This window comes from Tritonibacter sp. SIMBA_163 (genome assembly GCF_046535935.1).
Classification (GTDB): domain Bacteria; phylum Pseudomonadota; class Alphaproteobacteria; order Rhodobacterales; family Rhodobacteraceae; genus Epibacterium; species Epibacterium scottomollicae.
On sequence record NZ_JAWJBP010000001.1, the window covers coordinates 732,232 to 788,105 of the forward strand.

Here is a 55,874-nt window from a genome sequence, read left to right on the forward strand (position 1 = left end):
CAAGCGCGAGCGGTATCGTGATCGCAGGCCTGCGGACAAGCGGGCCGATGCCGGTTTCATGAAAGCGCTGTGGGAATGCTTCGGCGACCAGCCGTTTGAGCGCGGCAATCTCGACGCAGGGCGGCTGAGTTGGCTGTTCGGGCGCGAGGTCGTGCCCGTGGATGACCCCTTCGACCCTGAAAGCTACGACTCGCTGCTGGTGATTGACGTCGAAGTGGCGCGCAGGTCCTTCCCCGAGGCCTTTGAGGGCTGATCGTATGCGGGATATGCGCCATATCGCCCGAATGCCCCTCCTGTTGCAGCAAAAAGCTGCGCATTCAGAGGTATGTCCGGGCCTGATCGGCGCATTCCCGCTCTCACATTTGGAAAGTGCGCGGCCCGCTGCCCAAAAAATCCATACGCTTACGATTTGGTTTTCAGGCCTGCAGATGGCTGTAGGGTCAAACCAGCCGTCACAGCCATTTCGTCCCTTCTGGTTGCTGTTCTGGCCCCAAAACCTGACTGGGCAGCTGTGTGCATCCCCGCGCCAGCTGCCCATTTTTGGTTCTCACTCTCTCTCCCTGTTTGCCGCGGTTCGCAGTCTGCCTGCGCCGCGAAAAACCCTGACGGGGCAGGGCAGTAGCGCTTCTGTCCAATTCGACATCGACCCTAAGGGCGGCTGTCGGCGCAGATGGGCGAAACCTTGCCATTTGCGCCAGTTTCACGGGCGATCCGTCGCCCATCGCAACACTGTGCATGGAACATATCTGGACGCTCCGCGTTGTCCGGGCAAAGTGAGACGCAATCTAGCAGTCCCTCCCAAAGGAGCATTTCGATGCGCAAATCTATCATTGCCGCCCTCATTGCAGGCACCACGGCCCTTGCCGCATGCGGCGACACCACCGGCGAACAGGCGCTCTATGGCGCGGGTGCAGGTGCGGCCGGTGCCGCGCTGCTCAACGGTAGTCTGGTCACCGGTGCCGCCGTTGGCGTCGCAGGCAACCTCATCTACTGTCAGGAAAATCCGGGCCGCTGCTAACGGCGCCCGGGGCGCGGAGCTGATCCGCGTCCCCCTGACCGTTTCCCACGACGCTGGCACGCCGCCGCCACGGATGATCTCCGTGAGCGGCGGTTTTGCGTGCGCGCGTCCGACATCTCAACACCGACCACAAGGGACAGCCCATGTTTGACAAGATCCTGATCGCCAACCGGGGGGAAATCGCCTGCCGCGTCATCAAGACTGCCCGCAAGATGGGCATCCAGACGGTCGCGATCTTTTCCGATGCCGACCGCCAGGCGCTGCATGTGCAGATGGCGGATGAGGCGGTGCATGTGGGGCCGGCGCCGGCCAACCAATCCTATATCGTCATCGACAAGGTGATGGAGGCGATCCGGGCCTCCGGCGCGCAGGCGGTGCATCCGGGCTATGGCTTTCTGTCGGAAAACTCCAAATTCGCCGAGGCGCTCTCGGCCGAGGGTGTTGCCTTTGTCGGCCCACCGGTGGGCGCGATCGAGAAGATGGGTGACAAGATCACCTCGAAGAAGATCGCCCAAGAGGCCGGTGTCTCCACCGTGCCCGGCTACATGGGGCTGATCGAGGACGCGGACGAGGCGGTGAAAATCTCCGGCGAAATCGGCTATCCGGTGATGCTCAAGGCCTCCGCCGGGGGCGGCGGCAAGGGCATGCGCATCGCCTGGAATGACGAAGAGGCCCGCGAAGGCTTCCAGTCCTCAAAGAACGAGGCCGCCAGCTCCTTTGGCGACGACCGGATCTTCATCGAGAAATTCGTCACCCAGCCGCGCCATATTGAGATCCAGGTGCTCTGCGATGCGCATGGCAACGGCGTCTATCTGGGCGAGCGTGAATGCTCGATCCAGCGCCGCAACCAGAAAGTTGTTGAGGAGGCGCCCAGCCCCTTCCTCGATGAAGAGACCCGCCGCGCCATGGGCGAACAGGCGGTCTCGCTGGCCAAGGCGGTGGGCTATGCCTCTGCCGGGACGGTGGAATTCATCGTCGATGGTGAGCGGAATTTCTACTTCCTCGAAATGAATACGCGCCTGCAGGTGGAACACCCGGTGACTGAGCTGATCACCGGCGTCGATCTGGTCGAGCAGATGATCCGTGTCGCGGCAGGCAAGGAACTGTCGATCACTCAGGATGACGTCAAACTCACCGGCTGGGCGATCGAGAACCGGCTTTATGCCGAGGATCCCTATCGCAACTTCCTGCCCTCGATCGGCCGTCTGACCCGCTACCGCCCGCCAGCGGAAACCGCCGCCTATACCCCCGGCGTGGCGCCGGGCGAGGCGGGCCCCGTGGTCATTCGCAATGACACCGGCGTCTACGAAGGCGGCGAGATTTCAATGTATTACGACCCTATGATTGCCAAGCTCTGCACCTGGGCGCCGACCCGGGAGGCGGCGATCGAGGCGATGCGCATCGCGCTCGACAGTTTCGAGGTCGAGGGCATCGGGCACAACCTGCCGTTCCTGGCGGCGGTGATGGATCATCCAAAGTTCATCTCCGGCGACATCACCACCGCCTTCATCGCCGAGGAATATCCCGACGGCTTTAGCGGGGTGGAACTGCCCGAGGGCGATCTGCGCCGCATTGCCGCTTCCTGTGCCGCCATGCATCGCATCGCCGAGATCCGTCGCACCCAGGTGTCGGGCCGGATGGACAACCACGAACGCCGTGTCGGCAACCATTGGGTGGTGGATCTGCAGGGGCAGACCTTCAAGACCCATGTCGCCGCCGATCCCGAAGGCGCCACGGTGACCTTCGAGGAGGACGGCGCTGCCATCCGCGTGACCTCCGACTGGACGCCGGGCGACCTGCTGGCGCATGTAGAGACCGATGGCGCGCCGCTGGTGCTCAAGGTCGACAAGATCACCCAAGGGTTCCGCGTACGCAGCCGTGGGGCAGAGCTGAAGGTGCATGTGCGCCGTCCTCGTCAGGCGGAACTGGCCGCCTTGATGCCGGAGAAACTGCCGCCCGACACCTCCAAGATGCTGCTGTGCCCGATGCCGGGTCTGGTGGTGAAAATCGACGTCGAAGTGGGGCAGGAGGTGCAGGAAGGCCAGCCGCTCTGCACGATCGAGGCGATGAAGATGGAAAACATCCTGCGTGCCGAGAAGCAATCCGTGGTCTCCAAGATCAACGCCGCCGCCGGTGACAGCCTTGCCGTCGACGACGTGATCATCGAATTCGAATGATCTGATGACCCCGCGCGCCCGGATATTCCCTGATCCAACCCGGTGGCCGGACGGCCCCGGCAGGGCGTATGCGCGGGGGTCAAAAATACCGCAAATTCCTGCGCTTGCGCGGGGTGTGTTAAGGCTTTCTGAACGCCCGCGCCATAGGGTTGGCACATTCAGCTTGCCGGGTCGCTCTGCGCCCCGGTCCCAAGTGCGTGCCAAAGTTTCTGAAGGTCTTGCCCGTGGTCCTACCTATGTCCTTGCCCCGTTCCAGTCGCCCTATGCGTGCCTCTGTTTTGGCTCTGCTGAGTGCCGCGCTGATTGCGGCTTGCAGCCTCGACCAGGAGGCGAAGGTGCGCGCGCAGGTGGAAGACTGGGTCAAGCTGGGCGAGACGCATTATTTCTTTTCCCGCGTGAACTGCACCGCCGCATTGTTCGAGGTGAAGGCCACCCGCATCAGCTCCATGGTGAAAAAGGTCCGCGATGTCGAAACCGGCATGCGTATGATCACAGAGGGCACCGCGGTTGCATTCGAGATCGACGGCATGTCACCCACCGTGGTCACCGAGCAGATCATGACCCGCGATCTGCCGCAGGGCATCGGGGTTTTGTCTTCGGGCACCAGCGGCAAGGACTGCATGGCAGTAGAGATGGAAGAGGCCTATTTCAACGCGCTTCTGGACCCGACTTCGGTGCTGATCTTCGAGCCGGAAGAGAAGTTCATGGCCGTCTTCGACCGGCGCAACCGGCGCCTGTTCTACTCGCGCGGCCGCACCTCCTAACGGATCACGCCCACGGATGGCAGGTTCGGCAGGGTTGGTCGGGCCGCTACGGTTGGCAGGGCAGGGCGCGCAGCGCTCACCCGCCCCGTCGGTCTTCGACTTCGCGCTGCCGCATCGGCATCTTGTCGATGGTGCGGCTCAACTCCCGCACGCTCCATGGCAGCGGTTTGCGCAGCTTCACACCGCCATCCTTGCCGATCAGCACCAGCATGAACCCGCGTGGCCGCAGCTTCTTGCGCAGGGCGGATTTGGCGTCCGGATCGGTGTCGACAAACACCAGAACATCGCGGGTCATCAGGGCCGGGATGTCCTGCAGGAATTCGTCGATCTGCTCCTGGTATCGCGGATCTGCCGGGCTGTCGGCAAAGACCACCACCGGGCGGTGGGTCCAACGGTATTCGCCGATCTCCACCTCATACCCGTCGCGGATCTCGAAGGCGGGCGCGGCCTCTTCTGCGGTCAGATCGACCGGGGAGGCATCATCGCTCAGGCCTGCCACCGAGGGAGCAGGCGGCTGCGGGCTTTCCTGTGCGGCCAGAACGGCAGGCGCGAGGGCCAGCGGCAGGGTGGCAACTGTGGCAAGCAGGGCCAGTGTATTCAATTTGTTCATACGCTCTCCTATGAGCATAAATATATGTGGTCCAAGCTTAAAAGCGACCTCTGAAACCGTGGAAGACACAAAAAAATCATCTTCTGTTAAGCGCGATGGAACACCTGACGCGCCATGCTGTCTCCGATGCCCCCCGCTGGCGCAAGGAGAACCTGCGATGAAAGTCATTCTGCATATCGGTGCGCACCGCTGCGCAACGCGCAATTTTCAGAACTACGTGACCCGGAAAGGCGATCAGCTGTCGCAATACGGCATTGCCATGATGGGACCGGACCGCACGCGCAAGGGGCTACTGCACGGCATCCAACCCGGCGCATTGTCGGTGACGGGCCGCGACCCTGTGACACGTGCGAAGGGGCGCATCGCGCTGCAACTTTGCGCATTGCGTGACGCCGGGACCGCGTCGCTGGTGGTGTCGGATGCCAATATGATGGGCAAGCTGGAACAGAACCTCTCTCTCGGGCAGCTTTATCCCGGTGCGGGGGAGCATCTGTCGCGCCTGGACCATGCGTTTGGCGGCGCGGTCACCGATGTGATGCTGAACATCCGCAGCCCCGAAAGCTATTGGGCCTCGGCCATGGCCGTGCGCCTGGAACAGTCCTTGCGGATGTCCAATGCCCGTACGCTGGAGCGCATCGCCGAGGCGACGCGCAGCTGGCGCGACGTCATTCATGATATCTATTGCGCCATGCCGGGCGCCCGCATCAGGGTCTTTGCGCATGAAGTCTTTGCCAGCCAGCCCGAGGCGCAACTTTCTGCGGTGACCGGTGTGAATTGTCCCGCTGTACGGGGGCGATTCCGGCTTAATTCCAGCTCCAGATTGCCGGAGCTGCGCGCCGATCTGCCGGAGCGTTTTGCCCGGCTGCTGCCCGAGGGCGATGGGCGCTGGATGCCGTTTTCCGAGGCTGAAACCGCCAGCCTGCGGGAGAGTTACTACGACGATATGATGTGGCTGGTCGGCGGTGCCGACGGGCTCGCAGAACTGGTTGAAGATCCGAACAAATCGGACGTCAAACCCGACAATAACACTGCGGCGGACCACGTGTCGCAGGACGATCTGACAAGAGGACCATTGCATGACCCAGACACCGGAAGACTGGCGGGCGCTGGCTGAAAAAGAGCTGCGCGGCCGTGCGTTGGAGGATCTCACCTGGCAGACCCTCGAAGGCATCGACGTAAAACCGATCTATACCGCCGAGGATACCGCAGACCTCGGCCATATGGGCACATTGCCGGGCTTTGGCCCCTTCACCCGCGGCGTCAAGGCGACCATGTACGCCGGTCGCCCCTGGACCATCCGCCAATACGCCGGTTTCTCCACCGCTGAGGATTCCAACGCCTTCTACCGCCGCAACCTCGCCGCCGGTCAGCAAGGCGTCTCCGTCGCCTTTGATCTCGCCACCCACCGCGGCTATGACAGCGATCATGAACGGGTGATGGGCGATGTCGGCAAGGCCGGCGTCGCCATCGACAGTGTCGAGGACATGAAGATCCTGTTTGACGGCATCCCGCTCGATCAGGTCTCGGTCTCGATGACCATGAATGGCGCGGTGATCCCGATCCTGGCCAGCTTCATCGTCGCGGGCGAAGAGCAGGGCCATGACAAATCCCAGCTGTCGGGGACCATCCAGAACGACATCCTCAAGGAGTTCATGGTCCGCAACACCTATATTTATCCGCCGGAACCCTCGATGCGGATCATCTCCGACATCATCGAATATACCTCGGATGGTATGCCGAAATTCAACTCGATCTCGATCTCCGGCTACCACATGCAGGAGGCCGGCGCGAACTTGGTGCAGGAGCTGGCCTATACGCTGGCGGACGGGCGCGAATACGTGAAAGCCGCCATCGAGGCCGGCATGGACGTGGACAAATTCGCCGGTCGGCTGTCGTTCTTCTTTGCCATCGGCATGAATTTCTTCATGGAATCCGCCAAGCTGCGCGCGGCCCGCACGCTCTGGCACCGGGTGATGACCGAATTTGGCGCTGAGAGCGACCGCTCCAAGATGCTGCGCACCCATTGCCAGACCTCCGGCGTGAGCCTGCAGGAGCAGGACCCCTACAACAACGTCATCCGCACCGCCTATGAGGCGATGAGTGCGGTTCTGGGCGGCACGCAAAGTCTGCACACCAATGCGCTGGACGAGGCGATCGCCTTGCCCACCGATTTCTCTGCACGAATTGCGCGCAATACGCAGTTGATTTTGCAGGAAGAAACCGGTGTCACCAATGTGGTCGACCCGCTGGCAGGCAGCTATTATGTCGAAAGCCTCACCGCCGAGTTGGTCGATAAGGCCTGGGCGATGATGCAGGAAGTGGAAGAGATGGGCGGCATGACCAAGGCCGTCGCCTCCGGCATGCCCAAGCTGCGTATCGAGGAAACCGCCGCCCGCCGTCAGGCGATGATCGACCGCGGCGAAGAGGTGATCGTCGGCGTCAACAAATACCGCAAGGACAAGGAAGACCCGATCGACATCCTCGATGTGGACAACGTCAAGGTGCGCGATAGCCAGATTAAGCGGCTGGAGAGCATCCGCGCCACCCGCGACACCGAGGCTTGCGAGGCGGCGCTGGGTGAACTGACCCGCCGCGCGCGTGAGGGTGGCAACCTGCTCGAGGCCGCGGTCGAGGCCGCCCGTGCCCGGGCCTCCGTTGGGGAGATCAGCATGGCTATGGAAAAGGAATTCGGTCGCCACCGCGCCGAAGTGAAGACCCTCGCCGGTGTTTATGGCGCTGCTTACGAGGGCGACGAGGGCTTTGCCGCGATCCAGAAGTCGATCGAGGATTTTGCCGAAGAAGAGGGTCGCCGCCCACGTCTTCTGGTGGTCAAGATGGGCCAGGACGGGCATGATCGTGGCGCCAAGGTCATCGCCACCGCCTTTGCCGACATCGGGTTTGATGTCGACGTCGGGCCGCTGTTCCAGACCCCGGCGGAAGCGGCGCAGGATGCGATCGACAACGATGTGCATGTGATAGGCATCTCGTCCCAGGCGGCAGGTCACAAGACGCTCGCGCCGCAGCTGATCGCCGAGCTGAAGGCGCAGGGTGCCGAGGATATCATCGTGATCTGCGGCGGGGTGATCCCGCAGCAGGACTACGACTTCCTGACCAAGGTTGGCGTCAAGGCGATCTTTGGTCCCGGCACCAATATCCCGACGGCTGCTCAGGATATTCTGGAACTGATCCGCGCGGCGCGTGGCTGAGGTCTGAAGCTATCCGGTGGCAGCCGACCCTCAATGAGGGTCGGCTGCGCGCGTTGCCCCATCTGGGGCAACGCGCCACGCCCAACGGGCGTGGTGGCATGTGTCATGCCACCGGGACGGGCGGGAGCCTGCCCGTTGTTTTCCGTGATGTCGTGTGCCCCGTGATGATGGCTTCAGCGGTTCTGCCAGTCCGAGTAGCTGCGCACGCCGAATGCCGCATCGGGCGCCTCATCGAGCATATTCAGCATCTCGATAGAGTGGCCATCCGGATCCTTGAAATAGATCGACACCGCTGGCATCCATCCCAGCACCACCGGCTCCTGCACCGGTTCGCCTGTGAACCCCAGCGGCGTAATCCCGCGTTTCGCAAGCGTTTGGCAGCTGTGCAGAACCGCCGACCGGGTAGCCCGAAACGCGAAATGCAGCTGCAATCCCATCGGTGCGCTGCCGACCTCCCAAAGCCCCAGCATGCCGGTCTCCTTCGGTCCGACCCAGAGAAAGGCGACCTTGCGCTCCGGCAGTTGACGCGCCAGCGTCAGGCCCAGTCTGTTGGTGTAAAAGTCCAGCGCCCGATCTAGGTCGCGGACGGTCATGTGAGTTTCATACAGGCCAAGTAAATCGTCGGGTGACCAGTTTGAGTGCATGTTCTGTCTCCGGGTTGTCTGGTGGGGAATGCCCCGCGACTCGCACCTTAATTGCTCAAGTTAACTTGAGATCAAGCAGATATGCCCCGATGTTTTGACCCTCTGGACACAGCCACCGCAGGCATGGGGTTTTCTTCTGAGGCTGGGGCGTTACGCTATGCAACAGCCCGGAAAGTTTGGGTAAATGACTGAGCGCAACACGCGCGGCTGCCAAAGGATACGCATATGGAACTTGATCACTTCGCCGTTGCCGGGGACACGCTTGAGGAGGCCACCGCGCATGTGGAGCAGGCGCTAGGTGTGCCGCTGCAGCCCGGTGGGCAGCATCAGGTGTTCGGTACCCATAACGCGTTGCTTGGCCTTGAGGGCGGGCTGTATCTGGAGGCGATCGCCATTGACCCCGATGCAACGCCAGAGCGCAGCCCACGCTGGTTCGACCTTGACCGGTTTTTTGGTCCGCCTCGGATTGGCACCTGGATCTGCCGCTGCGATGATCTGGACGCCACGCTGGCCACGTTGGCCGCGCAGAAGGTGGATGCCGGTCAACCGGTGTCGCTGACACGCGGCGATCTCAGCTGGCAGATGGCGGTGCCCGAAACCGGGATCCTGCCCTTTGACAATTGCTGTCCTGCGTTGATGCAATGGCAGGGGCCGCATCCGGCCACGCGGCTGACCCAGCAGGGCTGCGGCCTCCGGCGCCTGATAATCTGCCACCCGGAGGCGGACGCGCTGCGTGCCATGCTGGCGCTCCCAGATGCGCGTGTCGTGTTTGAGGCGGGACCAGCTGACATCCGCGCTGAGATCGACACACCGCATGGGGTGCGAACACTTGCATGACGGTTGTGCGCTGACGGGCCGCCGCGCCAACGGCGCGATCCTGTGCGATCGTGGAAAATTCTCCGTGAGGAGGGACATGCCCCGCCTGACACCGGCGCCTTTCGCAGGTAAACTTCCCTCATGTCACTTTGGACTCGCATAACCGAAGCGCTCTCCGCGCTCGCCAATGGCGAAAGCCTGAGCCAGGTTTTCGACCGCTTGCGCACGCCGCCGGAACGCTCGGTGGCCTTTACCATTGCGGTGATTGCCTTGGGGGCAAAGATGGCCAAGGCGGACGGGCAGGTGACCCGCGACGAGGTTGCCGCGTTTCGGGATGTGTTCCAGATCGCAGCCGAGGACGAGGTGCAGGCCGCACGGGTGTTCAACCTCGCGCGACAGGACATCGCAGGCTACGATGATTATGCCCGCCGCATCGGGGCGATGTTTGCCGATGACCCTGGAACCCTCTGCGATTTGATGGAGGGCTTGTTTCATATCGCCATTGCCGATGGCTTTTATCACCCGAATGAAAATGCGTTTCTTGAGGATGTGAGCCGGATCTTCGGGCAGTCCGACGCGCAGTTCCGGTCATTGCGGGCGCGGTTTGTCGAGGGCGCGCCGCGTGATCCCCATGATGTGCTTGGCGTGCAGCCCGGCACACCGTTGGAGGAGATCCGGCGCATCTGGCGACGGCTGGTGCGTGACAATCATCCGGATGCGATGATCGCCCGCGGTGTCCCGCCCGAGGCGATCCGACTGGCCGAGAAACGCATGGCCGATATCAACCGCGCCTGGGACGATATCAGCGGCACGGCGCAGGCCCGAGATCATGCGCCTGAGCACGTATAATATTGAATGGTTCGCCAACCTCTTTGATGACGCGGACGGGCTGCGGCTTGATGAGGGGCCATCGGGACGGCACGGCATCAGCCGCAGGACGCAGGCCGACGCGATTGCATCTGTGCTGCGGGCGATCAATGCGGATGGCATCGTCGTGGTGGAGGCCCCCAATAGCGGAAAGCACCAGAACACACTGCGGGCGTTGGAAAATTTTGCCAATTGGGCCGGGCTGCGCACCCGTGACGTGGTGATGGGCTTTGCCAATGACACCCAGCAGGAGATCGCCTTCCTCTATGATGCAGCGGTGCTGGAGGCGGTCCATGCACCAGTCTCCTCGCCCCAGGCGCCGCGCTTTGACGGCAGTTTTGAGATCGACCTCGATGTGGATGCGAGGGCGGATCTGGTGCGCTTTTCCAAACCGCCGATGGAGCTGCAGATCACCCCGCGCGCAGGCCTACCCTTTCGCCTGATCGGCGCGCATCTGAAATCCAAGGCTCCGCATGGCGCACGGACGCCCGAGGATGCCCGCGCGATTTCCATCACCAACCGGCGCAAGCAGCTGGCACAGGCAGTCTGGCTGCGGGCGCGGATCGAGGATCATCTGCAGGCAGGTGTGCCGCTGGTGCTGATGGGCGATCTGAACGATGGTCCCGGCTTGGATGTCTACGAGGCTCTGTTTGGCCGCTCTTCGGTGGAAATCATCATGGGGGCCGAGCTGGTGGACCCCCATGCCCGCCAGCTGCTGCGCCCCAATCGGCAGGGGCTACCCACATCAGCCCGTTTTTATAACCATCTGGATAAGCGGTATTTTCAGGCGCTTCTGGACTACGCAATGGTGTCGCCGGAGCTGATGTCGTTTGATCCGCAATGGCGCATCTGGCACCCGTTCGAGGATGCCGGATGCTATGGCACGCCGGATCTCTGCCAGGCCCTGCTGGCGGCTTCGGACCACTTTCCCGTCACGTTGGATCTGGATCTGACCCGTCCGTCGGGCGGGTGACTGCGCAGGCCTGCGCCGCCGTGTCTGATGCACAGTCGCGCTGCCAATCCAGTACCGGACTTTGTGTGGATGGGCGCTGTTGGACGTGAGCCGAGGTGCGGCAAGAGATTGCCATATGCCCGTGACGGAGGGGACCGCGCCACGCGACCTCTATACCTGTTACACAGGCGCGCTATACTTCAGGTATGACACATGCTCTCTCGTTCTCTTCGCTGCGCCGATTGCCCCGCGTTCTGGGGTTGGCGCTGATGTTGCCCGCACTGCCGGTGCTCGCGCAGGACCAGACCACCCCAGATAGCGATGGCGCGCCGTCGCTGATGGAGCGCGGGGCAGAGCTGTTCTTCGAGGGTCTGCGCCGCGAGATGGAGCCAACCCTGGAGGAGGCAGCGCGTCTCTTTGCCGAAATCGGCCCCTCCATGCGCAGTTTCCTGACCGAGATGGGTCCGGCGCTGGCGGAGATTGCCGATCAGGTGGAGGACTGGAGCGTCTACGAGATGCCGGAGATCCTGCCCAACGGCGACATCATCATCCGTCGCAAGGAGCCGCTGCCGGAGGGAGAGGCGCCAGAGGCGGATGAAGACGGCAGTATCGAGTTGTAAGTGGGGCTTTTACAGGACGCCCAGTGGCACGCCTCTTAGGCGGCGCACTCTTCTGTCGGCGACCTTAGCGCCTCGCAGGACAACAAGATCGCCGTTTTCTCCTGCGATCCGACTGAGTCGGGATGGCACAACCGGCACACGGGCGGCAGCACCGCCTCGTACTCGTGCGAACAATTGGTATGTCGGGGGGCGCTGAACTGCCGCCACATCCGAAGATGCCCAATCGCAAGGGACCTGGTCCGGGGAGCTTGATTACTCCCGCGAGTCCTTTTGCAGCAGCGCGCCGCGCTTGCCTTCCACAGTGACGCGCACCTCAGCCTCCAGTGCATTGACCAGCGACATAAGCCGCGATTGCGCCACCTCGCCAAAGAGCGGCGCGCTGGCGGCGGGCAATTCCACATGCAGGAAGCGTTTGCGCGGCTGCCAGCGCAGGCTGCCGATGTCCTGATCCTCGCCCACCATCAGCATGGCGCCAAAGCGCATGGCCTTGCCGAGGATCTCTGCCTCTTTCTGCTTTTCCGGGGCCAGCAGATCATAGAGATGCTCGAAATGGGTGCCCTGACGCTTGTTGCGATAGCGATGCAGCAGCGCCATGCCGAGAAAGATCCGTTCGGAGTGTTTCAGCCCGCCCAGATTGGCGCGGGTGGCATTGTCGAAACAGACTTCGGCGCGGTAATCGGGATGCGCGCGCCAGCTGACATCATGCAGCACGCAGGCCGCCTTCACCAATCGCAACTTGGCATAAGGCGCGCCGGAAAACAGGGGTTTCACAAAGGTATAGAGCGTCTTGCCAAAGCCCGGAACCCGCGCGTCCTTCGCCTCGGCAAAGCGCGCCGCCTCGATCAGCGGGTCGCGCTGGCGCAGCCGCTCGGGCATCTGTTCATAGAGCAGCCCCTCGCGGATACCATAGCTCGAAATCGCGATGTCCTTGGGGCGGAAGGTCTTCACCAGCCGGGCCAGCACATCCACCGCATAAGGAACCAAGGCCATCCGCGCCGAGGAAATGCCGCAGTCGCTGCGGATCTTGTCGAGGTCGTTCTTTTCGATGAATTTCGCGGTTTCGCGCACGTCCTTGGCGGTCATGCGGTATTCATGCTGCACCGTCAGCGGATAGTTGCGCCGCAACATGTCGACGCGGGCGATGGCCCGCCAGCTGCCGCCGACCAGGAACAGCCGGTCGCGCTGATCGCCCATCTGGTCACGCAGCCCGGTCATCACCTCGTCGATGTGTTTCTTGCGCCCGCGCCGTCCGCCGGTGATGTCCTTCAGTTTCAGCGGGCCGAGGTTGGAGGTCACGCATTTGCCGACCTCGCCGTCATGGATCTCCGCCAGCTCCATCGAGGAGCCGCCGATGTCGCAGATCAGACCATAGGCGCCGGGCCAGCCCAAGAGCACGCCCTGTGCCGACAGCCGCGCCTCTTCGGCGCCGGTGATGACCCGGATGCGCAGGCCGGTGGCGGCCTCCACTTCGGCGCAGAATTCCGGCCCGTCGCTGGCGTCGCGCACCGCTGCGGTGGCCACCACGGTCAGCGGGTAGGGCAGCAACCCGTCCGCCAGCATCTGAAAGCGCTGCAGCGCCGCCAGCGCGCGGGCGCGGCCCTTCGGGTTCAGCTTGCCGGTTTCGGACAGGCCTGCGCCGAGGCCGCACATGATCTTTTCATTGTAGAAATAGGCCGGGCTGCGGGCGGCGCCGTCAAACACCACCAGGCGCACTGAGTTCGAGCCCACATCGACCACGCCGACCCGCTTTAGTGCGCGCGCGTCCGGGTCGTCAAACAGCGGTCGGCCATAGGGGCCCCAGTCCTCGCCCTGTGCATCGGGCTGCGGGGCCTCGGGACTGTCCAGCCCGGCGGATGCGATGTCCGAGGCGGCGTGTGTCGGGGCGTCAGACTGGATTGTCATGCAGACTCCGGGGCGTTTTGGCTGTGGGAAGGATGGTCTATCAGGGCGATCAGGTCAATTCGGCAGCGGCGGGATCCGGGGCGCAGGCGATATCCTGTCACGGGGCGTCTCATCCGTCTTCACGCTCTCGGTCGTTGGCCATCATGCGGATGGCCAGGGCGCGGCTCAGGGTGCGTTGTTCCGCCAGCGCGAGCCGGTCGAGCTGATCCACCACCGCCTGTGCGGCGGCAAAGCTGCGGTCCATACGCCCCACCAGATAGGGGATCACGTCAGGTTTCGGGGTGATTTGACGGTCGTTGAACAGTTTGGCCAGAACCACCGCCAGCAGTGCGTCATCCGGTGCATCCATCGCGGCATGGGTGGCGGCCTGCACCCGGCTTTGCAGATCGGCAAGGCCAAGGCCCCAGAGGTTCGGCGCCGGGCGCCCGGTCAGCATCAGACGGTGGCCATGGGTCAGCACCATGTTGTGCAGGTGAAACAGCGCCTTCTGAGCCAGCGCGTCCTCGGCGATCTCCGGCACGTCCTCGATGGCGACGGGGCCGCTTGCCAGCATCGGCACATCGGCTTCGGTCAGGGTCTGCGCGGGCACCACTCTGGCGCCGCTTTCCTTGGCCCACACATGGGCAAGGTGGGTCTTGCCCGATCCCTTCGGCCCGCTCAGCACCAGTTTGCCCGAGGGCCAGGCAAAGGCGGGGTCGATCAGCGCCACGGCCATCGCGTTCGACGGCGCCACGAAGAAATCATCCCGCCCCAGCGCCGGTTTCGCCGGGAGATCAAAGCTCAGCTGTTCGGACATCGTCAGTCTGCTTGTTCTGTGCCTGGTGTCTGGATCAAATGTCGGAGCGCGGCTCGTCCACGGAAAGGGTCGCAGCATCCCGATGGCTTTGGCCCTGATAGAGTCGACTGTCGAGATACTGCTCCACGGCAAAACGTGCAACCACCCCGATGACCGCCGCCACCGGCACCGCGATCAACATGCCGACGAAGCCGAACAGCGCACCAAAGACCGACAGCGCCAGCAGGAGCCACACCGGGTGCAGCCCGACGGAATTGCCGACCAGTTTCGGGGTCAGGAAATTGCCCTCGACCATCTGGCCGATCATGAAGATGCCCGCGACCAGCGCGATGCGGATCCAGTCGGTGCCCTGGCGGATCATCTCGCCATCGGCGCCTTCAAGCGCCCCCCAGAACTGGAACAGCGCCAGACCGATCGCCAGCACGCCACCGATGATCGCCCCGAGGTAGGGGATGAAGGTCACCAGACCTGCGACGAACCCCACCGCAAGGCCAAAGTTCAGCCCCACCAGCATCAGTGCCACCGCGTAATAGGTGCCTAGAATCACGCAGACCATGCCCATGCCGCGAACGAAGGAGGACAGGACGTTGTCGATGTCGCGCGCCAGGCGGCGCACCACCGGTGCGTGATCGCGGGGCAGCAAGGCGTCGATGCGCGCGACCATCCGGTCCCAGTCCACCAGCAGGTAGACCGATACCACCGGCACGATCACGATCAGCACCACAACGTTCAACAGGGACAGGGCCGAGCCGACAAAAGTTTGCAACAGCCCCATGCTCTTGTCCTGCAGGATTGACCACAGCCCTGCGAGCGCTTCGCGCACGCGGCTGTTTTCCTCGAACAGATCCGGGAAGCGGTCCTGGGCAAAGTCGCGCAGATTGGACAAGGCCTGAGGCAGGGTTTGCACCAGATCGATCATCTGGTTCGCCAGCATGGGCACGATAAGCAGCAGCATGATCAGGAAAATCAGAACCGCAGCCACAGTGATCACCGCGGTTGCGCCTTCCCGGCTCAGCCCGGCGCGCTCCAGCCGGTCGGCGAGGGGGTCGATCATATATGCGATTGCGCCACCAAGGATGAAGGGCAGCAGCACATTGCCGAGCGCCCACATGACCACGGCGAAGAGGACTGCGGCAACGCCCCAGTATTTCAATTGCTTGCGCGCGGGCAGTGCCATGATCCGGCATCCTCGTTCTGGCTGTTTTCCGATGCCTATGTGATCGCCCATGGCACATGCAGTTGCAAGAGAGAGTTACGCCGATCCGAGTGCACAGGACGCTGCTGCGCGGCGGCCTGTGTCATTCCGCAACGTAGCGGTCAGTCAGAGAGCGCCCGGGGACGGGGATGTCCTTCATGAGTGGGGCCAGGACCCGGATCAGATCAGACTGGCGCAGTGGTTTGCCAAGCCAGGCGTCAAACCCCGCATCGAAATAGGCCGTGACCTGTTCGCGTCGGGTGTTTCCGGTCACCGCCACACAGAGCGCCGCATGTGCAAGATGGCGAGGGTGGGCGCGCAATTTGCGCACCACTTCAATGCCGTTGTGACCGGGCATATGTATATCCAGCAGGATTACGTCATAGCGGTTGGTCACTGCGCGCGCAAAGGCGTCCCTGCCGTCAAAGGCCTTGTCGACGCTGGCGCCGAGGTTCTCCAGCATCCTTTGCAGGACCATCCGGTTGCTGGGGCTGTCATCCGCGATCAGAATGCGCTTGCCCTGAAGCGGCTCTGCGGGAGGTGTGCGCATGTCGTCGCAGTCATACAGCGCTGGTGTGGCATGCGCGGACTGTGGCTGGGCCTGGGTCACAGGCAGCGGCAGTCGCATGCGGAATGTGGTGCCCTCGCCGGGGGTGCTTTCAGCTCGGATGCGCCCGTCCATCAGCGCCACCATCTGCTGTACGATCGTCATGCCGAGGCCAGTGCCGCCCCGTTCGCGCGCAACGCTGGCATCCGCCTGGATGAAGGGTTGGAACAATTGATCCAGCTGTTCCGGCGCAATGCCGCAGCCGCTGTCACGCAGGGTGATGAACAATGCCTCCGGCGTTCCACGCAGGCAGAGGTTGACCCCTCCATGATCGGTGAACTTGATCGCATTGCTCAGTAGATTGCCGAGGATCTGGCTTAGTCGAAATGCATCACCGTAGCGCAGTTCCTGCACTTCGATGCCGGCAAAACTGTGGCTGAGGTCGATGCCCTTGTCGCGGGCCTGCGCCGAAAACAGCTGGATCGAGTCATCCACCACTTCACGCAGGTCAAAGGGCGCGGAGGCGAGTTCCAGCTTTCCCGCGTCGATCTTGGCGATGTCGAGGGCGTCGCTCAGCAGGCGTTGCAGGCTCTGTGCGGAGCGGCTGACGGTGCGCAGCAGCTCTGTCTGATCCTTCTGCATCTGCGTCGGTCCCAACCCGTTGCGCATCAGTAGGTCGACGGAGCCGATGATCCCGTTCAGCGGTGTGCGGATCTCGTGGCTCATATGCGCCAGAAAGGTCTTGCGGGCGTCGGCTTCCCGCAGGGCGTCAGCCTGCGCTTCCTGAGCCGTGTCGCGCGCGCGCCGGAGGGCGATCATGTCGTCAACACTGCGCGCGAGCTGCCGAATGGTCTCCAGATCCTCTTCGCTCCAGCGTCGCGGCACCGTGTCGATGACGCAGAGCGCCCCGATGGGGGCACCATCCGGCAGATGGATTGGAGCGCCAAGATAGGCAATCAAGCCCAGATCCACCACCGCCGCATTGTCTCTCAGCTCAGCATCGCTGCGGCTGTCTTCGATCACCAGCGGTTGGTTGGTGGCCTGCACATACTGGCAGAAGGAGTAGGACAGTGAGGTCTGGCGCAGTTCGACCGCCAGCTTGGGAAGGCCGATGCAGCTCTTGAAAAATTGCCGGTCAAGGCTGGGCTGCACCACCGAAAACAATGCGGTGGGGGCCTTTAGAACCCGGGCGGCCAAAGCGGTGAGATTGTCGAAACCAGCGTCGTATTCATCTTCCACCAATCCAAGTTCGCGCAGTTGCACATCATAGGAGTCGGGGGTGAAATTGGCAGCTTGGTTCATCAACAACACATCTTTTAAACTAAACAAGGACTGGCCTGAAATTCGGCGGCAGAAAACCTATAGTGCCGAAATTCCATTCGTTGAATACGCGCATTCGGCGACAATGTGTCAAAAAACTGCGTCGAATTAAAACTATTTCTGTCGGGCACGCGCCACATCTCGCAACGAGGTCGAAACAGGTGCGATCAAAAACACTGACGGGCCCGTTGCTTACACAGTTTGCGGTTGGACGTCGACGCAAAATCTCCTGTGCGGTGGCTGTGAACCGATCCGGGGCTGCAACCGGCTGGGCTGGGGAGTGCGCGCTGTTTCGTGCCGGATCGAAGGGGCGCGCAGCGGGGGCGAGGGGGAATCGCTTTGGGGTTTCGAAGGTCGCGAATACAGCCTGCTAAGGGTTTAGTAGTCCGACTGCCTTGCGTGGCATGTCAGGGCCGCTCCCCTGCAGCCGGATCGACCTGCATGCTGCGATGTCCAATCTTGCAGCGAGGCCAAGCGCAGACGGCAGATCATTCGCTGCGTTGTGCAGGTCACGACACCGGGCTGTGCTGATGTCGAATGGGCGGAGGCTTTGCACGGTTTGACCGATTCACACGGGCAGAGGTATTCAATTGTCTTCGGGCCAGTATCGCTGGCCAATTGTGATCGGCCAATTTTCACTGGGCAATTGTGGCAGGTGTGATGCGCCGCATATCGGCTTTGCGTGAAGGCGAGTAATAAAATTACCTTTGCGTGCATTGGGTCATTGGGAGGGCGGTGTGTGATCCGGTTTGTGGATGAGCGCGGGCGCCAGATCCTGCAGGCATCTCAACTCTTGTCCACGCGGGTTCCAGCCACTACACCGGGCAAAACACCTTTCACCGCATGGAGCCATTATGCGCCTGTCCCGCTATTTCCTGCCTGTCCTCAAGGAAACCCCCTCCGAGGCCCAGGTCGTCAGCCACCGTTACATGCTGCGCGCCGGCATGATTAAACAGTCCGCGGCGGGGATCTACACCTGGCTGCCGCTGGGCTACCGCGTGCTGAAGAAGATCGAAGGCATCGTGCACGAAGAGCAGATGCGCGCAGGGCACATCCCGATGCTGATGCCCACCATCCAGTCCGCCGACCTGTGGCGCGAGTCCGGGCGCTATGACGCCTACGGCGAGGAGATGCTGCGCATTCGGGACCGTCACGACCGCGACATGTTGTTCACCCCCACCGCCGAGGAGCTGATCACCGATGTCTTCCGCGCCAATGTGTCCAGCTACAAGGACCTGCCGCTGACGATGTATCAGATCCAGTGGAAGTTCCGCGACGAGATCCGGCCGCGCTTTGGCGTGATGCGGGGGCGTGAATTCTACATGAAGGACGGCTACAACTTCGACCTCTCCAAAGAGGCGGCGCTGCACGCCTACAACCGCCATCTGGTCACCTACCTGCGCACCTACGAGCGCATGGGCCTGCAGGCGATCCCGATGCGTGCCGATGGTGGCCCGATCGGTGGCGACTACACCCATGAGTTCCTGGTGCTGGCCGAGACCGGCGAATCCGAGGTCTTCTATGACAGCGAGATCACCGATCTGAAATTCGGCGACCGCGAGATCAACTATGATGACGTGGCGGAGTGCCAGGCGGTGCTGGAGGAGTTCACCTCGCGTTACGCGCGCACCGACGAGACCCACGAAGAGACCCTGTTCAACGAGGTCCCGGAGGATCGTCGCCGCGTCGCACGCGGCATCGAGGTCGGCCAGATCTTCTACTTCGGCACCAAATACTCCGAGGCGCTGGGCGCCACCGTGCAGACCGCCGAGGGCGACAGCGTGCCGGTGCATATGGGCTCTCACGGCATTGGCGTCTCGCGTCTTCTCGGCGCCATCATCGAGGCCAGCCACGACGACAAGGGCATCATCTGGCCCGAAGGCGTGACGCCCTTCCACTGCGGGATCGTGAATCTCAAGCAGGGCGACGATGAGGCCGACGCGGCCTGCGAGCAGCTCTATGCTGCCCTCACCGGCATTGGTCTGGAGCCGCTCTATGATGATCGCAAGGAACGGGCAGGCGGCAAGTTTGCCACCATGGATCTGATCGGTCTGCCATGGCGCATCACCGTCGGCCCGCGCGGCCTGAAGAACGGCGTGGTCGAACTCACCTCGCGCCGCAGCGGCGAAAGCGAAGAGCTGAGCCCGGAAGAGGCAGTGAAAAAGATCGCCGCGATCTACGCCAACCACCCCACGCCGCGCGGCTTCTGAAGCCACCGGCACATACAGAATTGAGAACCCCGCCCGACAGACTCGTTGGGCGGGGTTTTCCTATGCCGCATGTTGTGTAACAGTCCGGCGAGATTACAGTTCGGATATTACCACGATGCAACTTTCACTTGATGATCCGCTTTGGGACCATTTGCCTGGCGCTTACGGCGTGGAGGATGTGCGGGGACCTCTTTCCAGCCTCCTGGAGCAATGGGACCCGGAGCTGTGCAACACGTTGCTGTGGGATCGCCTCCATCATCAGGAAGCGCTCTACCCGGCCACTTGGGCGGCACTGCCGTGGCTCTGGCAGATCGCAGGTCACTATGAGGATGCGGTGGCACCGCTCTTTGATTTTTTCGCCCATCTTCTCGCTCTGGCCAAACGCGCGCCTGCGAGCTACTGCGCCTACGAGGGATTGCCGCTCTCGGGGGCGGATCTGGATCATTGGCATGTCTCGATACCACCCGCGATGATCCCGCCAGCGGATGCGCTGTTTGAGGCTCTGGTGGTCTGGGTCGAACCATGGGCCGTGCAGGTTTGCCGCGCGTTGAACACGTTGATCGAGGGCGCCGATCACGCGCAGGCTGCTCACTACTTGCGCGGAATTACCGCTTGGGAGCATCCCGAGCACGAGAGTTTTGAGCGGGCACTCGGGTTTCTATCCGATGGCTGGTCGATCAAAGAGATGCTCGAAACCTTGGAGGCAGATGAGGATGTCTCGTTTTACATGAGCGCGCGCGAAATCAGTTTTGCATCGCAGGAGGCCGCGCGTCTGCAAGGGCTGTGCCCGGACTTGGCCAGAGATCTCCGCGCGTTGGTTGATGCAGTCCTTGCGGACAGCCCTGCGACACCTACGCAGCCGCATCCAGATCAGATGTCTTTGTTTGAGTGATACGCGCAGCGCCGGTGAAGGGCGCGCACCCCGATGCGCGAGTGCGCCTACTGGGTGCCTACCAATACTCATGTCTTCCGGGGGGTATCTGAAGGGGCGGCAACCGTGGCCTCTGTCAGATCCGAACGTCAGACCCTCAGATCGACACCATTGGCATCTGCCGGCGGGATTTGCAGCGGTACCGGATCACCGCCGCGGGCATTGGCGAGGGAAATTTCTCCCGCCTGATCAATCCCGCTCAGCGTGAGGCTGCCGCCATCGGCATAGCGCAGGAGCAGTTTGTCACCTTCGCGGGTGATGCTGGTGGGCGCGGCAGAGGCGATGGTCAGGTTTGCCCCAGGTGCCAGCATGGCAATATCATCGCCGTCCCCATCGTTGCGCGACAGGGTGACGGTGCCACCGCCATTGCGCACTTCGATCATGTCATTGCCACGTCCACCGCTCACTGTGACGGCCTCGGTTGCGGAGATGCGGATCAGGTCGTCGCCCTCACCACCATCCACAGAGCCCCGCGCGGCCGTGACATCAATCGCATCGGCCCCGTCGCCGCCGCTGATGCGTTCGGCAATTGTCGCCTGTAAGCTGATGATATCATTGCCTGCGCCTGCATTGATGCCCTGCGCATAATCGGCTGAGATCCGCAGCCTGTCGTTCCCGTCTCCGGCGGAGACACTGTAGAGGTTATCCGCATCAATGCGGAGGCTGTCATCGCCGCCACCGGTGCTGATGGACCCCGCAGTCTCGGCCTGAATGGTCAGCCTGTCATTGTTGGCAAAGGTCTGCGTGCTCATCCAGGTTTTGGAGCCTTCCGTGTCGGCAACCGTGACGGCAATGGTGGGTGTGGCATCGGTGCTGACGTCAAAGACCTGCGCGCCGCTGAGGGAGACCACATCGGCACCGTCGCCGGTCTTTACGCCAAAGATCATACCCTCGGTTTCCACCGAGACCTCATCCGCGCCTGCGGTGCCCACCGCATCCGGCATGGCGAATTTCGCGCTCAGGAAGGTGTCATCTGTCGCGTCACCGCCCACGATCGACATCAGGATCGTGTCCGCCATCGTGTCGCCGGTGCTGACTTGCCCGAGGATCTGCATGGCGACAGTGGTGGCGTAATCTGCGTGGTCGGGATCCTCGTCCCGCAGTTTGGCAATGGCGACGCGCATGTCCGCGGCCTGCTGGCGGTAGCGTTGGGCGGTGAGGTTGATATCGCCGACGCCCATGCCTTCCTTGACGGTGATGCCGTCCTCTGCTCGCATCTGATATTCGGTGTGCATGGCCGCCTGGCCGCGTTTGCCTGCCTGTTCGACCTCATCGGCATCCTTGAGGGTGCGTTTGTTGCTGGCCATATCCTGAAAAATCTGTGCGATCCGGGGGTCTTGGCCCGGCAAAATAGCTGTCATGATATCAATCTCCTCATGGCGCGATCCATGCGGCAAAGGTCTAGTTCCACCTATGGGAGAATGAGGGCTGATAGCTTACCAAGGAGTTGCATTTAATACCGATTGTCTGGTGCACCTGCCGTTTTTGCGCTGTTTTTTGCAGATCGCTCCGTATCGGTGCATGCTGTCAGGGCTCCCGTCCGTCTTGCGGGCATGAAACATGCCCTGATCCGGTTGGGCCCTGTGGGTTGGGGGTGGCGCCGGGCCAAAGGCCCGGCGCCACCCCCAACGCCTTTTCGGCGTTTTGCGACTGCAAAACACCAAAAGGGGGCGGGAGCGCCCCCCTTTCCCCTTCACAGGGGCGGGTTGCGCGGGTTTGATAGCGCGCTCATGCTGAGGGGTGCACCCGGCGGGCGCATGGGGGCACCTGTGCGGCGACGGGCGGAGAGAAGGACAACGAATATGATCACGCGGATGGTGTCACTGCTGGGCGGTCTGGGCGCGGGCGTTGGTCTGTCGCAGTTCCCGGCCTATGCGCAGGCCTATCTGCAGCGGCTCGGCGGCCATGTGGATGCGTTGCGCCGCACGGTGGCAGAGTTTGACGCGGATGCAGCGGCCCTTGGCCTCGAACGGCAGGCGGCGCTGGTGCAACTGGCGCAGGGTGGCGAGATGGGAGCGCAGCGGGCCGAGACCATGGCCGCCACCATCGACCGATATGCGCGTCTGTCCTCCGATCTGCATGAGCTGGCGGCGATGGCCCCGGTGGAGCGGGCGCTGCATCTGGGGCGTTTTGCCGAAACAGAGATCGCCAGCGCCACGCTCAGCGCCTTTGAACCCGCGGTTCCGGTGTCTCTTGACGCGATGCTGCTGGCGGGTGCTGGGGCGCTTCTGGGAGGCGGTCTGCTTTGGGCGGTGTTGCGCGGGCTCCGGCGTGTCTTTGCCCGCCGCGCGCGCCGCCACGACCGGCTTGCTTGACCGTGCCTGCGTGCGCCCCTAGGGTCTGCGCGACGCGCGCTCCCGACGGTCGGAGCCGGATCTACACCACATAAGGAAGACAGCCTAAATGGCCGCACCCGCGCCTTTTTCCCGTTTCGAATGGATGATCGCCTGGCGCTATCTGCGCGCCCGCCGCAGCGAGGGCGGTGTCTCGGTGATGACCTGGATCTCACTCATCGGTATCACGCTGGCGGTCTTTGCGCTGATTGCCACGCTCGCGGTGCGGTCGGGGTTCCGGTCGGAATTCGTCGGCACCATTCTTGGCGCCAATGCCCATGCCACCGTCTATGCTCATGGCGAGGTCACGGCAGCCGGCACGCTGGACCGGCGCATTACCGATTTTGCCGCGCTGGCGGATGCAGTGGGCGAGGTGCCCGGAGTGTTGCAGGCGGCGCCCCTGATCAAGGGCCAGGTGATGGCCAGCCGCGGGGATCGCAATGCCGGTGTGCAGGTCTATGGCATCCACGCCGCAGATCTCGCCGAGATCCCGGGTGTTGCGCAGAGCGAAGAATCCTATGGCGAACTTGGTCGCTTTGACGAGGGGATTGCGATCGGTTCCGGTGTGGCGCGCAGCTTGGGGCTGAGCATCGGCGACAAGGTCAAGCTGATCTCTCCCAACGGAGTTAAAACCGCCTTTGGCACCTCGCCACGCGTGAACGCCTATGAGGTGGTCTATGTCTTCACCGCCGGGCGCTATGACATCGACAACACCCGCGCCTATCTGCCCTTTGCCGAGGCGCAGAGCTATTTCAACCGCGAAGGGGCGGCGGATGAGATCGAGGTGATGGTCGCCGACCCGGAGGCCGTCGATCAGTATATCCTGCCACTGCTGCAGGCGGCGGGGCAGAGCTATGGCGTCTGGAGCTGGCGCGACAGTTCGGGGGGCTTTCTGCGGGCGCTGGAGGTCGAGGACAACGTGATGTTCGTGATCCTGTCGATCCTGGTGCTGATCGCGACGATGAACATCGTTTCCGGCCTCATCATGCTGGTGAAGAACAAGGGCCGCGACATCGGCATCCTGCGCACCATCGGCCTCAGCGAAGGGTCGGTCATGCGGGTGTTCTTCATCTGTGGCTCGATCACCGGGGTGATCGGCACGCTGCTGGGGGTGATCCTTGGCTGCCTGTTCGCGATCTATATCGATCCGATTTTCTCCTTTGTGAACTATGCGATGGGCGGCGGAGTCTGGGATCCCTCGATCCGCGGCATCTATGCGCTGCCTGCGGAGTTGCAGATGGGCGATGTGCTGTCGGCGGTGGGCCTGTCGCTGGGCCTGTCCTTTGTCGTGACCATATTTCCGGCCCGTCGTGCGGCGCGGATGAACCCGGTGGAGGCACTGCGCTATGAGTGAGATCACGTTGCAGATCGACGGGCTGACCAAGACTTATCTGCCCGGCACCCCGGGCGAGGTTCAGGTGCTGCGCGGCGCGGATCTGACCCTGCGCGCGGGCGAAGTGGTGGCGCTGGTGGCGCCTTCGGGGGCGGGCAAGTCAACGCTGTTGCAGATCGCAGGCCTGCTGGATGTGGCCGATGCGGGCACCGTCGAGATCGGCGGGCAGGACATGGCAGGTGCCAGTGATCGCAAGCGCACGCGGGTGCGGCGGCAGGACGTGGGGTTTGTCTACCAGTTCCATCATCTGCTGCCGGAGTTCACGGCGCTGGAAAACCTCGTGCTGCCACAGCTGGCCAATGGCGTTTCCCAACGCGCGGCAGAGGCGCGCGGCGCCGAGCTGCTGGCGCTTGTGGGACTGTCGGACCGCGCCGCGCATCGACCCGCAGCGCTTTCCGGGGGCGAGCAACAGCGGGTGGCAGTCTGCCGGGCGCTGGCCAACAGCCCGCGTATCCTGCTGGCGGATGAGCCGACCGGGAACCTTGATCCGGCGACCTCGGATCAGGTGTTTGATGTGCTGATGCGGCTGGTGTCGGAGACCGGGCTGTCGGCACTGATCGCCACCCATAACCTGGAGCTGGCTGCGCGTATGGACCGGGTGCTGCGGCTGGAAGAAGGCGTGCTGCGCGCGGGGTGATGCACGCTGATTTCAGCGGGCAAAGCGGGGGTCAGGCGGCGATCTGGGTGATCCAGACGCCGGCGGCCATCACCGAAATACCCAGCGCCCGCATCCATGTCAGCGGGCTGATCTGTGCGCCAAAGAGGCCAAAATGGTCGATGGCGGCGGCGGACAACAGCTGCCCCAACAGCACGAAGAACACCGCGTTGCCAACCCCGAAATGGGGCGCCACATGGGTGATGGAGAGCACGTAGAAGGCCACCAGAATCCCACCCAGCAGCAGGTGTTTCGGGGCGACCACAACCTGCGTCAGGGTTTTTGGCCCCACCAGCATGTAGAATGCGATCGCCGCGACAAAGGCCACCGCAAAAAGCACCACGCAGGCCGCGCCCGGGGCGCCGAGGAACTGCCCCAATCGCGCGTTGAGCGCAGCCAGCACCGGAATGCCGATCCCGGCCGCCAGCATGATCAGCGCATATTGGGTCATTTCGCTTGTCCTCCCCATGATCGCTCCACCTGCGATTGCGTGTCGGGGCAGAATGCGGCGCTGGCAAACAGGGGGCAAGCGCTATCCGTGCGCCCGCGTATTTCTACGCAACGCTCCTCTGGGCGGGGGATCAATCGCAGATCTTGTCGAGTTTGGCACCCTTCCAGGGCAACAGCACGTCGCTTTCGCGGCTGTGCGGCAGGTCGGAGACGGGCATCACCTCGGCGAGCATCTCATGCAGGCGTTGGGTGCGCGGGGCCTTGGGGGCGAGGGCGCGGCAGCAGACGTATTCCTCCACGATGGTGCCCTGCTGTTCGTAGCCATAAGCGAGGAACTCCGCCGGGCCATCAAGGTCAAACAGATAGGGATCGGGCGAGGCGCTATGTTCGCCAAGCGCCTTCAGCGGCGTGTAGCCGGTGAGGGCGCGGTTCTGCCATTGCCAGACATGGGTGGCCTCATGCGCCAGGAGCATCGCCTCCACCAGATGCAGCGTTTGCGGATAGTCAGGCGTGTAGTCCGGCGCAAACCATTCGCGGGTGAAGAAGATACGGTTGAACAGCGCCACCGCAGCGGGAGAGGCGGTGACCAGCTCGCCGGCGGGGCGCGGTGGCAGGATGCGTTCTCGGCAGGTGGTGCGCGGGCGTTGCGGGCGGCGGAAGGTGACCGCGCGCAGTGGCGCGCCCTCGACCAGACGCAGGCGGGCGTAATCCAGACTGTCGCCATGGATGGTGCCGAGGAACAAGCGTTCCCGCTCGGTCGGGCTGCGGCCGCAGGCGGCCAGCAGGATCAGAATGAGGAAGAGCGCCCTAGACACTGAACGCCCGCACCCGGCTGCCCCTGGGAAGCGACCGCTCCGATTGCGCCGCCCAGCTGGCGCAGGCGTCCTGCAGTAGCTGCATCGGCTCTTTTATGGCGGCGGGCGTATCGGTGACTTGCCGATCGAAACCCGCGTTGACGGCACAGAGGGAGACCACCGGCGGCCAGCGGTCCTTGGGCCGGGCGGTGATCTGCGACATGGGCTGTACCCGTCTGCCCTTGAGCGCGGCGGGGTCGCAATGGCGGGCGACCGGGATGGCAAAGATCTCGTCGAAATGGCGCATGGGTGGCGTCCTCAGCCGGGCAGGTCGAATATGGGGTCTCTTGGGGCAAGCTTAGCGCGTGCGGGGGCGCAGCTCCACGATGGATTTGACCCGTCGGACCAGCAGCAGCTGGGCGGGGAAGTTATGAAGGCCAGACGTGCAGATGCCCCTCTCCGCCCTCTGTCTGGCGGGAAGGTTAGGCGCGGCGGCCTGCTGGGATCAATCTGTTTTGTCACTGCCTTACAAGGCGTTGTGGCAAAGAGCGTGATAAATGGCGGCGCCGCCACGAGGGTTTGAAGTCCCCGGGGAGGCGGAGAGGTGGCGCAGGTTTCCCCGCGTCTGGCCGGATCCCCTGCACCCGATGAAGGGGTGGTCTCTGGGGCCCTGTTCTCCTCTTGGGCGGCGGGATGTCAGCCCGCGCCCGATGTCGCGACGCCGTTGAGTATGGCATCCGGGGGTGAAGGGCGCGCGTGCTGGCCGTGCGCCGGGGGTGCAACGCCGGTGGCCGCGGCGCTTGGGGCGTCCGGGGGGCCTCCGGCGGGGATATTTGAGAGAAGATGAATGTGAGGGCTGGGCGGTCGGAGACCTGCGCGCGCTGCTGTGTGCGCCGAGGTGCAGCGCTTATCGGAGTTTCCCCTGGGGCGTGGCGCGCAGCGGCACGGCCCGCGCCGGATTGGGCTCCGCCCGTTGCGACCTGAAACTGTCCCCCAGACAGTTTCCAGGACGGTCTCAGCTCTCCCCGGGGAGTTCGAACCGGTTCGCGCAGCGGCAAACGCTCTGGGGGAGCGTTTGAGGTGCGGACGGGCGGAGCCCCTCGCATCGAACATTGCAATTCGAAGTGCAGCGCTTGCAGGAGTTTCCCTGGGACGTGAGGCGCAGCGGCACGGCCCGCGCCTGACCTTCCCCCCGGGAGTTCACGCCGGTTCCCGAAGGGACAAACAGTCCGGGGGACTGTTTGAGGTGTGGACGGGCGGAGCCCTGCGCAACCGACGGTGCAAATCAAGGAGCGGCGTTGGCGGGATTTTTCCTGGGACGTGGCGCGCAGCGGCACGGCCCGCGCCTGACCTTCCCCCCGGGAAGGCGCTTCACGCCTCCCCAAGGTCAGGCGCGGGCCTTTGTCGCTTCACTTTCCGAATCTGTCGTCAAAACTCTTGATGAATCGCAATACAGCTCCAACGGCGTCGAAAATGAACCGAGCCTCTCTTGGCGGTAATAATGCATTGTCGTGCGCGAGAGAGCGGTTATTGCGAATATCGTTGAACTTCTCAAAGACGGCTATTGAATACCGGATGAACAATATCGACATCTCTGATATTTCTGCCTCGGACTCTAGTGCTTTCTTATATTTCCCTACAAGGCTATGGAGCGGCTCATCCTGTTGACAGGAGATATCACGAGTTTCGAGTAAACTACGAAACCTCTTTGTACAAAAAAGGTGAAGTCTATCTAGCGCTGCTTCTGGAGCGTCATCTCGAAGGTCGCGTTCAATTGACTGAAGCAGTGCGTGAAGAGTGTCCGAATCCTCAAATGCAGTGAACGCTTCCAAGCTGATTTTCGGGTTATCACCTTCAAGTGTAGCAACTATATTAAAGTAGGCGTCGCGAAGTTTGTTTTCATCATGTGGATCAGCAAGATCTCCGTAAGTGGGAAGTGTACTGCGATAGTCCCATAAATTTCTGAGAACGTGAGCAGCTTGGGAGCTTCCAACGTCGTTCAAAATAGTTCTAAGGCGGTTTGCTTTACTATTTCCATTTCTACCGAACTCGTCTGAGTAGAACTCAAGACCAAACTCATCTTCAAAATGCTCTTCAATCGTTCTGTTGCTAAAGTCCAAGACATAGCCTTGTCGCATGTCCAAAGCTTTATCTAAAAGCCTTTTTTCTGACCGTTTTAAATTATCATATCCCCTCAAACATCCAGCTCCTCCACGAACTTGGCGTTTTCCTGAATATACTGGTAGCGCAGCTCGGGTTTCTTGCCCATCAGGCGCTCGACCAGATCTCCGGTCTCGCCGGGTTCGTCCTCGTCGATGGTGACCCGGATCAATTTCCGGGTCTTGGGGTCCATGGTGGTCTCTTTCAGGTCCTTGGCGTCCATCTCGCCGAGACCCTTGAAGCGGCTGACGTCGATCTTGCCCTTGCCGCCAAGGCCCTTTTCCAGCCACATGTCGCGCTCGGCCTCGTCGAGGCAATAGACGCGCTTGGCGCCTTGGGTCAGGCGGAACAGGGGGGGGCAGGCCAGATAGAGGTGACCGCCGTCGATCAGCGGGCGCATCTGGGTGAAGAAGAAGGTCATCAACAGGGACGCGATATGGGCGCCGTCGACATCCGCATCGGTCATGATGATGATCTTGTCATAGCGCAGGTCATCGAGGCTGAACTTGGTGCCAAGCCCGACGCCAAGCGCCTCGCAGAGATCGCGGATCTCGGCGTTTGAGGTCAGCTTGCCGGAGGCGGCGCCCAGCACGTTGAGGATCTTGCCCTTCAGCGGCAGGAGCGCCTGATATTCGCGGTAGCGTGCGCCCTTGCCGGAGCCCCCCGCAGAGTCACCCTCGACGATGAACAGCTCGGTGCCGGAGCGGTCCTTGGAGGTGCAATCGGTGAGCTTACCGGGCAGGCGCAGCTTCTTGGTGGCCGATTTGCGCTGGGTCTCCTTCTCCTGCTTGCGGCGCAGGCGTTCCTCGGCCCGCAGCACCAGGAAATCGAGGATGGCACCGGCGGATTTGGTGTCGGCGGCGAGCCAGTTGTCGAAGTGGTCGCGCACCGAGTTTTCCACCATCTTGGCGGCGATCTCGGTGGAGAGGCGATCCTTGGTCTGGCCGACAAAGGCCGGATCGGCGATGAAGCAGGAGACCAGCGCGCAGCCGCCCGCCATCAGATCCTCGCGGGTGATGCTGGCGGCCTTCTTGTTGCCGACCAGCTCGCCATAAGCCTTGATGCCTTTGAGCATTGCGGCCCAGAAGCCGGCGACATGGGTGCCGCCTTCGGGGGTGGGGACGGTGTTACAGTAGGACTGGGTGAAGCCATCGCGCGAGGGGGTCCAGTTGATCGCCCATTCCACATAGCCGGGCGCGTTGAACTTCTCGCGGAACTCTACCTTCCCGGCGAAGGGCGCATCGGCGTAGACGGAGGATTTGCCCAGCACTTCGGTCAGATAATCCTTGAGGCCGCCGGGGAAGTGGAAAGTGGCCTCGGTCGGGGTTTCACCGTCGTCGATGGCGGATTTCCAGCGGATCTCGACACCGGAGAACAGATAGGCCTTGGAGCGCACCAGGGTGAACAGGCGCTTGGGTTTGAAGCGATGCGAGCCGAAGATCTGCTCGTCGGCGTGGAAGGTCACGGTGGTGCCGCGCCGGTTGGGGGCGGCGCCGATCTTTTCCACCGGCCCCTGCGGTACACCGCGCGAGAACCGCTGTTCAAAGAGTTCCTTGTTCTTGGCAACCTGCACCACCAGCAGATCCGACAGGGCGTTGACCACCGAGGAGCCCACCCCGTGCAGACCGCCGGAGGTCTGATAGGCCTTGCCGGAGAATTTGCCGCCCGCGTGCAGGGTGCAGAGGATCACCTCCAGCGCCGATTTGTCCGGGAACTTCGGATGCGGATCGATCGGGATGCCGCGGCCATTGTCGCGCACGGTGAGCGAGTAATCCGCGTTCAGCTCCACCTCGATGCGGTTGGCGTGACCGGCGACGGCCTCGTCCATGGAGTTGTCGAGGATTTCCGCCACCATATGGTGCAGCGCCCGTTCGTCGGTGCCGCCGATATACATGCCGGGGCGTTGACGCACGGGTTCCAGGCCTTCGAGGACTTCGATGGAGGAGGCGTCATAGGTGTCGGACGAGGACGGGCTCAGGAGATCGTCGGCCATATGCGGATCACTGCTCTTATCGTTGGGTTTGGTTGGTGGCTATTATGGCGTATGTGATCGAGCGGGGGAAGGGGCGTGACGCGCCTGTGGATAAGGGCGCTTCCCGCGTGTCGACACCCCGCCCGGTCAGCGTTTGGCGGCGGCCGTACGGGTGGCTTGCCGCAGATCCTGCGCAACAGCTGTGGGGGTGAGGGTAAAGACTTCCTGCCCGCCGTAACTGCCGTGCGCAACCAGAAAGAAGCCGGAGATCCGCTGAACCCAGCGCCCCACGCCGCCGCTGGAAGATGGGGGGATTTGGACGTCGGCACCCGATATGGTCTGATCCAGGGCCAAGTCCAAGGCGAACAAGACCGCGGAGGGCTGTTGTGCGCCGGTCCCTGTGATGCAGGTGTGGTTCGGCTCGAGAGACCAGAACACATAGGAACTCGCGTCTGCGGCCGCGCTCATACCAGCGGGCGGATCCGTGTCACAGGCCGGTGTGCGGCGTGGTGACAGGTCGTTTACGTAGACGGAGAGGTCCAGGAAGACCGGGTTGTTTCCCTGCTGGGCCAGAAAATCACGCAGCGCGGTGTTGTCGCCGTCTCCGAGCTGGCTGGCATCGGTGCTGGCGGTGCCGTCGAAATAGGCCAATGTCGGCGCCGGACTGAGCCGATCCCAAAAGTAGCCGATGCCGGTTGCAATGCCCAAGAGCGCCGCCACCAGAGCGGTGATACGCTCGACGCGTCCAATGGCCACGATCAAACCTCCCTTTGCCGATTTTGGGCGCAGCCTGAGTTGACCCTGCGCGGGGGGCTGCTCAATGTGTTGTTCAAACAGTCGCAGCTTAGCAAACGGGGGACATCGGTCCATGGGAAAGAACGGTATATTGGACCCCGACGACTGGGGCGCGTTTCGCGTGGAGGCGCGGCGGATGCTGGATGCGGCGATCAGCCAGATGCAGGTGGCGCGCGACCGGCCCTGGCAGCCGGTGCCGGAGGATCTGGAGGCGCGCTATGCCATCGGGCAGGCGGATCAGGGCGATCTGGTGGCGCGGCTGGTCGAGGAGGTGCTGCCGCATCATGGCGGCAATATCCATCCGCGGTTCTGGGGCTGGGTGCAGGGCACTGGGCTGGCCTCTGATCTGATCGCGGGCATGGCGGCGGCGGCGGTGAATGCCAATTGCGGCGGTCGCGACCATGGCGCCAACCGGATGGAACGCGCGGTGATCGACTGGACGCGGCAGGCCATGGGCTTTGCCGAGGGTGCAAGCGGCGTTTTCACCTCCGGCACGTCGCAGGCCACGGTGCTGGCGTTTCAGACAGCGCGGGTGCGGGCGGTGCCGGATCTGCGGCAGTCGGGGCAGGGGGATCGGCGCCTGACGGCCTATGCGGGGGCAGGCGTGCACAATGCCACGTTGAAGGCGCTGGAGCTGCTGGGCGTTGGATCGCAGAACCTGCGCCGGGTGCCGCTGCGCGACGGGCAAATGGATCCGCAGGCGCTGCGGGCCATGCTGGCCGAGGATCGGGCGGCGGGCGCGATGCCGTTCCTGATCGTGGGCACGGCGGGATCGGTGGACCTCGGGCTGTTTGACGACCTCAATGCGCTGGCGGATCTGGCGGCTGCCGAGGGGCTTTGGCTGCATGTCGATGGGGCCTTTGGCGCCTGGACCCGGCTGGCAGAGCCGCCGTGGCGGGGATTGAGTGATGGTATCGAACGGGCCGACAGTCTGGCGTTGGATTTTCACAAATGGATGTATGTGGGCTATGACTGCGGGCTGGTGCTGATGCGGGATGCTGCCGCGCACCGGGCGGCCTTTGCGGCGCGCCCGTCCTATCTGGCGGGGTCCGAAGCGGGGCTGGCCGGGGGCGAGCCGTGGTTCTGCGACTACGGTATCGACCTCAGCCGGGGCAATCGCGCGATCAAGGTCTGGTGCGCGCTGGAGATGTTTGGCGCGGCGGCCTTTGCAGCGGCCATCACCGACAATTGCAGGCAGGCGGCGCAGATGGGCGCGCAGGTAGAGGCGCGGGACGGCTTTGCGCTGATGCATCCGGTGGTGTCGAATATCTGCGTCTTTACCGCCGCGGACGAAGAGACACCGGAGCGCCAGTCACAGATCAACACGCAGATCGCCATGGCGCTGCAGCTGACCGGGAGCGCGGTCTTTTCCACCACGGATGTGGCGGGAACCACCTGTTTGCGCGCCGCGATCACCAATCACCGGACGCGGGACGAGGATATCACCGCCGCGCTGGATGCGGTGCAGGAGATGCGGTTGCGGGTCTGACCTGCCGCGCGACCGGGAGGCTTTGCTTTGCGCAGGCGGCGGGGTAGCGTGCCTGCATTATATGCTGGAGGTGACGAATGGCCTGGATTGAGACCGTTGCATTTGAAAAGGCGACCGGAAAACTGCGCAAGCTCTATGACCGGGTGGTGGGGCCGGATGGCAATGTCGACAACATCATGATGGCGCATTCCCTGCGTCCGCATTCCATGGAAGGGCACATGGCGCTCTACAAGAATGTGCTGCACCACAGCGGCAATGCGCTGCCCAAGCGGTTTCTCGAAGTGCTGGGGGTCTGGGTGTCGGCTCTGAACGGCTGCGACTATTGCGTGGAGCATCATTTTGCGGGCTTGCAGCGGTTGCTGCAGGATGATGCGCGTGCCGATGCGATCCGTACTGCCATTGCGGCGCGTGACATTGACAGCCTGCCGCTGCGGGATGCGGACAAGGCCGCGCTGGTCTATTCGCAAAAGCTGACAGAGCGCCCGGCAGAGATGGTTCAGGCTGATATCTGGCCCCTGCGGGACAATGGGCTGTCAGATGGCGAAATCCTGGAGATCAATCAGGTGGTGGCCTATTTCGCCTATGCCAATCGCACGGTGCTGGGGTTGGGCTGCTCGACGCAGGGCGATGTGCTGGGGCTCAGCCCGGGCAACAGCGCCGATCCGCAGGACTGGGGCCATCGGTGAGCCGCGGGCCGGGTGCCGGGCGGAAACCGGCGCAGGATGCGCGCGTGATCTTCAAACCCGCTTGAGCCCTATGGGTGCCTTCAGTAGATGTTATAACATGATCAAGAGATTTGCCCTCTGTATTGCCCTGCTCGCGCCTGCGCCGCTTCTGGCGCATCCGCATATCTTTGTGGACACCGGGCTGAAGCTGGAGGTGAACGCCGCCGGAGAGCTGACCGCGGTGGAGGTCACCTGGGCCTATGATGATTTCTATTCGCTGCTGATCTTTGAGGACCTGCTGCTCGACAGTGATTTTGACGGCGCGCTGACGCCGCAGGAGCTGGAGCGGCTGAAAGGCTTTGACATGAACTGGAGCGAGGGGTTCGAGGGCGACCTTTACCTGACCGCCGGGGCGCGCGCTCTGGCGCTGGGCGACCCCGTCCACCTGAGCACCGAGGTGGAGCGTGGCATCATCACCACCCGCCACCGGCGCGAATTGATCGGCGAGACGCCTGTTGCGGCTGGTGGGGTGACGGTGAAACCCTATGATCCGACCTATTACACGGCCTACGACCTGAGCCGCGGGGTGGAGGTGACCGGACCCTGTACCGCCTCGGTCACGCCGCCGGATCTGGACCGGGCCTATACGCTGGTCGAAGAACTTCTCTATGCGATGCCGACGGAGCAGGCTGAGGATGCCTATCCGGAGGTCGGTGCGGCCTTTGCCGCCACCGTCTCGCTGGCGTGTGAGGGCTGAGATGGCACGGCATTTGCTGACGATCCTTGGCAGCACGCTGCTGCTGGTTGTGCTGCTGGGCGCGGTCTGGCTCTGGGGTTTTGGCGGCGCGGAGCCGTTGCTGCGTGCGGCGGCCGAGGCGCAGCGGGAGGCGCAGAATGCCATGGCGCAGGGGCTGCGGGCGCTGAAGGGCGGCCAGCCCGGTGCCTGGTGGAGCCTGATGGGCGTCTGTTTCGCCTATGGGTTCTTTCACGCAGCCGGTCCGGGGCATGGCAAGCTGGTGATCGGCGGCTACGGGCTGGGGCGGGCTGTCACCCTGTGGCGCCTGTCGGGGCTGGCGGTTGCGTCCTCCCTGGCCCAGGCGGCAAGCGCGGTGATCCTGGTGCTGGCCGGTGTCTGGCTGTTTGACTGGGGGCGGGAGCGGCTGACCGCCACGGCGGAGGATCTGCTGGCGCCAGTCTCCTACGGGTTGATGGCGCTGCTTGGACTGTATCTGCTGCTGCGCGGTCTGCGCAGGGCGCTTCGGCTGCGGTCAACAGGCGGGCTGCATCATCACGCCGACCATGGCCATGTGGCGCCGGGGCATGGCGCCGCTGCTGATACAGGTCACGCGCATCACCAGACCCATCGTCAATCTACCGACCATCCATCCCATGATCCTCACACGGATGATGGCCATGGTGATGCGGATCATCACCATCATGGACCGGGCGCAGTCTGTGCAAGCTGTGGTCATCGCCACGGACCGACGTTGGAGGAGGCCGCAAATCTCTCCTCCTGGCGGGAAGCCGTGGCGATCATCCTCAGCATCGCGGCACGTCCCTGCACGGGCGCAGTGTTTCTGCTGTTGTTGACTTGGCGGCTGGATGTGCTGTCGGCGGGGGTGGCGGGGACATTCGCGATGGGGGTGGGCACGGCATGTGTGACGCTTTGTGTTGCCCTTGTTGCGGCGGGCGTGCGCGGTGGCGTCCTGGCGCGGGTGCTGGGGCAGGAGGGGACTGGCGGCGCGCGTCTGGCCGCCGCGCTGGAGGTCTGTGCCGGTGGGCTGGTTCTGGTGCTTTGCCTGCAGCTTCTGATGCGCAGTATGTGACGTAGCGTTACACGGCGCATTGGCCGGAGAGGCCGCTATAGGCGGGCTCTCGCCGTTTTCCAACTGCCTATTCCTTGTGCAATTGTATCGGTACGAAAACCTGACTTGTCGATACATCAAACCCGGCCTAAGGGCTTGTGCCACAAGGAGGCCGATCAGATGGCAAATACACCCCCGGTACAGATGAGCTATGGCGGACATGTCCGCGCATTGTCGATCCTTGGCCTGCCGCTGATCGGTGGTCACATCGCGCAGTTTGCCATCGGTCTGACCGATACGGTGATGCTGGGGTGGTATGGTGTTGCCGAACTGGCCGCTGTGACGCTGGCGCAGTCATTCTTTTTCGTGTGGTTCATCCTGGGTGCCGGGTTTGCCTTTGCGGTGATGCCGATGGTGGCCTCGGCGGCCGCTCGGGATGACCATCGCCGCATTCGCCGCTCCACTCGCATGGGGCTGTGGCTGTCGGTGGTCTATGGTGCGCTGTCGATGCCCCTGATGTGGTATTCCGAGGCGATCCTGCTGGCGGCCGGACAGGAACCCCAGGTGGCGGCGGATGCCGGAACCTACCTGCGGATTGCAGGCTGGGGGATCTTCCCGGCGCTTCTGGTGATGGTGTTGAAATCCTACCTCGCCGGGCTGGAGCGCACGCAGGTGGTGCTGTGGATCACGGTGATGGCTGCGGTGGTCAATGCGGTCGTGAACTATGTGCTGATCTTCGGTCACCTCGGCCTGCCCGAGATGGGCCTGCAAGGCGCGGCGCTGGCCTCCTTGGCGACGCAAAGCGTGTCTTTGCTGGCGGTGGTGGGCTACGCGCTGTGGCGCCTGCCGGAGCATGACCTGCTGCGCAACCTGCAGCGTCCCGACTGGGAAATGATGCGCGAGATCGTGCGTCACGGCCTGCCCATCGGTCTGACCACCCTGTGCGAGGTGAGCCTGTTCTCGGCCTCTGCGCTGATGATGGGCTGGCTGGGCACGGTGCCGCTGGCGGCCCATGGGATCGCGGTTTCGGTTGCGGGCCTGACGTTCATGGCGCATCTGGGGCTGTCCAATGCAGCCACCATTCGGGTCGGCAACGCGCTGGGGCGCAGCGACAAGGTCCATATGGTGCGCGGTGCGCTGGTGGTGACGATGGCGTCGCTGCTGATCGCGGTGGCAACGGTGCTGGTGTTCTTTCTTGCTCCGGAGCCGCTGATCCTGCTGTTCCTCGACCCGGACGATCCGCAAAAGCCCGAGATCCTGGCAATCGGTGTGACGCTTCTGGCAATGGCCGGTCTGTTCCAGCTGATGGACGGGATGCAGGCGATCGCGCTGGGGCTGTTGCGCGGGTTGCTGGATACCGGCGTGCCGATGGTGATGGCGGTTCTGAGCTACTGGGCGGTCGGGGTGCCGACCTCCTATATCCTTGGCTTCCGGTTCGAGATGGGAGGCGTCGGTGTCTGGATCGGTCTGATCCTCGGCCTGAGCACCGCGGGCGTTCTGCTGCTGTTGCGGTTCTGGGTGCATGCGCTGAAGCATATGAACATGACACCTCCCGGCGATCTGCCCCCGGACATGACGGCCGGTCCCGCCGCCTGAGGTGGCGGCGGCCCGATTTTCCTATCTCAGGGCAGGGGGCAGCCGTCGGACCTGACGCAGTGCTTTGACGCGCTCAGCTGTCCTGCCCGTGGTTTTGTGACAGACGGTCGGCTTTTTTGCGTACCAATGTGCTCCGCAGGTCATGCATCGCGAGCAAAAGCCCATCGGTGACCTGCGCCAGCTGATCGTCGCTGGCGCGGGACTGCGCCCATTGTGCCGTCAGGTTCAGGTGATCCACGGTGCGCAGGATGTCGTCGACCTCACGATCCGCGAGCAAGGCTTTGCGCTCTTCCATCCACGCCCGGATGGCGGTGAGATCATCCGCGCTCAGCACCCTGTCGCCATGGGGTTTGATGTCGCCTTTCTTCAGGTTGACCACCGCGATCTGGTTCATCGCCAGCCGCTGGTTGCGGTCTTCGGTGTCGACGCGAAACACCAAGGCGCCATTCTCGCGCACACGGAAATAGTAGTCGGGTAGGGCGATGCTCATGGAGGAACCTGAAAATACCTGCAATTTTTGAAATCTATCAGGCTGATACGGCGAAGCAAGAGGCGGCGCGATGTTGCGTCAATCTAACCCTGCCAATCACCCGGAGCTGACGGGCCATGGTGGGGCATCCCTTGCGAATGCGGCCCTCTGGCGATCCCGAGATCCGTTGCAATATGCCAAAACGGGGCGCCGCGCTGCTGCACGACGCCCCGGTCATTCCTGTCCGAGTCCTTGGGTCCCGCGCGGCTTAGCGCAGCGACGCGCAGAACCGCTGGATGCGGGTGCAGGCTTCTTTGAGCGCCTCATCCGAGGTGGCGTAGCTGACGCGGAAGTTCGGCGACAGGCCAAAGGCCGCGCCAAAGACCACCGCCACATCCGCCTCTTCCAGAAGCGCGGTGGCAAAACTCTCGTCATCGACTACCTTGGTGCCGGCGGGCGTGGTCTTGCCAATCAACCCGGCGATCGACGGATAGACGTAGAAGGCCCCTTCCGGCACCGGGCAGGTCAGCCCGTCGATCTCCGACAGCATCGACACCACGAGATTGCGGCGGCGTACGAAGATCTCGTTATTGGCAGCGAGGAAATCCTGCGGGCCGGTCAGCGCCTCGAGCGCGGCATATTGGCTGACCGAACAGGGGTTCGACGTGGACTGCGACTGCACCTTGCGCATGGCGGCGATCAGCGGCTCGGGGCCGGCGGCATAGCCGATGCGCCAGCCGGTCATCGCATAGGCCTTGGAGACGCCATTGCAGGTCAGCGTGCGGTCATAGAGGGCGGGTTCAACCTGGGCCGGGGTGGCAAATTCAAAACCGTCATAGGCGAGATGTTCGTACATATCATCCGTCATCACCCAGACATGCGGGTGGCGCAGCAGCACATCCGTCAGCGCCTTGAGTTCGCTGCGCGAATAGCCCGCGCCGGTGGGGTTGGAGGGCGAGTTGAAGATAAACCATTTGGTCTTGTCGGTGATCGCCGCTTCCAGCTGCTCCGGCGTCAGCTTGAAGTTGGTCTCCAGGCTGGCCTCCACCGCGACCGGCGTGCCGCCCGCAAGCAGCACCATGTCGGGGTAGCTGACCCAATAGGGCGCCGGGATGATCACCTCGTCGCCGGGATTGAGCGTCGCCGTCAGCGCATTATACAGCGTCTGCTTGCCGCCGGAGTTCACCGTGACCTGCGCGGGCGTGTAGTCGAGATCATTGTCGCGCTTGAACTTTTCGCAGATCGCCTGCTTCAGCTCCGGGATGCCGTCGACTGCGGTGTATTTGGTCTTGCCCTCGGCGATGGCGCGCACGGCGGCGTCCTTGATGGACTGCGGCGTGTCGAAATCGGGCTCGCCCGCACCCAGGCCAATCACGTCGCGCCCCGCCGCCTTCAGCTCGCGGGCCTTGTTGGTGACCGCGATGGTCGGCGAAGGCTTCACGCGGGAAAGTGTCGCAGATAGAAAGGACATGTCGGACCTCGGTTTGAATGTCATCTTTAAACCTCATAAGATGAGGCCAAACGGCAATCAAGTCATCCACGAAGGAGAGACCACATGACCGACACCACGACGGACTGGTACGGCCCTGACGCAGCAACGTTTGGTGATCGCGTGGCCGCGGCCCGGGAAAGCTCCGGCATGTCCCAGGGACAGCTGGCCCGCCGCATGGGGGTGAAGAAATCCACCCTAGCGGGCTGGGAGCAGGATCTGTCCGAGCCGCGGGCCAACAAGCTGTCGATGCTTTCGGGGCTCTTGAATGTCTCCATGAGCTGGTTGCTGACCGGCGAAGGCGATGACCTGTCTGGTCCGACAGAGGACACGATGAGCGAGGACATTTCCGCGATCGCACGCGAATTGCGCAGCCTGCGCGAAGATCTGCGGTCGCAGGCCGAACGGGCGGGGCGTCTGGAAAAGTCCCTGCGTCGTCTGGTGGCATCCCAGGAGCCTGCGGAATGATCGAAGCCGAAGCAGGCCAGGAAACGCGGGAGGTCCGCATCAAGCGGCTCTCCATGCGCTCCATGCGCCGTGGGATCAAGGAGATGGACATTCTCCTCTCCGGGTATGCGGCGGCGAATCTGGCTCAGATGAGCGATGAGGGTTTGACGCTCTATGATCGGCTTTTGCGGGAAAATGACCAAGATCTTTACCAATGGGTAACAGGTCAGGTCGCCGCGCCGGAGCCGTTTCACGCTCTGATCGATGAAATCTCGAGAACATACGAAAAATAAAAGAGAAATCCAGTTTAACGCATTTTCAGGAAATTGCCGTCATATTCGACGAGAAGCAATTTCGACTCGGAGATGCTGCATGAGTATGGAACGACCAATCAACCAGCTGGATCGGAAAGGATTCATGACTGGTTACCTGGATGCACTTGCACTGGTGGAGCGTCTGCACCGCCTGCTGCTAGATGTAGTCAAGGATGAGTTTGAACGCGTGGGTGTCCTTGACATCAACGCGGTGCAAGCTCTGTTGCTGTTCAACATTGGCGACAATGAGGTGACAGCCGGGGAACTGAAAAGCCGCGGCTATTATCAGGGCAGTAACGTAAGTTACAATCTGAAGAAGCTGGTGGAGATGGGCTATATGCACCATCAGCGCTGCGAAATCGACCGTCGGTCGGTTCGTGTGCGCCTGACCCCCCGCGGCCGGGAAATCCGCGACATTGTTGCGTCGCTGTTCTCTCGTCACGCTGAGGGCCTGGAGACCAAAGGCGTGATCAGCGCCGAAGGGATCGAGGATATCACCGTCTCTCTCAAGCGTATGGAGCGGTACTGGTCAGACCAGATTCGCTACATCTATTAAGAACCGTTTTTCGGGCCCAAGGTCCGTGGAGCATAAAGACAGGAATTGCACGACGTTCGCCTTTTTTGCCTCCTTCGGCTGTGCCGGAGATCACCAGTCAAATCTGACGACCCAGCAACACTGTCAACCCTGTCCAAGCCACCGCAATGCGCGGTCAGGATGATGAGACCGGGGTGGTTGCAGAAGCAACCAAGGCACTGCCGACGCCGGAAAATTCGGCAATCTGTAAGTAGAGTGTACGTAACACGTTGCATCCCATTGGTTCGGGCATGCTGCGACGGTGACCCCATGGGCCACCCGACCAGTTCCGACCTGCGGATGTAATATCCATGTTGCGGCGCGCGCCTGTCCTTCCTTCGCAAGAGGCACATGACGTCTGGGTGATCGACCACGGACCGCTGGTCCTGATTGCTCGCCCGCATCTGCATGATGGCTCTCACCCAGCCCGGCCCAGGTATTGACCTGCGCCGGGCTGGATGTCGTGTGACCGTCCGGTCTGGCGAAATCGCGGCCCTGTCCGGTGCCAGTTGGGTTGCTGGAAGCTGCAAGAGCGCATTGGCTGGCGGGGGCGCGTTGCGTTTCGGTGGCGGCGGTTATGCGGTGCTGCGACGAGCTGTCTTACTGAAACAGTGCTCTGCGTGATCCGATCAGCGCTGTCTGAACACGCTGGTCATGCCGTCTGCCGTAGGTCCATTCTCGGCCGGCCGTGTTCTGTTGAAGGACATCTCTGGCGCGGCCACGGATGCGATCCGGGGTCAGAATGTTCATTTTTGTCAATGATATAAAGCCGAAAACGTGACGCCCGCGACCGGTCCGGGCGCGGGCGTGGCAGGGCATCAAGGGCAAGTCTCACATGACGGTGTCACATGATGAGGCTTACCAATGGCCGGTGTTTTCCATGCTGGCCCATGGCTCTGCAGCGTCAAGCGCGTCACCAGCCTGCAGCAGCTCGATGGAGATATTGTCGGGCGACCGCACAAAGGCCATGCGCCCATCGCGCGGCGGGCGATTGATGGTGACGCCATTGTCCATCAGGTGCTGGCAGGTCTCGTATATATTGTCGACCTCATAGGCGAGATGGCCGAAGTGACGGCTGTCAGAGGGCAGCTCGTCATCGCCGTCCCAGTTCCAAGTCAGCTCGATCGGGGCTTCGTCCTGACCGGGAGGCGCGAGAAAGATCAATGAGAACCGGCCGCCCTCGCTGTCATGGCGGCGGATCTCTTGCAGGCCCAGAAGCGCATAGAACGCCATGGATTTGTCCAGATCCTTCACGCGGACCATCGTGTGCAGATACTTGAGCGGCATGGGAATGTCCTTTTTCAGTTACCGAAACAAATCGGCGTCGCAGGTCAACCTAAGCTCGGTGGCGGGAATGTCGAGAGGGGCAGAGCAAAGCGCTTGGATCTCGGGGTTTGGCGCGGTATCACCGACCGGCAATCAGGAGGTTTTCCCATGCAGCAGTACCACGATGCCTTGCAGCATATCCTCGACCACGGGGTGGAAACCAGTGACCGCACCGGCACCGGCACGCTGTCCTGTTTCGGGATGCAGCAGCGCTACGATCTGGCGGATGGGTTTCCGCTGGTGACCACGAAGAAGCTGCATCTGCGCTCGATCATCCATGAGCTGCTTTGGTTCCTGTCCGGTGATACCAACATCAAGTATCTAAAGGATAATGGTGTCTCAATCTGGGACGAATGGGCGGATGAGAACGGCGACCTCGGTCCCGTCTATGGCCACCAGTGGCGCAGATTTCCGCGGCTGGAGCTGGCCGAGGGCACGCTGGGGGATGAGCCGCTTTATCGCGCGGGCACTGTCGATCAGATTGCGGATCTGGTGAAGATGATCGAGACCAGCCCCGACAGTCGCCGCCTGATTGTCAGCGCCTGGAACCCGGGTGACGTGCCGGAGATGGCGCTGCCGCCCTGTCATACTCTGTGGCAAGTGCGGGTGCTGGGCGGCAAGCTGCATCTGCAGTTGTACCAACGCTCGGCGGACATGTTCCTTGGTGTGCCGTTCAACATCGCATCCTACGCGTTGTTGTTACAGATGCTGGCCCATGTGACTGGATATGAGGCTGGGACCTTCGTGCATACGATGGGGGACGCGCATATTTATTCGAACCACATGGAGCAGGTGCAATTGCAGCTGTCGCGCCAGCCCAAGGTTCTGCCGAAGCTGCGGATCGCGCGGAACGTGACGTCGATCTTTGACTTCAAATACGAGGATTTCGAGGTCGTCGGCTATGACCCGGATCCCACCATCAAAGCGCCCGTTGCGGTTTGACCGCTGGGGGCAAGGACAGGCTTTCCCATGATTACACTCATCGTCGCGCGGGCCCGCAATGGCGCCATCGGCAAGGACAACGACATTCCCTGGCACGCGCCGGAGGACCTTAAGGCGTTTCAGCGTGAGACCTCTGGCGGGGCCATTATCATGGGCCGCAATACCTGGGACTCTCTGCCATTCAAGCCGTTGAAAAATCGTTTGAATATTGTCGTATCGTCGAACCCAGACGCGGCAGAGACCGTGGTCTCCTCGATCGCGGAGGCGGTAGCGTTGGCGCGGAGTGAGGGCTATGCGCGGATCTATGGGATCGGTGGTGCCGGGGTCTACAAGGGGATGCTGGAGATGGCGGACCGTTTGATGATCACCGAGGTTGATCTGGACATCGCGGAGGCTGATGCCTATTTCCCGACCTTTGACGAGACGGCCTGGCGGGTGGCGGCAAAAATTCCGCTCAGAGATGACGCGCCAAACTGTGTGCTGACAGAGTACCTGCGGAACCCTGTCTGACGATAGGCACTGATGGTATTTTGATTTTTGAAAGAGTCGCGGCTGCGCCCAAGCCACACACAAGCAGTTCGGGCGCAGCGGTGATTTTGGGGGAAGGGCTCAGAGCAGGCGAATATCGCCGGCCATTTCGCGGCCATCTCGGCCTTCGCTCAGCTCATATCCCACTTTTTGGTTGTCAGCCAGGCCGGTCAGGCCAGAGCGTTCGACGGCGGAAATATGGACAAACACGTCCTTGCCGCCCTCTTCGGGTTCAATAAAACCATAGCCCTTGGTGGTGTTGAACCATTTCACGGTGCCAGTTGGCATGTCCCGTGTCTCCTTCTTACTTGCACTTCACTTTGAGCATGCTCAAAGTACCTTTCGTCCACGCGTGCCGGAGCCGATGGATGGTGTCCGGAACACGATAACCGAAGCCCTTTAATTCAAAAGAGCCAGTTTGAGTGTGGCACGCAGTTTCGAAAAATCAAAGAAAATCGGTGGGGCTCTACCATAAATTGTGTGAAACTTTCATATGCAAGGGGAAGCAGTCGTGAAGCTATATGGGTTGAAGACATGTGATACGTGCCGCAAGGCGCTGAAATCATTGCCGGATGCGGTGTTTGTCGATGTGCGGAAAGACGGTGTTCCAGAGGTGGTTATTGAGCGGGCATATGCTCAATTTCCGGATAAATTCCTCAACACACGTTCAACCACATGGCGAGGTTTGAGCGAAGATGAGCGGGCGCGCCCGCCGCTGGAGCTGGTCAAAGAGCATCCAAGCCTGATGAAACGACCGCTGATCGAGACGGGCGATCAGCTCTATCTCGGCTGGACCGCGGATGTAAAATCGGCGCTTGGGGTGGCCTGAAGCTACGCGCTTGATTGAGTGAAAACGGCGCGCGAGGCATGATCCTCGCGCGCAGTCCTTTTACGGGGAACGGTGATGGCTCAGGTGCTGGCATCGTCCTGGCGCCGCCGCAGCAGGGCGTCCACCGAGAGCGCGCCGGCGCCCTTGACCACCAGCACCACCAGGACAAACACCCAGAGCAGGCGCTGGTCCATGATGGTGCTGTCGGAGGCGCGGTCGAACCAGGCGCCAAGCGTCTTGGCATCGGTGGCGCCGTGGCCGTAGACGTCCGTGAGCGATTGCATCACCACAAAGCCGATCATGCCCAGCGAAGCGAGACGGGTGGCAAAGCCGATGACGATCAGCAGCGGCAGGATGAATTCGGCGTAGGTGCCCGCCATGACGACGGCCCAGTGAAAGACACCAAGCTGCGAGACGTCATAGCCTGCGGCCTCCAGCTGTTTCGGGAAAATCTGGCTGTAGGCGCCGATCGAGGGCGAGACCACGCCGAAGAGGCCATCGCCCAGTTTGGTCAGGCCGGAGTTCCAGTAGTAGATCAGCAGCACGGCGGCAAAGGTGAAGCGGGCAAACAACGGCATCAGCCAATTGCCCGCGCGCTCGATCAGGTCGAATGCGGCGTTATGCAGAGAAATCAGGGCGTTCATATGAAGTCCTATTGCGAGAGGTCGGTGAGGGCCAAGCCCTCGATCAGAAGCGCCAGCGGGGCGCTGAGGTCAAAATCGGGAAAATCACTTGTGACGGCCTCGGTCGCGCTGCCGAGGGTCTCGCCTGCCTGAAGCCTGGCAATCCAGTCCGCACCGCCCGGGGGCAAAGGCTGCGGAATGGGGTCGAATTCGGGTCGGGTAATCAGCACATCCTCGGCGCGGGCAATGGGCTTGGGCGCGTCGGGATGGGTGTTGTAGGCCCAGATGGCGTGGATCGGCCAGGGCGAGCGCAGCACGGCCATCGCGGGCGCGAAGCTGAGGCGGCTGGCCATGAGTTCGTCGGGCGGCAGGGTGCCGAGGTGCAGCGTGTCGAGGGGCGGGGCATCGGCGGCGTGGTAGCTGCGGCGCAGGGCCAGTTCCAGCCGCGCCACATCGCCGAGATAGCCGAGGTGAGAGAGCTGTTCGAGGCCTTCCAGAAAGTCGGGAAAGCCCTGGCCGTAGTGCATCATCAGGGGAGAGGTCGGCGGCTGGGCGCGCAGATAGAGGGCGGCGAGCCCGTCCATGTTTTCCGGCCCCAGCAGCTTTGTGATGACGGGGAAGCCCTGATGCAGCGCCTCCGTGAGGGAGACGGCGACATTGTTGCGATAGACGCTGAAGCGCCGCCCGGCGGGCAGATCAGCGCCATCCAGCAGCCCCTCGGGCACCGGCAGGCGTGCGTCCAGAATGGCGCGTGTGAACTGGTCCTCGCGCGACATCAGGCGGCCATTTTTACGGCGTTCAGCGCTGCGGCGGCGCGGGCGGCCTCGGCCTCCAGCACGGGCCAGTCGGGCACATCGGTGTCCCATTCCACCAGCGTTGGTTTGGGGCCGGAGCGGGCCAGCGTATAATCCAGCAGCGCCCAGACCGGGTCCACCACCGCGGCCCCGTGGCTGTCGATCAAGAGCGGGGCGCCGTGGTCATCTTCGTCCTCGTCATGGCCGCCAAGATGAATTTCCCCCACCAGATCAAGCGGGTAGGCGTCGATGTAATCCTGCGGGCGGTAGCCGAGGTTGGTGGCGGAGACAAAGACGTTGTTGACGTCAAGCAGCAACCCGCAGCCGGTGCGTTTGGCAATCTCGTGCAGAAAGGCGGGCTCCTCCCAGGTGCTCTCGGCAAAGGCGAGGTAGCTGGAGGGGTTTTCCAGCAGCATCTGGCGACCCAGCAGGCCCTGCACCTGATCGATGTGATCGCAGACACGGGCCAGCGTAGCGTTTGTATAGGGCAGCGGCAGCAGGTCGTTGTAGAAATGGCTGTCGTGGGTGGACCACGCGAGATGTTCGGAAAAGCTCGCGGGATTCAGCCAGTCAGTGAGGTGCTTGAGGCGGGCGAGGTGATCTGGATCCAGCGGGCTTGCGCCGCCGATCGACAGGCCGACGCCATGCACCGAAATGGCAAAGCGCTGCGACAGATGGCGCAGCTGCGCCAGCGGGCGGCCGCCATCGCCCATGTAGTTCTCGGCGTGGATTTCCAGCCATTCGACCGATCCGGCATCCTCCAGAATACGCTGGAAATGCTGCGGCTTGTAGCCGACGCCGGGCGCATGTGGCAGCGCGTCTGGGCGCGGGGAACGGTCGGGGCGGGTGAGCATGGCGCATCTCTTTCTGGATCAGGCTGAATCAGGCGGAGAACAGGAGAGCCGGCGGGCCTTGGCCGGGAGAGACGGGCGCGCCGTGTTGCGCGCGCCCGTTGTATGCGTCGGACGTGATGTCCGGGCGTTGGGCCTTAGGCCGGCAGGTCGCGTTCCAGCGGCTCCAGCGCGCCGGAGCGGTCGGTGCCATCGGCCATTGCCGGCAGGTCCATCTCGGTGCAGGTGCCCTTGTCCACCAGGGTCCAGGCGTTGCCCTGGTAGTCCACGGTGGAGGTGCCGGCGCAGGTGGTGCCGGGACCGGCGGCGCAGTCGTTCTGGCCTGCGAGGGAAACGCCGTAGCATTTTTCCTTGGCCTGCGCCGAGGCATGGGTGGTGGTGACGGCGGTCAGAGCTGCGGCAACGGCGCCAGCAACGGCGAGGGTTTTCTTGGTGGTCGACATACGCGTGTCCTCCTGAAGTGATGAGCGTCGTCTTTGGTGACAGGGCTACCTTAACCGGGGAGGGTTGCGAAAATAAACTCACGAGGCTGTGCCTCACGTCCGCGTCAGTCAATGTCAGAGAGGCGTTGCCCGCAAGCCGCTGTTTTTGCGATATTTCGGCCTGTTGTAACAAAACGGCCCCCAAGTGGGGGCCGTTCGTTTCAGTTTCAGAGGGGAATTATTACAGAAGATCCGGCGGCGTCGCGGCGCGCGACAGCTCTTCTGTAACATTTGCCAGGCTTTCCACCTTGGTCTGCTTTTCGCCCAGACGCCGCACCGAAACGCTGCGCTCCTCGACCTCGCGGTGGCCGACGGCGAGAATGACCGGCACCTTGCCCACGGAGTGTTCGCGGACCTTGTAGTTGATCTTCTCGTTGCGGATGTCAGCCTCGGCCCGCACACCGGCGGCGCGCAGGGTTTCGACCACCTCGTTGACATAGTCATCCGCCTCGGAGGTGATGGAGGCCACCACCACCTGACGCGGCGCCAGCCAGAAGGGCAGCTTGCCCGCGTGTTCCTCGATCAGGATGCCGATGAAACGTTCAAACGAGCCCAATGTGGCGCGGTGCAGCATGAAGGGGCGGTGCTTGCTGCCGTCCTGACCGATGAAATTCGCATCCAGACGTTCCGGCAGGTTGGGGTCCACCTGCAGAGTGCCGCATTGCCAGTTGCGGCCGATGGCGTCGGTCAGGGTGAATTCCAGCTTCGGGCCATAAAAGGCGCCTTCGCCTTCCAGCAGCTCATACTCGTAGCCGGCGGCCTTGCAGGCATCCCCCAGCGCCTTTTCCACCAGATCCCAGCTCTCGTCGCTGCCGATGCGCTTTTCGGGGCGGGTCGACAGTTTGATGGTCCAGTCGTGAAAGCCGAGATCGGCATAGACCTTGGACAGGAAGGCGATGAATTTTGCGGTCTCGGATTCGATCTGATCCTCGGCGCAGAAGATATGGCCATCGTCCTGGGTAAAGCCGCGCACCCGCATGATGCCGTGCAGCGCGCCCGAGGGTTCATAGCGTGCGCAGGAGCCGAACTCCGCCATGCGCAGGGGCAGGTCGCGGTAGGATTTCAGACCCTGATTGAAGACCTGAACGTGGCAGGGGCAGTTCATTGGCTTCAGCGCGTTCACCGCCTTTTCGCGGGCATGATCCTCGTCGACCTCAACGATGAACATGTTTTCCTGGTATTTGTCCCAGTGGCCCGAGGCCTCCCAGAGCTTGCGGTCGACCACCTGCGGCGTGTTGACCTCGACATAGCCGTCGCGGTCCTGCATCCGGCGCATGTAGTCCTGCAGGGTGGTGTAGATTTTCCAGCCGTTGGGGTGCCAGAAGATCTGACCCGGGGCCTCTTCCTGCATGTGGAACAGGTTCATCTCGCGGCCCAGCTTGCGGTGGTCGCGCTTGGCGGCCTCTTCCAGCATGGTCAGATGGGCCTTGAGCTTCTCCTTGCCGGTGAAGGCGACGCCGTAGATGCGCTGCAGCATGGCGCGGTCGCTGTCGCCGCGCCAATAGGCGCCCGCGATGGACATCAGCTTGAACGCGTCGCCCGGCACCTGACCGGTGTGCTGCAGGTGCGGCCCCCGGCAGAGATCCTGCCAGTCGCCGTGCCAGTACATGCGCAGCGGCTCGTCGCCGGGAATGGCGTCGATCAGCTCGACCTTATAGGGCTCGTTATTGTCGGTATAATACTGCACCGCCTTTGCGCGGTCCCAGACCTCGGTGGTCACCGGCTCGCGCTTGTTGATGATCTCTTTCATCTTCTTTTCAATGGTGCCGAGATCTTCGGGGGTGAAGGGCTCCTTGCGGTCGAAATCGTAATACCAGCCGTTCTCGATCACCGGGCCGATGGTGACCTTGGTGTCGGGCCAGATCTCCTGCACGGCGCGCGCCATGATATGGGCGAGGTCGTGGCGGATGAGCTCGTTGGCCTGAGCCTCGTCCTTCATGGTGTGAAGGGCGATCGCGGCGTCGGCAGTGATCGGCCACTGGAGATCCCAGTGCTGACCGTCCACGGTGGCGGAGATGGCCTTTTTGGCAAGCGAGGTGGAGATGTCGGCGGCGACCTCGGCAGGGGTGATGCCTGCGTCATAGGACCGTGCGTTGCCATCGGGGAATGTAAGGGAGACTTGGGCCATTATCTTGGCTCTCCTCGTCGGTTTGGCGCCCACTGAACGCCCGGTTGCGGGTTATATGTGTGAGAGCTGTTTGGCGGAGGGGGGCGGTGAGGTCAAGGTAGCGGGCGCAAAAAGGCGGGTGTTGTGGGCGAGGGGCGCTGCCCCTCGCGCTCCCCGAGGTATTTTGAAAAAGATGAAGGGGGCGGATTTGGCGAATCTCACCACCCATGGCATGTGAGGACGCATGAAGAATTTTGGGAGACAGCCGATGGCGCCGCAATATCTGGAAACCGCCCAAGGGCGACGCATTGCCTATCACAAGACCGACGGGCAGGGTCCCTGCGTGGTGTTCCTAGGGGGGCTGAAGTCCGACATGGAGGGCACCAAGGCGCTGTTTCTGGAAGACTGGGCCAAGGCGCGCGGGCAGGCGTTTTTGCGCTTTGACTACTCGGGGCATGGCGAGAGTTCCGGCAGGTTTGAGGACGGGTGCATCGGTGACTGGCACGAGGACACGCTGGCGGCTGTGGATCAGCTGACACAGGGTGAGATTGTGCCGGTGGGGTCGTCCATGGGTGGGTGGCAGGCGCTGTTGCTGGCGAAGGCGCGGGCTGGGCGGATCAAAGGCATGGTGACCATCGCCGCCGCGCCGGATTTCACCGAAGATGGCTACTGGGCGAATTTCACCGATGTGCAAAAGGACGAGCTGAACACGCGCGGGCGGGTCGAATTGCCGAGTGACTACATGGAGCCCTACGTGGTCACCAAACGGATGATTGAGGATGGCCGCACGCGGTTGGTGCTGCGCGAGGCGCTGGCGTTGCCCTTCCCGGTGCGCTGCCTGCAGGGCACCGACGACTCTGCGGTATCGACCGCGACCGCGTTGCGGCTGTTGGAGCATGCAATCTGTGAGGATATGCGGCTGGAACTGGTGAAAGACGCCGATCACCGGTTCTCGGACGAGGCCTGTCTGCGGTTGATTGCGGAGGCTGTCGCAGAGGTGTGCGCGCAGGGGTGACGCGAGCCCGTTGATGGGTGTTCACATTTTGTTCCAAACTGTGTAAGCTCTGACAATACCCCTCTTTGGGGGTGATATTTTTATGGTGAGGATTTTGAGATGGACCAGAGAGTGAGCCTGATCACGTTGGGTGTGCCGGATGTGGAGGCATCGGCACGGTTTTACGAGGCGCTGGGATGGACGCGGGCGGAGAGCCCCGATGGGGTGATCGCATTTGATCTGATCTCGCAAACCATTGGATTGTACCCGCTGGACAAGCTGGCAGAGGATATGAACCTGCCGGTGGAGGCGCTCGGGACCGGGGCGATGACGCTGAGCTGCAATGTGCGCACCGAAGGCGAGGTGGCCCCGTTGATGGCGCGTGCACAGGAGGCTGGCGCCGAAATCCTGCGCGAGGCGGGGGCGGTGTTCTGGGGCGGCACAATCGGGTATTTTCGAGCGCCGGATGGGCACATCTGGGAGATTGCGCATAATCCGTATTCGCCGCTGGCACCGAATGGGGCGTTTCGCTGGAACGGGTATTGAGGAAGTCACACATTCTTAACCAATTTTACGCAAAGTAAAAAAGTCCTTGCTGCCCCGCACTTTGGGACATGTAGTGAACCCAAGCGCCACTTATAGGCGCGCAGGAAAACGGGCAGATACAGATGAATGAACCAGCGGAGCTGTCGGGGCACCCTGTGGTGGTGGTGCCGGGATTCATGAGTGATGGTCGGATCTGGGAGCCGCAGATCCGATTGCTTTCACGATACGTGCCGGTCACCGTCGCACCGGTGCTGAGCGCGGAGCGGGTCGAGGATGTGGCCGCCTCTCTGCTGGCTCACCTGCCTGCGAAATTTACCGTTATTGGCGCCGGACTTGGCGGGTCCATCGCGATGTCGATGCTTGAGGTTGCGCCGGATCGTATTGCCGGGATCGGGTTGATCGCATCAAGCCCGCTGTCGGAAACCCCGGCCAAGGCGGCCGAGCGGGAACCCTGGATCATCCGTGCACGGTCCGGGCGGTTGCGGGCGGTGATGCAGGATGTCTTTCCCGCGACCAGTCTGGCACCGAGCCCGCTGCGCAGTCAGATCATGGGGCAGATCGCCGATATGGCGGAAGACCTTGGACCCGACATCTTTGTTGCGCAGAGCCGGATGTTGCAACGACGGATCGACCAGCAAGCGACATTGATGCGGGCAGATCAGCCCGGGCTCGTGATCTGCGGGGTGCATGACCAGATCATTCCGGTGAAGCGGCAGATGTTCACCGCCGAATTGATGAAGAACACCCGGATGGAAATGATCGAGGATGCCGGGCATCTTCCGTTGATGGAACAGCCAGATCGTATCTCTGCGATCCTGCACAGCTGGATCGTTGGAGACGGAGCTGCGCGTGAGAGCACCGCCCCGTCGGAACATGAACCGCTTTGGGTCAGCCGACGGTCGCGCCGTAATTTCCAGCCGTCACCTGTGGCCTCGCAAGTGATAGAGCCCGTGCCAGAAGAGATTTTGCAGCTGACGCCAGCGCTGAGGGCAAGCGCCTGATATCGCGCATGATGCGGTGACACACGGGCGGCGGCTCCCCTGTGGGCAGCCTACCTGCCGCGCAGGTCAGGTCTCGCGGGCCTTTGGTCAAACGGGAAGGCGCCCCCAACGACACCGCCAGCTGATTATGCGCGCGCAGCGACGATTGAGGGACGTGCGGGCAGTCTAGGTTGGGGGAGGCGTTGCACCGCTTGCCACCCCTTGCCGAGCACAGGCAAGGCAGGGGCGCGAAGCTATTCCCCTGCGGTGAGGGCGCGCCGTTCGGATTTCGTCAGGATCAGCGGTTCCGCCTTCGGTGCGCCGCTGTCTATGTCAAACAGCGGCGTCTGCCGCCAGCGTCCGGAGGCCCAGGCAGAGATCATGCGACTGGCAAGTTTCATGGTCATACGTGCCGCGCCTTCGTGTTTGGGAGGTTTGCCCGGCTGCGGGATGAAGGCCTGCGCGATCACCTTGCCGAGCTGGTCGGGGTCATCAAAAAGGGCGGATCGCACCGCGATGAACGGCAGCTTTGGTTTGCCCAGACTGTTGAACAGTGGCGTGCCGCAGCAGCCCGCATACCAACGCAAAAGACCCTTGGGGGACAGTTTCAGCAGCTGCAGATGCTCTGCACCTTGGTCGATGGTCACCATGTCAGGGTTGAGTTGCAGCAGGTCGACGCCGGTGTCCTTGGGGTCCGGACAGCCATGATACAGCTCCACCGCGCGGCAGTCCGCGCAGTGGCAGAGGATACGTGTGCCCTGTTTGACCGACGTCGGCTCGACATGGCCGCAGAGGCTGCCGCAGGCGCAGGCAAAGCGAAGGGGCGCTGACATCACGGTTCTCCGGCTTATTGTGCAGCCTGGGCGGGTTTGGCGGCCGCCTTGCGCGCAGGTTTGCGGGCATTTGCGTCCATGAATTCAATCACCAGCGGGCGGATGTTGTTGCGCCAGGAACGGCCCGCAAAAATGCCGTAGTGGCCAGCGTCAGGCTCGACATGGCTGGCCTTTTTGCTGTCAGGCAGGCCGGTGCAGAGATCCAGCGCGGCGATGCATTGGCCAGGCGCGGAGATGTCGTCCTTTGCGCCTTCGACGGTTTTGACCGCCACATCGGTGATCTTGCCGATGTCGACCTTATGACCATCCACCACAAATTCGTTCTTGGCGATTTCGCGATTCTTGAAAACCCGCTCGACGGTGGAGAGGTAGAACTCGGCCGGCATGTCCATGACCGCGAGATATTCGTCGTAGAACCGGTTGTGGGCATCGTGGTCCGTGGCGTCGCCTTGGCTGACCCGCATGATCTGCTCGGAGAAGGCCTTGGAGTGGCGGTCCATATTCATCGACATGAAAGACGACAGCTGCAGCAGGCCGGGATAGACCGCTCGGCCCACGCCCTTGTATTTGAAACCGACGCGCTGGATCATGGTCTGTTCAAGCTGGCCCATGGTGACGCGATGACCAAAATCTGTTACATCTGTCGGAGTCGCGTCCGGGTCCACCGGGCCACCGATCAGGGTCAGGGACGTGGGCTGGGCCTTGGGCTCCATCTCGGCGAGATAGGCAGTGGCCGCCAGCGTCAGGGGGGCAGGTTGGCAGACTGCAACCACATGGGTGTCAGGGCCAAGCTCGCGCATGAAATCAACGAGGTAGAGGGTGTAATCTTCCACGTCGAACTTGCCGGCAGAGACCGGAATGTCGCGGGCGTTGTGCCAGTCCGTCACATAAACTTCGCAGTTTTCAATGAGGCTTTTGACCGTGGAGCGCAGGAGGGTGGCGTAATGGCCGGACATCGGCGCAACAACCAGAACCTTGCGGGGTTGTTCGGGGCGGTCAGTGACCCGGAAGTGGATCAGGTCGCCAAACGGCTTTTCAACAACCGTGTCGACCTCGACCAGGTGATCCTTGCCATCGTTCAGCGTGGTGACATGGATACCCCAGTCGGGTTTGGCCACCATGCGTTTGAAACTGCGTTCGGTGACCTCGCCCCAACCAGCCAGCCAGCTCAGCATCGGGTTGGGCAGGGCGGCGAAGGCCGGATAGGAGGCCATGGACTGCGCCGTCGCGCCCAGCCACTGGTTCGTGTTCCGAACCGTCTCCATCAGGTCGTAGGACATCATGTAGCGCATACGCGTCTCCTTGGCGGTGCTTTTCGTGCCGCGGTTTGAGCCCGAGTGTGCCGGATCATTCCGGCGGATTCGGACCTTGGGTCGCTTTGCCGTAGAATGGCAGGGCAAGTATTCTGCACAGCAGAAAGATTAAGAGGGTTTCCTTAAGATGACAACAACCGACAAGGCTATTGAAGCAACCTCCGCGGAACAGATTGACCAGCTTAAGGAAAATCTTGAACGCGTGGAGCAGCTGTCCAAGCGCCTGATAGAGGTAATGGCGCATAAGAAGACCCATAACCCCGGATTGGACGCTCCGAATCAAGAGCTTTTCGCACGTGCAGCATCGTCCTATTGGGCCGCGATGGCACAAAACCCCTCTCGGTTGCTGGAACAGCAGGTGCAGTTCTGGGGCAAGTCGGTCGAGAATTTTGCCGAAGCACAGAAAGCCATGGCTGGCGCCCTGCAAGGCGCACCCGAAGAAGCTGATGCGCCCCGCCCGGCAGATCGCCGCTTTGCCAATCCGATGTGGGAGAACAATCCCTATTTCAGATTTGTGCGCGATCAGTATCTGACCAATGCCGAGACGATCCGCACCGCCGTCGAGGAGGTCGAGGATCTGGACCGGGTGGACCGGCAGCGGTTGAGCTATTTTTCTGATCAGATCATCAATATGATGGCGCCGACGAATTTCCTCGCGACGAACCCGGATGCGCTGGAAAAGGCACTGGAGACGGACGGCCAGTCGCTGATTGACGGGCTGGAGAACCTGGTTGCGGATCTGGAGGCCAACGATGGCGAGCTGATCGTGCGGCTGGCGGATGACACGGCCTTTGAAATCGGTCGCAATATCGCCACCAGCCCCGGTGACGTGGTGTTCCGCAATCGGATGATGGAGCTCATTCACTATCGGCCGACGACAGAGACCGTGCATGAGACGCCGATCGTGCTGTTCCCGCCTTGGATCAACAAGTTCTACATCCTCGACCTCAAGGAAAAGAACAGCCTGATCAAGTGGATTACCGACCAAGGCTATAGCCTGTTTGTCGTCTCCTGGGTCAATCCGAATGAGGATTATGCGGATATCGGCATGGAGGACTACGTCGAGGACGGGTTCCTGAAGGCGATCCAGGTGGTCAAGGAGATCTGCGGCACCAAACAGGTCAATGCGGTGGGCTATTGCATTGCCGGCACGACGCTGAGCCTGACCCTGTCCCTGATGAAGAAGCGCGGTGACAAATCGGTGAAATCCGCGACTTTCTTTACCGCGCTGACGGATTTTTCCGATCAGGGGGATTTTACCCCCTTCCTTCAGAACGACTTTGTCGATGCGATCGAGGAGGAGATCGGTGACGACGGGATCATGCCACATTACATCATGGCGCGGACCTTCTCTTATCTGCGCGCCAATGATCTGGTGTATGGACCGGCGATCCGCAGCTACATGATGGGCGAAACCCCTCCCGCCTTCGATCTGCTCTATTGGAACGGGGACGGGGCCAATCTGCCGGGTCGGATGGCGGTGCAGTACCTGCGCGGGCTGTGTCAGAGCAACCAGTTCGCGGACGGCGGGTTTGAGCTGTTTGGCGAGACGCTGCACCTGCGCGATGTGGATGTGCCGTTGATGTCGATCACCTGCGAGACCGACCACATTGCCGCCTGGAAGCAATGCTATCGCGGCGTGCAGCAGATGGGATCGCGCTCCAAGACATTTGTTGTCAGCCAGTCGGGCCATATCGCTGGGATCGTGAACCCGGTCAGCCGCAACAAATACGGCCATTATGTCAACGACGACCTGAAGGCGGACGCAGACGAATGGATGGCGGGCGCGCGCTTTACCGAAGGGTCCTGGTGGCCGCGTTGGGGCAGCTGGCTGAAGACGCGATCCGGCAAGCAGGTCCCCGCCCGGGTGCCGGGGGCGCATGCGTCCTATCCGGCGTTGGACGCCGCACCGGGCCAATATGTGCGCGCCAAAGCAAGGTCCTGAGGGGGGGCGGAATGTACAGCACATCTGCTGGGCCGAGGTGGTCGAAAAGCTGATTGCCTGACGTCGCTCTCTCTGGCGTGTCTATAGAGGCCTGCGCTGCAGGATACCGAGGGCGCGCGCTACGGATGCGCTGGAGACCTGTGCCTCAATGCGCATCGCTAACGTAAAACTAAGATGAAATTTCTGCGACGCAGCAAATTTTGCTTGAAATGCTGCGCTGCAGCATGCATATTGATCTCAACAGCGGGGCGGTTCCCGCTAGGACCCTCCTGATCGGACGCGTTCCGAAGGATCGTAACAAAGGAATGAGTACCATGGCTAAGACCCAAGATTTTTCCGCGATGATGAAAGACATGATGGCTTCCTTCCCGGTTGACACCTCCGCGATGGAAGACTTCTTCAAGAACACTGCCGCTCTGAACGAGAAGCTCTCCTCCGTTGCGCTGGACGCGGCCGAGAAAAACGCCGAGATCTCCAGCAAGTGGACCAAAGACACTCTGGCGAAGATGAGCGATATCTCCAAGGCGAAAGCCGATCCGGCCGACTACGCCAAATCGGCAACCGATTTTGCATCTTCCTCCGCTGAAGTTGCAGCCGAGAACATGGCAGCCTTCGCCGAAGTTGCCAAAAAGGTTCAGATGGACACCGTCGAGCTGATGATGTCGGCTGGCAAGGACATGTCTGAAGAGGCATCTGCTGCTGTGAAGAAGGCCACTGAAGAGGTCTCCACCGCTGCCAAGAAAGCCGCTGCCGCGAAATAATCGCCAGCGAGAACGTGCGGGGGCCCGTTCAGCTCTCCTCCCAAC

Annotated in this window: 55 protein-coding genes (1 of these 55 running past the window's edge); 31 read left to right on the forward strand and 24 right to left on the reverse strand. The window is 62.3% G+C overall.

Going from position 1 to position 55,874, the window contains the following annotated elements; all coding sequences use genetic code 11:
* The 4 genes from R0J92_RS03440 to R0J92_RS03455 all read left to right on the forward strand — a co-directional run.
* Window positions 1-253: the 3' portion of a hypothetical protein gene (locus tag R0J92_RS03440; protein WP_411050723.1), read on the forward strand. Its footprint begins 95 nt before the window's first position; only the last 253 of its 348 coding nucleotides appear in the window; its start codon lies off the left edge, out of view; its stop codon occupies window positions 251-253.
* A gap of 561 nt (window positions 254-814) precedes the next feature.
* Window positions 815-1,018, forward strand: a complete 204-nt coding sequence (locus tag R0J92_RS03445) for a hypothetical protein (RefSeq protein ID WP_106162837.1) — start codon at window positions 815-817, stop codon at window positions 1,016-1,018.
* A 143-nt stretch (window positions 1,019-1,161) separates the two neighbouring features.
* The gene (locus tag R0J92_RS03450) at window positions 1,162-3,195 is read left to right on the forward strand and encodes an acetyl/propionyl/methylcrotonyl-CoA carboxylase subunit alpha (protein WP_106162836.1); all 2,034 of its coding nucleotides are present in this window, start codon (window positions 1,162-1,164) and stop codon (window positions 3,193-3,195) included.
* A 263-nt stretch (window positions 3,196-3,458) separates the two neighbouring features.
* Window positions 3,459-3,959 carry a hypothetical protein gene (locus tag R0J92_RS03455; RefSeq protein ID WP_411050724.1) on the forward strand — a complete coding sequence of 167 codons (501 nt, stop codon included), beginning with the start codon at window positions 3,459-3,461 and terminating at the stop codon, window positions 3,957-3,959.
* A 76-nt stretch (window positions 3,960-4,035) separates the two neighbouring features.
* Here R0J92_RS03455 and R0J92_RS03460 read toward each other — a convergent pair whose 3' ends face one another.
* Complete coding sequence (locus R0J92_RS03460) at window positions 4,036-4,569, reverse strand: DUF4174 domain-containing protein (protein WP_317386523.1); 534 nt, start codon at window positions 4,567-4,569, stop codon at window positions 4,036-4,038.
* A gap of 157 nt (window positions 4,570-4,726) precedes the next feature.
* Between R0J92_RS03460 and R0J92_RS03465 the strand changes: the two genes are divergently transcribed.
* Both R0J92_RS03465 and scpA read left to right on the forward strand, forming a co-directional pair.
* Window positions 4,727-5,683 (forward strand): hypothetical protein, encoded by a 957-nt coding sequence (locus R0J92_RS03465; protein ID WP_411050725.1) that lies wholly within the window; start codon window positions 4,727-4,729, stop codon window positions 5,681-5,683.
* Window positions 5,646-7,775: a methylmalonyl-CoA mutase gene (scpA, locus tag R0J92_RS03470; protein ID WP_411050726.1), complete on the forward strand. Its 2,130-nt coding sequence runs from the start codon at window positions 5,646-5,648 to the stop codon at window positions 7,773-7,775. Before R0J92_RS03465 ends, scpA begins: the two co-directional genes overlap by 38 nt.
* Before the next feature lie 173 nt (window positions 7,776-7,948).
* Here scpA and R0J92_RS03475 read toward each other — a convergent pair whose 3' ends face one another.
* Complete coding sequence (locus R0J92_RS03475; protein WP_411050727.1) at window positions 7,949-8,368, reverse strand: VOC family protein; 420 nt, start codon at window positions 8,366-8,368, stop codon at window positions 7,949-7,951.
* A gap of 276 nt (window positions 8,369-8,644) precedes the next feature.
* Here R0J92_RS03475 and R0J92_RS03480 point away from each other — a divergent pair, with 276 nt between their 5' ends.
* The 4 genes from R0J92_RS03480 to R0J92_RS03495 all read left to right on the forward strand — a co-directional run bounded on the left by R0J92_RS03480 (window position 8,645) and on the right by R0J92_RS03495 (window position 11,674).
* Complete coding sequence (locus R0J92_RS03480) at window positions 8,645-9,256, forward strand: VOC family protein (protein WP_411050728.1); 612 nt, start codon at window positions 8,645-8,647, stop codon at window positions 9,254-9,256.
* A 120-nt stretch (window positions 9,257-9,376) separates the two neighbouring features.
* Complete coding sequence (locus R0J92_RS03485) at window positions 9,377-10,084, forward strand: molecular chaperone DjiA (RefSeq protein ID WP_106162830.1); 708 nt, start codon at window positions 9,377-9,379, stop codon at window positions 10,082-10,084.
* The gene (locus R0J92_RS03490) at window positions 10,065-11,075 is read left to right on the forward strand and encodes an endonuclease/exonuclease/phosphatase family protein (RefSeq protein WP_411050729.1); all 1,011 of its coding nucleotides are present in this window, start codon (window positions 10,065-10,067) and stop codon (window positions 11,073-11,075) included. Before R0J92_RS03485 ends, R0J92_RS03490 begins: the two co-directional genes overlap by 20 nt.
* A gap of 185 nt (window positions 11,076-11,260) precedes the next feature.
* A complete protein-coding gene (locus R0J92_RS03495) occupies window positions 11,261-11,674 on the forward strand; it encodes a hypothetical protein (RefSeq protein ID WP_411050730.1) in 414 nt (137 codons plus the stop codon).
* 252 nt (window positions 11,675-11,926) lie between these two features.
* Here the strand turns inward: R0J92_RS03495 and R0J92_RS03500 are convergent, their stop codons facing one another.
* The 4 genes from R0J92_RS03500 to R0J92_RS03515 form a co-directional block, all read right to left on the reverse strand.
* The gene (locus R0J92_RS03500) at window positions 11,927-13,576 is read right to left on the reverse strand and encodes a Ppx/GppA family phosphatase (RefSeq protein ID WP_411050731.1); all 1,650 of its coding nucleotides are present in this window, start codon (window positions 13,574-13,576) and stop codon (window positions 11,927-11,929) included.
* Between the two features lie 109 nt (window positions 13,577-13,685).
* On the reverse strand, window positions 13,686-14,372 hold the full coding sequence (locus R0J92_RS03505; protein ID WP_106162826.1) for a DnaA ATPase domain-containing protein: 687 nt from the start codon (window positions 14,370-14,372) through the stop codon (window positions 13,686-13,688).
* Between the two features lie 34 nt (window positions 14,373-14,406).
* Window positions 14,407-15,549, reverse strand: a complete 1,143-nt coding sequence (locus R0J92_RS03510; protein WP_317386516.1) for an AI-2E family transporter — start codon at window positions 15,547-15,549, stop codon at window positions 14,407-14,409.
* Between the two features lie 121 nt (window positions 15,550-15,670).
* Window positions 15,671-17,416 (reverse strand): ATP-binding protein, encoded by a 1,746-nt coding sequence (locus R0J92_RS03515; RefSeq protein ID WP_411050732.1) that lies wholly within the window; start codon window positions 17,414-17,416, stop codon window positions 15,671-15,673.
* A gap of 872 nt (window positions 17,417-18,288) precedes the next feature.
* Between R0J92_RS03515 and proS the strand changes: the two genes are divergently transcribed.
* Both proS and R0J92_RS03525 read left to right on the forward strand, forming a co-directional pair.
* A complete protein-coding gene (gene proS / locus R0J92_RS03520; RefSeq protein ID WP_411050733.1) occupies window positions 18,289-19,644 on the forward strand; it encodes a proline--tRNA ligase in 1,356 nt (451 codons plus the stop codon).
* Window positions 19,645-19,759: 115 nt separating this feature from the next.
* Complete coding sequence (locus tag R0J92_RS03525; protein ID WP_411050734.1) at window positions 19,760-20,536, forward strand: hypothetical protein; 777 nt, start codon at window positions 19,760-19,762, stop codon at window positions 20,534-20,536.
* Window positions 20,537-20,664: 128 nt separating this feature from the next.
* Here R0J92_RS03525 and R0J92_RS03530 read toward each other — a convergent pair whose 3' ends face one another.
* Entirely contained in the window at window positions 20,665-21,936 is a 1,272-nt protein-coding gene (locus tag R0J92_RS03530) for a calcium-binding protein (protein WP_411050735.1), read from the reverse strand.
* A 441-nt stretch (window positions 21,937-22,377) separates the two neighbouring features.
* Between R0J92_RS03530 and R0J92_RS03535 the strand changes: the two genes are divergently transcribed.
* The 3 genes from R0J92_RS03535 to R0J92_RS03545 all read left to right on the forward strand — a co-directional run bounded on the left by R0J92_RS03535 (window position 22,378) and on the right by R0J92_RS03545 (window position 24,938).
* Entirely contained in the window at window positions 22,378-22,890 is a 513-nt protein-coding gene (locus R0J92_RS03535) for a DUF2937 family protein (RefSeq protein ID WP_317386511.1), read from the forward strand.
* Between the two features lie 88 nt (window positions 22,891-22,978).
* Complete coding sequence (locus tag R0J92_RS03540; protein ID WP_411050736.1) at window positions 22,979-24,262, forward strand: lipoprotein-releasing ABC transporter permease subunit; 1,284 nt, start codon at window positions 22,979-22,981, stop codon at window positions 24,260-24,262.
* Window positions 24,255-24,938, forward strand: a complete 684-nt coding sequence (locus tag R0J92_RS03545) for an ABC transporter ATP-binding protein (RefSeq protein WP_411050737.1) — start codon at window positions 24,255-24,257, stop codon at window positions 24,936-24,938. Before R0J92_RS03540 ends, R0J92_RS03545 begins: the two co-directional genes overlap by 8 nt.
* Window positions 24,939-24,969: 31 nt before the next feature.
* Here the strand turns inward: R0J92_RS03545 and R0J92_RS03550 are convergent, their stop codons facing one another.
* The 6 genes from R0J92_RS03550 to R0J92_RS03575 form a co-directional block, all read right to left on the reverse strand.
* Window positions 24,970-25,407 carry a DMT family transporter gene (locus tag R0J92_RS03550; RefSeq protein ID WP_317386508.1) on the reverse strand — a complete coding sequence of 146 codons (438 nt, stop codon included), beginning with the start codon at window positions 25,405-25,407 and terminating at the stop codon, window positions 24,970-24,972.
* A gap of 130 nt (window positions 25,408-25,537) precedes the next feature.
* On the reverse strand, window positions 25,538-26,221 hold the full coding sequence (locus R0J92_RS03555; protein ID WP_411050738.1) for a hypothetical protein: 684 nt from the start codon (window positions 26,219-26,221) through the stop codon (window positions 25,538-25,540).
* Window positions 26,214-26,507 carry a hypothetical protein gene (locus tag R0J92_RS03560; RefSeq protein ID WP_411050739.1) on the reverse strand — a complete coding sequence of 98 codons (294 nt, stop codon included), beginning with the start codon at window positions 26,505-26,507 and terminating at the stop codon, window positions 26,214-26,216. Before R0J92_RS03560 ends, R0J92_RS03555 begins: the two co-directional genes overlap by 8 nt.
* A gap of 1,102 nt (window positions 26,508-27,609) precedes the next feature.
* Window positions 27,610-28,398, reverse strand: a complete 789-nt coding sequence (locus R0J92_RS03565; RefSeq protein ID WP_411050740.1) for an abortive infection family protein — start codon at window positions 28,396-28,398, stop codon at window positions 27,610-27,612.
* Entirely contained in the window at window positions 28,395-30,353 is a 1,959-nt protein-coding gene (gene parE, locus R0J92_RS03570; RefSeq protein ID WP_106162813.1) for a DNA topoisomerase IV subunit B, read from the reverse strand. Before parE ends, R0J92_RS03565 begins: the two co-directional genes overlap by 4 nt.
* Before the next feature lie 126 nt (window positions 30,354-30,479).
* Window positions 30,480-31,088, reverse strand: coding sequence for a hypothetical protein (locus R0J92_RS03575; RefSeq protein ID WP_411050741.1), 609 nt, complete (start codon window positions 31,086-31,088; stop codon window positions 30,480-30,482).
* Between the two features lie 112 nt (window positions 31,089-31,200).
* Here R0J92_RS03575 and R0J92_RS03580 point away from each other — a divergent pair, with 112 nt between their 5' ends.
* The 5 genes from R0J92_RS03580 to R0J92_RS03600 all read left to right on the forward strand — a co-directional run bounded on the left by R0J92_RS03580 (window position 31,201) and on the right by R0J92_RS03600 (window position 36,682).
* On the forward strand, window positions 31,201-32,616 hold the full coding sequence (locus R0J92_RS03580) for a pyridoxal phosphate-dependent decarboxylase family protein (RefSeq protein WP_411050742.1): 1,416 nt from the start codon (window positions 31,201-31,203) through the stop codon (window positions 32,614-32,616).
* 77 nt (window positions 32,617-32,693) lie between these two features.
* Complete coding sequence (locus R0J92_RS03585; protein ID WP_411050743.1) at window positions 32,694-33,302, forward strand: peroxidase-related enzyme; 609 nt, start codon at window positions 32,694-32,696, stop codon at window positions 33,300-33,302.
* A gap of 97 nt (window positions 33,303-33,399) precedes the next feature.
* Window positions 33,400-34,038: a DUF1007 family protein gene (locus R0J92_RS03590; protein WP_106162809.1), complete on the forward strand. Its 639-nt coding sequence runs from the start codon at window positions 33,400-33,402 to the stop codon at window positions 34,036-34,038.
* A 1-nt stretch (window position 34,039) separates the two neighbouring features.
* Complete coding sequence (locus R0J92_RS03595) at window positions 34,040-35,107, forward strand: nickel/cobalt transporter (protein WP_411050744.1); 1,068 nt, start codon at window positions 34,040-34,042, stop codon at window positions 35,105-35,107.
* 159 nt (window positions 35,108-35,266) lie between these two features.
* Window positions 35,267-36,682, forward strand: a complete 1,416-nt coding sequence (locus tag R0J92_RS03600) for an MATE family efflux transporter (protein ID WP_411050745.1) — start codon at window positions 35,267-35,269, stop codon at window positions 36,680-36,682.
* Between the two features lie 73 nt (window positions 36,683-36,755).
* On the opposite strand, the gene R0J92_RS03605 is transcribed toward R0J92_RS03600, so the two are convergent.
* Together R0J92_RS03605 and R0J92_RS03610 are read right to left on the reverse strand one after the other, a co-directional pair.
* Window positions 36,756-37,172, reverse strand: coding sequence for a hypothetical protein (locus tag R0J92_RS03605; protein ID WP_317386498.1), 417 nt, complete (start codon window positions 37,170-37,172; stop codon window positions 36,756-36,758).
* Window positions 37,173-37,419: 247 nt separating this feature from the next.
* Window positions 37,420-38,622 (reverse strand): pyridoxal phosphate-dependent aminotransferase, encoded by a 1,203-nt coding sequence (locus R0J92_RS03610; RefSeq protein ID WP_317386497.1) that lies wholly within the window; start codon window positions 38,620-38,622, stop codon window positions 37,420-37,422.
* 84 nt (window positions 38,623-38,706) lie between these two features.
* On the opposite strand from R0J92_RS03610, the gene R0J92_RS03615 reads away from it, so the two are divergent.
* From R0J92_RS03615 to R0J92_RS03625, 3 genes are all read left to right on the forward strand, one after another.
* A complete protein-coding gene (locus R0J92_RS03615) occupies window positions 38,707-39,108 on the forward strand; it encodes a multiprotein-bridging factor 1 family protein (RefSeq protein WP_106162805.1) in 402 nt (133 codons plus the stop codon).
* On the forward strand, window positions 39,105-39,380 hold the full coding sequence (locus tag R0J92_RS03620) for a succinate dehydrogenase assembly factor 2 (protein ID WP_106162804.1): 276 nt from the start codon (window positions 39,105-39,107) through the stop codon (window positions 39,378-39,380). Before R0J92_RS03615 ends, R0J92_RS03620 begins: the two co-directional genes overlap by 4 nt.
* Before the next feature lie 79 nt (window positions 39,381-39,459).
* Complete coding sequence (locus R0J92_RS03625) at window positions 39,460-39,957, forward strand: MarR family winged helix-turn-helix transcriptional regulator (protein WP_207796894.1); 498 nt, start codon at window positions 39,460-39,462, stop codon at window positions 39,955-39,957.
* 876 nt (window positions 39,958-40,833) lie between these two features.
* On the opposite strand, the gene R0J92_RS03630 is transcribed toward R0J92_RS03625, so the two are convergent.
* A complete protein-coding gene (locus tag R0J92_RS03630) occupies window positions 40,834-41,262 on the reverse strand; it encodes a VOC family protein (RefSeq protein WP_317386495.1) in 429 nt (142 codons plus the stop codon).
* A 147-nt stretch (window positions 41,263-41,409) separates the two neighbouring features.
* Between R0J92_RS03630 and R0J92_RS03635 the strand changes: the two genes are divergently transcribed.
* On the forward strand, window positions 41,410-42,243 hold the full coding sequence (locus tag R0J92_RS03635; protein WP_411050746.1) for a thymidylate synthase: 834 nt from the start codon (window positions 41,410-41,412) through the stop codon (window positions 42,241-42,243).
* 27 nt (window positions 42,244-42,270) lie between these two features.
* Window positions 42,271-42,753, forward strand: a complete 483-nt coding sequence (locus R0J92_RS03640; protein ID WP_411050747.1) for a dihydrofolate reductase — start codon at window positions 42,271-42,273, stop codon at window positions 42,751-42,753.
* Between the two features lie 99 nt (window positions 42,754-42,852).
* Here R0J92_RS03640 and R0J92_RS03645 read toward each other — a convergent pair whose 3' ends face one another.
* Complete coding sequence (locus R0J92_RS03645; RefSeq protein WP_106162800.1) at window positions 42,853-43,059, reverse strand: cold-shock protein; 207 nt, start codon at window positions 43,057-43,059, stop codon at window positions 42,853-42,855.
* A gap of 223 nt (window positions 43,060-43,282) precedes the next feature.
* Here R0J92_RS03645 and R0J92_RS03650 point away from each other — a divergent pair, with 223 nt between their 5' ends.
* Window positions 43,283-43,600, forward strand: a complete 318-nt coding sequence (locus R0J92_RS03650) for an ArsC/Spx/MgsR family protein (protein ID WP_411050794.1) — start codon at window positions 43,283-43,285, stop codon at window positions 43,598-43,600.
* 80 nt (window positions 43,601-43,680) lie between these two features.
* On the opposite strand, the gene R0J92_RS03655 is transcribed toward R0J92_RS03650, so the two are convergent.
* From R0J92_RS03655 to thrS, 5 genes are all read right to left on the reverse strand, one after another.
* Window positions 43,681-44,244, reverse strand: a complete 564-nt coding sequence (locus R0J92_RS03655; RefSeq protein WP_411050748.1) for a DoxX family membrane protein — start codon at window positions 44,242-44,244, stop codon at window positions 43,681-43,683.
* Between the two features lie 8 nt (window positions 44,245-44,252).
* On the reverse strand, window positions 44,253-44,999 hold the full coding sequence (locus R0J92_RS03660; RefSeq protein ID WP_411050749.1) for a putative DNA-binding domain-containing protein: 747 nt from the start codon (window positions 44,997-44,999) through the stop codon (window positions 44,253-44,255).
* Window positions 44,999-45,871, reverse strand: coding sequence for a DUF692 family multinuclear iron-containing protein (locus R0J92_RS03665; RefSeq protein ID WP_411050750.1), 873 nt, complete (start codon window positions 45,869-45,871; stop codon window positions 44,999-45,001). Before R0J92_RS03665 ends, R0J92_RS03660 begins: the two co-directional genes overlap by 1 nt.
* 134 nt (window positions 45,872-46,005) lie before the next feature.
* On the reverse strand, window positions 46,006-46,311 hold the full coding sequence (locus tag R0J92_RS03670) for a DUF2282 domain-containing protein (protein ID WP_106162796.1): 306 nt from the start codon (window positions 46,309-46,311) through the stop codon (window positions 46,006-46,008).
* Between the two features lie 220 nt (window positions 46,312-46,531).
* Window positions 46,532-48,478, reverse strand: coding sequence for a threonine--tRNA ligase (thrS, locus tag R0J92_RS03675; RefSeq protein WP_106162795.1), 1,947 nt, complete (start codon window positions 48,476-48,478; stop codon window positions 46,532-46,534).
* A gap of 247 nt (window positions 48,479-48,725) precedes the next feature.
* Between thrS and R0J92_RS03680 the strand changes: the two genes are divergently transcribed.
* The 3 genes from R0J92_RS03680 to R0J92_RS03690 all read left to right on the forward strand — a co-directional run bounded on the left by R0J92_RS03680 (window position 48,726) and on the right by R0J92_RS03690 (window position 50,998).
* Window positions 48,726-49,472, forward strand: a complete 747-nt coding sequence (locus R0J92_RS03680; RefSeq protein WP_411050751.1) for an alpha/beta hydrolase — start codon at window positions 48,726-48,728, stop codon at window positions 49,470-49,472.
* A gap of 99 nt (window positions 49,473-49,571) precedes the next feature.
* Complete coding sequence (locus R0J92_RS03685; RefSeq protein ID WP_411050752.1) at window positions 49,572-49,997, forward strand: VOC family protein; 426 nt, start codon at window positions 49,572-49,574, stop codon at window positions 49,995-49,997.
* A 122-nt stretch (window positions 49,998-50,119) separates the two neighbouring features.
* Window positions 50,120-50,998, forward strand: a complete 879-nt coding sequence (locus tag R0J92_RS03690) for an alpha/beta fold hydrolase (RefSeq protein ID WP_411050753.1) — start codon at window positions 50,120-50,122, stop codon at window positions 50,996-50,998.
* A gap of 233 nt (window positions 50,999-51,231) precedes the next feature.
* Here the strand turns inward: R0J92_RS03690 and R0J92_RS03695 are convergent, their stop codons facing one another.
* Both R0J92_RS03695 and phaZ read right to left on the reverse strand, forming a co-directional pair.
* Complete coding sequence (locus R0J92_RS03695; RefSeq protein ID WP_411050754.1) at window positions 51,232-51,810, reverse strand: DUF6151 family protein; 579 nt, start codon at window positions 51,808-51,810, stop codon at window positions 51,232-51,234.
* Between the two features lie 14 nt (window positions 51,811-51,824).
* Window positions 51,825-53,102 carry a polyhydroxyalkanoate depolymerase gene (gene phaZ / locus R0J92_RS03700; RefSeq protein WP_106162790.1) on the reverse strand — a complete coding sequence of 426 codons (1,278 nt, stop codon included), beginning with the start codon at window positions 53,100-53,102 and terminating at the stop codon, window positions 51,825-51,827.
* 148 nt (window positions 53,103-53,250) lie between these two features.
* Between phaZ and R0J92_RS03705 the strand changes: the two genes are divergently transcribed.
* Both R0J92_RS03705 and R0J92_RS03710 read left to right on the forward strand, forming a co-directional pair.
* Complete coding sequence (locus R0J92_RS03705) at window positions 53,251-55,068, forward strand: PHA/PHB synthase family protein (protein ID WP_411050755.1); 1,818 nt, start codon at window positions 53,251-53,253, stop codon at window positions 55,066-55,068.
* A 314-nt stretch (window positions 55,069-55,382) separates the two neighbouring features.
* Window positions 55,383-55,829 (forward strand): phasin family protein, encoded by a 447-nt coding sequence (locus R0J92_RS03710; RefSeq protein ID WP_106162788.1) that lies wholly within the window; start codon window positions 55,383-55,385, stop codon window positions 55,827-55,829.
* The last annotated feature ends 45 nt before the right edge of the window (window positions 55,830-55,874 follow it).

Coding starts and splice junctions, on each gene's coding strand:
- R0J92_RS03445 (WP_106162837.1), top strand. CDS start 815: ATGCGCAAATCTATCATTGCCGCCCTCATTGCAGGCACCACGGCCCTT.
- R0J92_RS03450 (WP_106162836.1), top strand. CDS start 1,162: ATGTTTGACAAGATCCTGATCGCCAACCGGGGGGAAATCGCCTGCCGC.
- R0J92_RS03455 (WP_411050724.1), top strand. CDS start 3,459: ATGCGTGCCTCTGTTTTGGCTCTGCTGAGTGCCGCGCTGATTGCGGCT.
- R0J92_RS03460 (WP_317386523.1), bottom strand. CDS start 4,569: ATGAACAAATTGAATACACTGGCCCTGCTTGCCACAGTTGCCACCCTG.
- R0J92_RS03465 (WP_411050725.1), top strand. CDS start 4,727: ATGAAAGTCATTCTGCATATCGGTGCGCACCGCTGCGCAACGCGCAAT.
- scpA (WP_411050726.1), top strand. CDS start 5,646: ATGACCCAGACACCGGAAGACTGGCGGGCGCTGGCTGAAAAAGAGCTG.
- R0J92_RS03475 (WP_411050727.1), bottom strand. CDS start 8,368: ATGACCGTCCGCGACCTAGATCGGGCGCTGGACTTTTACACCAACAGA.
- R0J92_RS03480 (WP_411050728.1), top strand. CDS start 8,645: ATGGAACTTGATCACTTCGCCGTTGCCGGGGACACGCTTGAGGAGGCC.
- R0J92_RS03485 (WP_106162830.1), top strand. CDS start 9,377: ATGTCACTTTGGACTCGCATAACCGAAGCGCTCTCCGCGCTCGCCAAT.
- R0J92_RS03490 (WP_411050729.1), top strand. CDS start 10,065: ATGCGCCTGAGCACGTATAATATTGAATGGTTCGCCAACCTCTTTGAT.
- R0J92_RS03495 (WP_411050730.1), top strand. CDS start 11,261: ATGACACATGCTCTCTCGTTCTCTTCGCTGCGCCGATTGCCCCGCGTT.
- R0J92_RS03500 (WP_411050731.1), bottom strand. CDS start 13,576: ATGACAATCCAGTCTGACGCCCCGACACACGCCGCCTCGGACATCGCA.
- R0J92_RS03505 (WP_106162826.1), bottom strand. CDS start 14,372: ATGTCCGAACAGCTGAGCTTTGATCTCCCGGCGAAACCGGCGCTGGGG.
- R0J92_RS03510 (WP_317386516.1), bottom strand. CDS start 15,549: ATGGCACTGCCCGCGCGCAAGCAATTGAAATACTGGGGCGTTGCCGCA.
- R0J92_RS03515 (WP_411050732.1), bottom strand. CDS start 17,416: ATGAACCAAGCTGCCAATTTCACCCCCGACTCCTATGATGTGCAACTG.
- proS (WP_411050733.1), top strand. CDS start 18,289: ATGCGCCTGTCCCGCTATTTCCTGCCTGTCCTCAAGGAAACCCCCTCC.
- R0J92_RS03525 (WP_411050734.1), top strand. CDS start 19,760: ATGCAACTTTCACTTGATGATCCGCTTTGGGACCATTTGCCTGGCGCT.
- R0J92_RS03530 (WP_411050735.1), bottom strand. CDS start 21,936: ATGACAGCTATTTTGCCGGGCCAAGACCCCCGGATCGCACAGATTTTT.
- R0J92_RS03535 (WP_317386511.1), top strand. CDS start 22,378: ATGATCACGCGGATGGTGTCACTGCTGGGCGGTCTGGGCGCGGGCGTT.
- R0J92_RS03540 (WP_411050736.1), top strand. CDS start 22,979: ATGGCCGCACCCGCGCCTTTTTCCCGTTTCGAATGGATGATCGCCTGG.
- R0J92_RS03545 (WP_411050737.1), top strand. CDS start 24,255: ATGAGTGAGATCACGTTGCAGATCGACGGGCTGACCAAGACTTATCTG.
- R0J92_RS03550 (WP_317386508.1), bottom strand. CDS start 25,407: ATGACCCAATATGCGCTGATCATGCTGGCGGCCGGGATCGGCATTCCG.
- R0J92_RS03560 (WP_411050739.1), bottom strand. CDS start 26,507: ATGCGCCATTTCGACGAGATCTTTGCCATCCCGGTCGCCCGCCATTGC.
- parE (WP_106162813.1), bottom strand. CDS start 30,353: ATGGCCGACGATCTCCTGAGCCCGTCCTCGTCCGACACCTATGACGCC.
- R0J92_RS03580 (WP_411050742.1), top strand. CDS start 31,201: ATGGGAAAGAACGGTATATTGGACCCCGACGACTGGGGCGCGTTTCGC.
- R0J92_RS03585 (WP_411050743.1), top strand. CDS start 32,694: ATGGCCTGGATTGAGACCGTTGCATTTGAAAAGGCGACCGGAAAACTG.
- R0J92_RS03590 (WP_106162809.1), top strand. CDS start 33,400: ATGATCAAGAGATTTGCCCTCTGTATTGCCCTGCTCGCGCCTGCGCCG.
- R0J92_RS03595 (WP_411050744.1), top strand. CDS start 34,040: ATGGCACGGCATTTGCTGACGATCCTTGGCAGCACGCTGCTGCTGGTT.
- R0J92_RS03600 (WP_411050745.1), top strand. CDS start 35,267: ATGGCAAATACACCCCCGGTACAGATGAGCTATGGCGGACATGTCCGC.
- R0J92_RS03605 (WP_317386498.1), bottom strand. CDS start 37,172: ATGAGCATCGCCCTACCCGACTACTATTTCCGTGTGCGCGAGAATGGC.
- R0J92_RS03610 (WP_317386497.1), bottom strand. CDS start 38,622: ATGTCCTTTCTATCTGCGACACTTTCCCGCGTGAAGCCTTCGCCGACC.
- R0J92_RS03615 (WP_106162805.1), top strand. CDS start 38,707: ATGACCGACACCACGACGGACTGGTACGGCCCTGACGCAGCAACGTTT.
- R0J92_RS03620 (WP_106162804.1), top strand. CDS start 39,105: ATGATCGAAGCCGAAGCAGGCCAGGAAACGCGGGAGGTCCGCATCAAG.
- R0J92_RS03625 (WP_207796894.1), top strand. CDS start 39,460: ATGAGTATGGAACGACCAATCAACCAGCTGGATCGGAAAGGATTCATG.
- R0J92_RS03630 (WP_317386495.1), bottom strand. CDS start 41,262: ATGCCGCTCAAGTATCTGCACACGATGGTCCGCGTGAAGGATCTGGAC.
- R0J92_RS03635 (WP_411050746.1), top strand. CDS start 41,410: ATGCAGCAGTACCACGATGCCTTGCAGCATATCCTCGACCACGGGGTG.
- R0J92_RS03640 (WP_411050747.1), top strand. CDS start 42,271: ATGATTACACTCATCGTCGCGCGGGCCCGCAATGGCGCCATCGGCAAG.
- R0J92_RS03645 (WP_106162800.1), bottom strand. CDS start 43,059: ATGCCAACTGGCACCGTGAAATGGTTCAACACCACCAAGGGCTATGGT.
- R0J92_RS03655 (WP_411050748.1), bottom strand. CDS start 44,244: ATGAACGCCCTGATTTCTCTGCATAACGCCGCATTCGACCTGATCGAG.
- R0J92_RS03660 (WP_411050749.1), bottom strand. CDS start 44,999: ATGTCGCGCGAGGACCAGTTCACACGCGCCATTCTGGACGCACGCCTG.
- R0J92_RS03665 (WP_411050750.1), bottom strand. CDS start 45,871: ATGCTCACCCGCCCCGACCGTTCCCCGCGCCCAGACGCGCTGCCACAT.
- R0J92_RS03670 (WP_106162796.1), bottom strand. CDS start 46,311: ATGTCGACCACCAAGAAAACCCTCGCCGTTGCTGGCGCCGTTGCCGCA.
- thrS (WP_106162795.1), bottom strand. CDS start 48,478: ATGGCCCAAGTCTCCCTTACATTCCCCGATGGCAACGCACGGTCCTAT.
- R0J92_RS03680 (WP_411050751.1), top strand. CDS start 48,726: ATGGCGCCGCAATATCTGGAAACCGCCCAAGGGCGACGCATTGCCTAT.
- R0J92_RS03685 (WP_411050752.1), top strand. CDS start 49,572: ATGGACCAGAGAGTGAGCCTGATCACGTTGGGTGTGCCGGATGTGGAG.
- R0J92_RS03690 (WP_411050753.1), top strand. CDS start 50,120: ATGAATGAACCAGCGGAGCTGTCGGGGCACCCTGTGGTGGTGGTGCCG.
- R0J92_RS03695 (WP_411050754.1), bottom strand. CDS start 51,810: ATGTCAGCGCCCCTTCGCTTTGCCTGCGCCTGCGGCAGCCTCTGCGGC.
- phaZ (WP_106162790.1), bottom strand. CDS start 53,102: ATGCGCTACATGATGTCCTACGACCTGATGGAGACGGTTCGGAACACG.
- R0J92_RS03705 (WP_411050755.1), top strand. CDS start 53,251: ATGACAACAACCGACAAGGCTATTGAAGCAACCTCCGCGGAACAGATT.
- R0J92_RS03710 (WP_106162788.1), top strand. CDS start 55,383: ATGGCTAAGACCCAAGATTTTTCCGCGATGATGAAAGACATGATGGCT.